Raw genomic sequence first — 55,596 nt, 5'->3', positions numbered from 1 at the left:
GCGCAGCGCCTCGCCCAACGGGGCGGTGGCCCGCAGGACTTCGCGGCTCAGACCGGCGTCGTACTCCAGGCGGACCCGGTCCGCGAGGGACCAGCGCCGCGGCTCCGCGGTCGCCGGTTCGGCGAGGTCGAAGGGGGTGACGGAGCCGGTGAGCAGCGCGGTGGCGACGTTGTAGGCGACGCAGACGTTGAGCGCCATGATCGCCGATCGTTCGCGGTCGAGGTAGGCGGCGCCTTCGTCGTCCATGGCGATGGTCAGCCGGGGCGCGGATACCACGATCTCCTCGATCGACTCCGCTTCCTCCGGGGTCAGTCGGGCGTGCAGTTCTTCGGCGCAGTCGACGGCCGCGTCGACGTACGCGCCGGCCGGGCGCATCTTGAACGTGAGGGTCTCGGTGTGCCAGCGCGTGCCGAGACCGGCCGTGACGACCTCCGGGGACGGCACGTGGGAGAACCTGGCGAGCAGGCCGCCGGGGTGTTCCAGGATGTCGTGCGCGCCCCGCAGTCCCGCGTCGGCGGCGTCACAGGCGTCGAGGGCGGTCCGTACCGGGAACGCGGCCGAGAGGACCTTGGCCTCGCTGCCGAGGAGGGCGCGCCGCAAGGGCCACGGCGGCATGGCGAGCGCGAGCCCCCACGCGTCGACCCACCGCGGGGGCGGCGCCCCGGCCCCCCGCATCCGGCCCGCCACGGCGCCCACGAGCTGGGTGTAGGAGGTGCCCTGGCCGCGCAGCGGGCCCAGCGCGCCCGCGGCGGTGACCCGGGCTGCGCACTCGTTCGCGGCGACGACCGCGGTCAGCAGGGCCCGCCCGTCGAGGCGCTGCCGCCGCCGGAAGGCCAGCGGGACGCCCACGGAGGCGTGCGTGACGTGGCCCGCGTACATGCTGTCCTCGTAGTAGAGGCACGAGGACAGCGCGGCGAGGACCTGGGCCGCGCGGGCGGGATCGTGGGCGAGCGGTGAGCCGAAGGCCCGTACCAGCTTGGTGCCGAGCGGATGGGCCAGGCTCGCCCGTACCACCGCGAGATGCGACATGACCTGGCTGACCGCGTACCGCTCGATGCGTTCGGGCAGGTCGTGGTGGTGCAGGCGGGCCGCCCAGTCGGCGAGCCGCCGGGTGAGGGTGGCCCCCGGGCCGTGGGTCGGTTCCGGCGTGCTCATGCGTCGCCCCGGCGCGGGCCCCGCCGCCGGTCCTCAATGGATCTGACGGCGCACGTCGCGGCGAGGACCGAGGCGCGGGCCGCGCTGAGCGCCTCGCGCGCGGCGACGGACAGGAACTCGTCGGCCGGTGCCCGCCGGGCCCGTTCGGCGGTCCTGGTGAGCTGGAGCGCGCATTCGACGGAGGCGATGCACGCCGCCTCCAGCGGGCTGGGGCGGCCGGCCCCGCGGGTCAGCTCGGACAGCACGGCCTCCAGGAGCGGGCCGACCGGCCGGGGGGCCGGCCGCTTCGGCCGCGCCGTGTCGAGGTCCGTCACTTCTTGACGACCAGGAAGCGCCCGAGGACCAGGTAGTCGATCTCGGTGTGGAGGAAGCAGCCGAGCGCGTCGGCCGGCGAGCAGACGATCGGTTCACCCGCGACGTTGAACGACGTGTTCACCAGGCACGGCACCCCGGTCAGCGCGGTGAACCTCTCCAGGAGCTCCGCCAGCTTCGGGTTGGACTCCGCCGTGACGGTCTGCGCCCGGGAGGTGCCGTCCACATGTGTGGCGCCCGGGATGACGTCGTGGAACTCGGGGCGCACGGGGAAGACGAACGTCATGTACGGCGACGTCTTCTTCCTGCCCATCTCGAAGACCCGGGGCGCCTCGGATTCCAGGACGACCGGGGCGAAGGGCCGGAACGGCTCCCGGTGCTTGACGCGGGTGTTGATGATGTCCTTGATGTCGGCGAAGCCTGGGTTGGCGAGGATGCTGCGGTTGCCCAGGGCCCGCGGGCCGTACTCCGTGCGGCCCTGGAACCAGCCGACGACGGTCTTCTCGCTGAGCAGCTTGGCGGTCTGCTCGGCCACCGACTCCTCGTCGAGCTCGGTCCACTCGACGTCGTCGGCGCGTGCGGAGAGCGCGGCACGTATCTGCTCGTCGTCGTAGGAGGGGCCCAGGTACGGGGTGGCGGGGGCCGTGCGGGAGCGGCCGCCGAGCCGGCCCGCGTAGACGGCGGCGCCGATCGCCACACCCGGGTCGCTCGCGCCGAAGCTGACGTGGATGTCGGTGAAGCGGGTGCTCTCCAGGAGCTTGGCGTTGTTCACGCAGTTGAGCGCGAGGCCGCCCTCGTAGATCAGCCGGGTCAGGTCGGTGCCGTCCTCCAGGGCGCGCAGCTGGTGGGCCGTGACGACCTCGACCATCTGCTGCGCGGCGGCGGCCACCCGGGCGCGGTACTCCCTCTCCTCGCGGCACCGTTCGTCGCCGCCGAAGATCCGGTCGAGGAGGGGGTAGTAGCCGCGGGTGCCGCTCGGGTCGTTGGCGAGGGCGAGGGTGTAGCGGCCGTCCTCGTGCAGTTCGACCACGTGGCGCAGGAGGGGGTTGTCCGAGGCGGTGGGGGGCGGGGCGAAGGCCGCAAGTCCCATCACCTTGTACTCGTCGTTGTTGGGCATGAAGCCGAGGTAGCGGGTGATCTCGCCGAAGAGCAGGGCGAGCGAGTGGTTGACGCCGATGGCCGACTTCTCGAAGAGCCGGATGTCGCCGCCGCGCACCTCACCCATGACGGAGGAAAGACGCTCGGCGCGGCCGTCGCTCACCAGGAAGGCCGCGTCCCGCTCGCCGGACAGGTAGTAGCCGCACATCAGGTGGGCCAGGTGGTGCGGGACCGGGACGAGTTTCTCCGCGGGCAGGTCGTAGCCGGTACGCCGCTTGAAGTCGGCGTGCACCGCGTCCTTGCCGACCAGTCCGCCATAGAGCTCGCCGAACCGCCTGAGCCGGTCGAACTTCTGCTCCACGGTCAGGCCACTGTCGCCGATGTCCTTGATCATCGCGTTCACGACGTCGGAGGAGAAGGACCAGGGGAACGCGACGACGTCGACCTGGTCCAGGCGCACGTCGGCGGTGCTCAGGCACCACCGCAGCGAGTTCGCGGGGAAGTCGGACGTCTTCTTCTCCCGGTTCAGCCGCTCCTCCTCGACGGCCGCCACCAGTTCCCCGTCCACGGACAGGGCGACGGCCGCGTCATGGCCCAGGATGCTGTGCCGGTCGATTCCGGTCGCCCCGTACAACCGGCCGAACATGTCGGCGCCGTCGGTAAAGCCGTTGTAGCCAAGGACAATCACACCGGACTCCTCTGGTGGCTGGGTGGCGCGCCGTGAGCGGGACTGGGTGTGCTGCCCCGGCCCCATCGTTCAGTGCCCGGCTGGAACGGCTCTGAGATCCGGCTGAGACGGACGCCTCAGCCGCGGGCCGCCGCGTCACGTCCAGTGGCCACGGCCCGCTCCCGCCGTGTCCCCGATCAGCTGCTCGCGGAGCAGGACGCGGCGTACCTTCCAGGTGGCGGTGCGGGGGAACGCGTCCCAGCGGATGTGCAGCGGCTCGGCGAGCGCCGGCAGTCCTGCCGTGGCACTGCGCCACCGCGCCGGCTCCACGGGGATGTCGCGCCGCGTGCTGTAGACGGGCTGCGGGAGGCCGTCCCGTACGGACAGCACGATGACTTCGGTGGTGTCGGGCAGCCGGTCGAGGAGGAGGTCCTCGATCTCCAGGGCGCTCGAACCGGGGATGCGGTCCACCTCCCTGTCGATCAGGCGCACCGCGCCCCAGCGGTTGACCACCGCCAGGTCGCCGAGGTTCCACCAGCCGTCCTGCCGTTTGCGGTCGTGCCGTTCGTGCTCCCCGACATAGGTCAGGCAGCGTCCCGGGGCCGAGAACTGGATCAGACCCACCTCGCCGCGCGGCACCTCCTCGCCCGTCACGGGGTCCACGGCCCGCAGCCTGCCGAAGCGGGGCACCGGCCAGCCCAGCATCTGGGTCGGGGCGGGCCGGTGGCCGCGCCGCCGCACCGTTCTGCGGGTGTAGGGCCGGACCGCCACGGCGCCCGCCTCGGTCTGGCTCCAGGACTGGATCCACACCGGGAACCTGCGGTCGGTGGCGGCGAGGAAGGCGCGGACGGTACGGGCGTGGATCGCGTCGAAGGAACTCACGAAGACGCGGACCCTGCGGAAGGGCCTGCCCGGGTCCCTGCTGAGCTCCTCCCAGGCGAGGAACGCGTTGGGCAGGGTCTCCACCAGGGTGGGGGCGTGGCGCACGAGCAGCTCGCGCAGGCGCGGCCCTCGTGGGTCGGACAGCATCAGGAGCTTCGAGCCGACCGTGGTCAGCGGCAGCAGGCCGGTGACGACGCGCTGGTGCGAGTACGGCTGGCAGAAGGCCACGGTGTCGTCGGCGCGCAGCCCGAAGACCGGCCAGCGCTCGGCCTCCACCAGCGCCAGGGAGTAGAGGGAGGCGGCCGAGTGCAGCACCAGTTTGGGTACGCCCGTGGTGCCCGAGGTATGGGTGATGACCATGGGCTCCCCGTACGCCCGCAGCTGTCGCGCGGGCGCGGGGCCGCGGTCGAGGCGGCCGAAGTCGAGCACGTCCGTGCGGCCGGCGGGCGCTCCGTCCACGCTCGCGGCCCGCTCGGTGAGTTCGGCGAGGGCCTCCGCGTCGAACTCCTTGGCCTCCAGGACCCGGCGTTCGGTCACCAGGTAGGGGCGCTCGAGGCGGGCGAGGAGCACCGTGAGGACTTCCGGGGCGTGGGTGTCGGAGATCAGCGCGGGTATGGCGCCTATGCGCGCGGCGGCGGAGGCCAGCAGCGAGATGTCCAGGTGGTTGCTCTTGACGACCGCGACCCGGTCCCATTCCCGTACGCCCATCGCCCGCAGCCGCGCCGCCAGGTCGTCGACCAGTGCGGTCCACTGCCGGTAGGTGCGCTCCAGCGGTCCTTCCGGGTCCACGTCGGGGGCGCGGTCCACGATCACGCGCTGCTCCGGGTGGTTGCGCGCGGCCAGGTGCCACATCTCGCCGATGCGTCCGGTGGCGGGCACCCGGGAGAAGGGGAAGAGCCTGCGCCGGAAGCGGGTGGGGGCGAAGTCCACGAGGAAGCGGGGTCGGGAGGCGGTCGCGTGGGTGGGCATGCACGTCCCCAGGTGTCGGTCGGATGGGGCCCGGCCTCGCGTGCCGGGCCCACCGCAACGTAGGCCGGGCCGCTGACGGCGCGCTGGCGCGGCGGTGTCAGCGGACGGCTGCACGCCGGGAGTTAGCTTCGGCGCATGCCGATGAACAGGGCGCACCGAGTGCTGTGCGGTTCACGCACGTGGGCGGGCTTCACCGAGCGGCGGCTGTTGCCGTGGGCGCTGGAGGGGGTCGAACTGGGCGAGGACGTACTGGAGTTGGGCCCGGGATACGGCGCCAATCTCCGGGTCCTGGTGGAGCGTGTGCCGCGCCTCACCGCTCTGGAGATCAACGGGGCGACCACGCGCCTGCTCCGACGCGACTGGGGCGACCGCGCCCGGATCGTGCTCGGGGACGCCACCGCGATGCCGCTGCCCGACGCCGGTTTCTCCGCCGTCGTGTGCTTCACGATGCTGCATCACGTGCCGACCGTCGCGCTCCAGGACCGGCTGTTCGCGGAGGCCTTCCGGGTGCTGCGGCCGGGCGGGGTGCTCGCCGGCAGCGACAGCCAGCCGACCCTGCCGTTCCGGCTGCTGCACCTCGGGGACACCATGAACGTCGTCCGGCCCGCAAGCCTCTCGGAGCGGCTCACCGCGGCCGGGTTCGGGGAGGCCGTCGTGGAGCGGGATCACCGCGGTCACCAGCTCCGCTTCCGCGCGCACAAGAAGTGACGCGCCGTGGGGGCCACCGCGCGGGCGCCGCGATGATGTCGGATTTCCGCCAGCGGGCGGCCTGCCCGAGGGCCATCGTTAACGGGGGACGCATGACTGTGCGCGAGGAAGGGACCGTCCGGACCATGGAAACCACTGGTGTGACCGAGAGCAATGATCCCTATGTGCTGTCACCGGCCGAGGCGGCGGAGCTGCTGCGGGGCGCTCCCTGGTCCAGGCTGGTGATCGTCGGTGACAGTGTCGCCTCGGGGATCAGCGAGCCGCGCCACGGCTACCGCTCGCAGCCCTGGTCAAGCCCGGTGATCGCGGCGCTGCGCACGGCGCGCCCGGATCTGGAGACCCTCAATCTCGGCGTACGCGACCTGCTGACGTCGCAGGTCCGCGAGACGCAGCTGCAGCCCGCGCTCGACTTCGGACCCGATCTGGTGATCGCGCTGTGCGGGGGCAACGACGGCCTGCGCAAGGTCTTCGACCCGGACGCCGCGGAGAGCGAACTCGAAGCGCTGTTCACGCCCCTGCGCAAGGCGGCGGGCACCCTGGTGACGTCCGGCTTCTTCGACATCATCGGCAACCCCCACTTCGACGAGCGCTACCGCGGCGTCGCCCGCGAGCGCCTCGCCGTCCTGTCGCAGCGCATGCGGGCGGTCTCCGAGCGCCTCGACGCGGTCTACGTCGACATGCAGAGCCATCCGACGGGCCGCGAGGAGTCGGTCTGGAGCAGCGACGGCATCCATCTCAACGCCCGCGGCCAGGCGGTCCTCGGCACCGAGATCATCCGCGCGCTGAGCACGCGGCTGGTGCGGGGCTGAGGGACCGGGCCGCGGGCGCGTGCCGCCCGGCGCCGTCCTGGGTGTCGCATCGGACGACACCCGGGCTCTCGGCGCGGGCAAGGTCGCCGCGGTGGTTCAGTCATCGGGGGCCCCGGTCTCCGCGAGCTCACCCCCGGACAGTCGCAGCCACCGGCTCACACCGATCTCGCGCAGGAACCGCTCGTCGTGGCTGACGACCACGAAGGCGCCCCGGTAGGAGTTCAGGGCGCTCTCCAACTGCCCCACGCCGACCAGGTCGAGGTTGTTCGTCGGCTCGTCGAGGAGCAGCAGGTGCGGGGCCGGTTCCGCGCACAGTACGCAGGCCAGCGTGGCGCGCAGCCGTTCGCCGCCGGAGAGCACGCCGACGGGCAGATGGGCACGCGCGCCCCGGAAGAGGAAGCGGGCGAGCAGGTTCATCCGCTCGGCCTCGGGCCGCTCCGGGGCGTGGTCGGCGAAGTTCTCGGCGACCGTCCGCTCGACGTCCAGCAGGTCGAGCCGCTGCGACAGATGGGCGACGCGGCCGTCGGCCCGCTTGATCACGCCCTCGTACCCCGCCGTCGGCTCGCCGTTGAGCAGCCGCAGCAGCGTGCTCTTGCCCGCGCCGTTGAGACCGGTCAGCGCGATGCGCTCGGGGCCACGGATCGTCAGGTCGACGCCCTGGCCCGCGAACACCTCCTTGCCCCCGAGCCGGACCCGCAGCCGCTCCCCGAGGAACAGGGTGCGTCCTGCGGGAACTTGGGTGTCCGGCAGGTCGATCGTGATGCGCTGCTCCTCGCGGAGCGCACGCCCGGCCTCGTCCAGCCGGGCCTGCGCATCGCCGACCCGGCCCGCGTGCAGCCGGCCCGCCCGGCCCGCCGACTCCTGCGCGCCGCGCTTCATGTTGCCGGCGAAGATGCGGGGCAGACCGGCGCTCTTGAGGTTGCGGGCGGCATTGCTCTGCCGGCGCTCCGCGCGCTCGCGGGCCTGCCGCATCTCCCGCTTCTCGCGCTTGAGTTGCTGTTCGGCGTTGCGGACGTTGTTCTCGGCGGCTTCCTGCTCGGCCCTGACGGCCTCCTCGTACTCGGTGAAGTTCCCGCCGTAGAAGCGCAGTTCGCCGCCGTCGAGTTCGGCGACGCGTTCCATGCGGTCGAGCAGCGCACGGTCGTGGCTGACCAGGAAGAGACAGCCGGTGAATTCCTCGAGCGCGGCATAGAGGTGGTGTCGCGCGTCCAGGTCGAGGTTGTTGGTGGGTTCGTCGAGCAGCAGGACGTCGGGCCGCCTCAGCAACTCGGCGGCGAGGCCGAGGGAGATGACCTGGCCGCCGCTGAGGGTGTGCAGGCGCCGGTCCAGGGTGAGGTCGGCGAGGCCGAGGCGGTCGAGCTGGGCGCGGGTGCGTTCCTCGATGTCCCAGTCGTCGCCGATGGCGGTGAAGTGCTTCTCGTCGACGTCCCCGGACTCCACGGCGTCGATGGCCCGGATGATCGCGGCGACGCCCAGCACCTCGGCGACGGTGAGGTCACCGGTCAGCGGGAGGCTCTGCGGGAGGTAGCCGAGGGAGCCGGCCACGGAGAGCGACCCGGAACGGGGCCGCAGCTCACCGGCGACGAGCTTGAGCAGTGTGCTCTTGCCTGCGCCGTTGGGGGCGACGAGAGCGGTGCGGCCGGAGCCGACGGTGAAGGACAGGTCCTGGAAGACGGGGGTGTCGTCGGGCCAGGCGAAGGACAGGTTGGAGCACACAATGGACGCTTCGGGCATGGTGGTGACCTTGCGGACGGGGGGCAGGCAAGACATTTCTGCCCCTGCGGCAGACAGCGGAGGACGGCACGACAGCGAGACCACATCGGCGGCGCTTCCACGCGCCTGCCGGTGGCCTGCCGGGTCCGGGCATCACCCGGAGATGTCGTCGTCCACCACCATGTCTGGGCTCCTCGTCACATGTTCGAAGTCGCCTCCACGTTAACCGACACGGGACGCGTTCGGCCTACGATTTTCCGCGGCCCGTCCCGCCGCGAGACGGTCGAGGCCCGATGTGCACACGGACACCGCCGAAGGACACCTGCTCTGCGCGCTCGCGGCGGCGCCCCACCAGTGGTCCGTATGAGGACCGTGGGGCGCCGCCGCTGGGCGTCACCAGGGATCTCGCGTCGGGCTCCGGGAACTACACCTGGCCACGCCAGGCGCCGGTCTCCACGCCGTCGCGCTTTTCGATGAACTTCTTGAACCGGCCCAGGTCCCCGGTGACCTGCCGCTTCACGAAGCCGAGCTTGTCGCCGACCGTCTCGGCCAGACCCTCGGGGTCGTACTCCATCTGCAGCATGACCTTGGTCCGCGAGTCGTCCAGGCGGTGGAAGGTGACGACACCGGCCTGCTTGGCCTGCCCCTCGACCGTGGTCCAGGCCACCCGCTCGTCCGGGATCTGCTCGGTGATCGCGGCGTCGAACTCCCGCTCCACACCGTCGATCTTCGTCACCCAGTGGGTGAGCTTGTCGGTGCGCTGTTCGATCCGCTGCACGCCTTCCATGAACTCGGGGAACGTCTCGAACTGGGTCCACTGGTTGTACGCCGCGCGGACCGGCACGTTGACTTCGATGGACTCTTCGACTTGCGACACGGATGACACCTTTCCTCGTGAACTCGTCCGGCCCCTTCTCCGCCGGGGCCGGGCAGTGCACCTTTGCCTTCCCCCCGCGAGTGCCCGGGACGTCCGCCTTCACTCCCGCCGCACCGCGGATCCGTCACATCACCCGCACGACAAGGACCCGTATGAGCACACCGGCCCCCTCCCCCGCCACGCCCCACATCGACGCCGCCACCATGGCCCGGCTCGTCCCCATGTCCGCCGCCGTCGACGCGCTGGAGGCCGTCATCACCGCCGGGCTCGACCCCGCTGCGGAGCCGCCCCGCTCCGTCGTGGACGTACCCGGCGGCCAGCTGCTCCTGATGCCGTCGGCCACGGCCTCGTACACCGGCGTGAAGGCGGTCACGGTCACGCCGGGCAACGCCGAGCGCGCTCTGCCCCGCGTCCAGGGGCTGTACCTGCTCCTGGACGGCGTGACCCATGCGCCGCTGGCCCTGCTGGACGGGATCGCGCTGACGTCGCTGCGTACTCCCGCGGTGTCCGGCGTGGCCGTCGGGCGGCTCGCGGTTCCCGACGCCGAGCGGCTGGTCGTCTTCGGGACGGGGCCACAGGCGTGGGGGCACGTCGAGGCGGTGCGTGCGGTACGTCCCGCGCTGCGCCACGTCGACGTGGTGGCGCGGCACACCGGCCGGGTGGCCGCCTTCGTCGACCGCTGCCGCGCGGCCGGCCTCCCGGCGTCCCCCGCGACGGCGGACGCCGTGGCCCGGGCCGACGTGGTCTGCTGCTGCACCACGGCGCGTGAGCCGCTGTTCGACAGCTCCCTGCTGCCCGCCCACGCGACGGTCGCCGCGGTCGGCTCGCACGAGCCGGACGCCCGCGAGGTGGACGCCCGCCTCGTGGGGCGCGCCACCGTGGTGGCGGAGTCGCGCGAGGTGGCGGAGCGGGAGTGCGGCGACCTGGTCCTCGCGGTCGCCGAGGGCGCCTTCGCCATGGAGCGCCTGCACACGCTGGACGCCCTGGTCAGGGGCGAGGTGAAGCCGGTGGAGGGGCGGCCCCGGCTGTTCAAGTCGGCGGGGATGGCCTGGGAGGACCTGGCGGTGGCGGCCGCCGTGTACGAGGGGTGGGCGGCCGCCGGGTGAGGGCCCCTCAGAGCCTGTGTCATATCCCCGGTCGGATCAGTGGGCGTCGTCTGGTGCGTGCGATCGCAAGGCGCCGGGAAGTCCTCGGTGGGGGTCCCCCCGGGCCGTTCAGGCCTGGGGGAGGAGCTACTAGGGCTTTTCGGCAACGCGGCGAGCGTGCGTGCCAGACGACGCCCACCCGGCCGGGGATATGACACAGGCTCTCAGGCTCCCACCGTCACCGCGTGCCGCACGACCGCGTCGAACAGGTAGCCCTGCGTGTTGTGGACGGTGGTCTCGGGCTGGGTGCGGCCCGTGGAGTCCGTGGCGCGGGAGAGGAGTTCGGCGGGGCCGGGCTCGCCGGGGGTCCACCGCGTCGACCAGCGTGTCCATGAGCCGGGGTGCGAGCGGTCGTGCAGGCGGGCCGGTCGCCAGGAGGCGCCGCCGTCCGTGCTGACCTCGACCTTGGTGATCGCGCCCGTGGCGGACCAGGCGCGGCCGGTGAGCCGGTGCCGGGTGTGTGCGGACAGCGGCGCGTTCCAGGGGAGTTCGAAGGCCGACTTGAGGGTCTGGTGGGTCAGCGGGGCGCTGCCGCCCGGCGGGTACGCGTCGCCGTAGAGCCGGTAGAAGTCGGTGTTCCAGGGCGAGTAGAGGGGCGTGGTGGAGACCTCGATGTCGCCCAGCCACTTGATCGAGGAGATACCCACCCAGGACGGGGCGAGGAGGCGGACCGGGTGCCCGTGGTCGGCGGGGAGGGGCTCGCCGTTCATCTCGTACGCGAGGATGACGTCGTCCAGGGCCTTGGAGACCGGCATGGGGCGCCGCACGCGGCCGTAGTTCGTGCCGTTCGGCGTGACGTACTCGTCGTCGAGGCCGCGCGGCATGACGTCCACCGCGCGGTGCGAGAGGCCCGCCCTGCGCAGGACGTCGGCGAGGCGTACGCCGCGCCAGCGGGCCGCGCCGATCGCGCCCATGGTCCACGGCGTGCCCGAAACGGACTGGCCCTGCTGGGTCTTGAAGAAGTTCCTGGCGTTGCCCGCGCACTCGACGAACGCCGTACGGGTCACCGGGGGAAGGCTCTTCAGCTCCGCGAGGCCGAACTGCCGTGCTGCGCCGGTGAGTCCGTCGCCCCAGACGTTCAGCCGCCAGGTCCGCGCGTCGACGCGCGGCGTCGTCGTGTGGTTGCGGACGAAGAAGTGGGAGACGGGGGTGAGGTGGCCGGTGTCCGCGAGGGACTCGAAGCGGGTCTCCGCGTTGGTGCCGTGCAGGATGAACCGCTCCGGCGGGAGCGGCTTCACGATGCCGTCCCCCGCGGCACGCGACCGGGGCTGCCCGTCCGTCGCTCCGCCCGCCTCGTCCGCTACGTCCGCCGCGCTCGCCGTGGCCGGTGCCAGCGCGGCCGGTACGGCGGAGACGAGGCCCACGGTGGCCGCGAGCCGCAGGAGGTCCCGGCGGCCCACCCCCTCTGCGCGGGCCTCCCCGGCCAGCCACTGGTGCAGTCTGTGCCGGTCGTACGCCGGTTCCGAGTCCGAAATTCTTGTCATGGCCACACGCTAGGAGGCCTTGGGGCCCCCTGTCGGGGGAACGCCCCGATCTTCACCGTCGCTAAAGAATTCAGGGCGTCGTCGTCGAGACCACGTACACCATCGGGTGCTGCGCGTTCGAGCGGTCCACGACCACGTCCTGCGTCGGCTTGGGGTTCTTCTGGTCGTGGGTGAGGCCGGACCAGGGTCCCGGGCCCGTGAACTCCCAGCCGACGACGTTCCTGTCGCGCTTGCTGATGGTGATGTCCTTCGGCTTGAGCTTGTCCTCGGTGGTGCCGATCTGCGTGAGGAACCGCTTCAGGCCCTCGTTGCTGGTGAGGAACTGGACGTAGAGGCGGCTGGTGCGCCAGTTGTTCGTCTCGTAGTAGGCGACCTCCGCGGAGTACGGCTGGACCGGCACGTCGTACAGGCGGCGCTGCACCTTGGAGGGCCAGCCCGCGGTGAGGCCGGTCGCGGAGTACTTGTCCTCCTTGTCGCGGCCGCTGTTCCGGCTCTGGTTCGCGGAGATCACCAGATAGCCGGCGGGGACGCCGATGAGCAGCACGATGATGATCGCCGTCAGCCAGCGGCGGCGGAGCATGTGGCGGCGGTCCTCGGTCTTCAGGGCCTTGCCCCCTTCACGGTCCGGCGGTTCCGGGGCGCCGGGGTGGTCCGGGGACGAGGGCTGGCGGGGCACGGTCATCTACGGGGTTCCCTGGGAGGTGCGGTCGTTGGTGCGGCGCGCCTCTGCATAGCGCTCGTAACGTTCGTAGCGCTCCACGCGGCGCCGGTTGGCGCGGCGGAAGCGGCGGGCGACCAGGCGCGAGAGGTCGGCGGCGCCCACCATGCCGGCCTCGGGGCCGAGCTGGGCGCGGGCGACGCGGGCCTCGGGGCGGTAGCCGCGGCCGGTGAGGTGGCGGCGGAAGGCGTCGCGGGCCGGGCCGATCAGGAGGTCGTCGGCCGCGCTGACGCCGCCGCCGATCACGAAGCAGGAGGGGTCGAGCGCGGCGGCGAGGTTGGCGATGCCGACGCCGAGCCACTGGCCGATGTCCTGGAGGAGCTCGACGCACATGGCGTCGCCCTCGCGGGCCAGCTCGGTGATGAGCGGGCCGGTGATGTCGGGGACGTTGCCCTTGACCCGCTCGATGATGCCGTACGCGACCGGGGAGTCGGCGGCGGCGAGCTCGCGGGCCTCGCGGACCAGGGCGTTGCCGGAGCTGTACTGCTCCCAGCAGCCGCGGTTGCCGCACGGGCAGCGGTGGCCGCCGGGGACGACCTGCATATGGCCGAACTCGCCGGCGACGCCGAACTTGCCGCGCTTGACCGCGCCGTCCTCCAGGATCGCGCCGCCGATGCCGGTGCCGAGCGTGATCATGACCAGGTGGTCCTCGCCGCGGCCCGCGCCGAAGCGCCACTCGGCCCAGGCGGCGGTGTTCGCGTCGTTGTCCACCATGACGGGGACGGCGAGGCGTCCGGAGATGCGGTCCCGCAGGGGCTCGTTGCGCCAGGACAGGTGGGGCGCGAAGAGCACGCGGTTGCGGTCCGCGTCGACCCAGCCGGCCGCGCCGATGCCGACGGCGTGCACGTCGTGCCGGTCGGAGAGGTCGAGGACGAGCTCGATGATGGTGTCCTCGACGACCTTGGGGCTCTTCGACTTGTCCGGCGTCTCCGTGCGGAGGGTCTCCAGGATGTTGCCGTCGGGGTCGACGACGCCCGCCATCACCTTGGTGCCGCCGATGTCGATGCCGACGGTGTTGACGCGGGGCGCCGTGAGGTGCGATCGGCGTTCGCGGGTGCCCACGGTCCGCAGAACGGTGGCTCGCGCGGAGCCGCGGTGCGCGAGGTCGCGGTAGGTGCTCATTGCGGCGATTCTGCCTCAACCTCGCGGGGGCGCGCACAGTGGGACCCCGGGGCGGGGGGCTTATCACGTGGGCCCCGGGGCGGCGTCCCCAGGGGCGCGGGGAACTGCGCGAGCAACCACGAAAGAGCCGCAGTCGCATCTGCCGGGCACCTGCGCAGACGCGACTGCGGCTCTTCCTGGGCCGGGCGCGCAGTTCCCCGCGCCCCTGACACAGCTCCCCCAGCCGTCAGGCTGAACCGCGGTCCTCCAGCTCGTGACGGAGGTCGTCCAGTTCGCTGCCGCCCGCCATCTGGCGGGTGAGTTCGTCGAGGGTGACGTCCTCGCGGGCGTAGGAGCCGAACATCGTGCCGCGCTTCAGGAGGACGAAGCGGTTGCCGACCAGGTACGCGTGGTGCGGGTTGTGGGTGATCAGGACCACACCCAGGCCCTGGTCCCGCGCAGCGGCCACGTACTTCAGGACCACGCCCGACTGCTTCACGCCGAGCGCAGCGGTCGGCTCGTCGAGGACGAGGACCTTCGCGCCGAAGTAGACGGCCCGCGCGATCGCCACGCACTGGCGCTCACCGCCCGAGAGCGTGCCGATGGGCTGGTCGACGTCGCGCAGGTCGATGCCCATGCGGAGCAGCTCCGCGCGGGTCGTCCTGCGCATGAGGTCGACGTCCATGCGGCGGAAGGGGCCGACGCCCTTCGTCGGCTCGGAGCCGAGGAAGAAGTTGCGCCAGACCGGCATCAGGGGGACCACGGCGAGGTCCTGGTAGACCGTGGCGATGCCCAGGTCCAGGGCCGCCCGCGGCGAGCTGAGCCGCATGTCCTCGCCCTCGATGCGGAAGACACCCGCGTCGTGCCGGTGCAGACCCGCGATGATCTTGATGAGCGTGGACTTGCCCGCGCCGTTGTCACCGAGGACGCAGGAGATCTCCCCCGCGTGCACCTCCAGGGACACCCCTTCGAGCGCGCGGATGTTGCCGTAGAACTTGCTGACGTCGTCCAGCTCGACGAGCGGCGTGCGCCCGCCCTCCGCGTCGGCCTTCGTGATGTCCGTGGTCACTTCGTCGCCTCCGCACGCTTGCGGACCCAGTGGTTGAGCAGCGTCGCCAGGAGCAGCATCACGCCGAGGAAGAACTTGAACCAGTCGGAGTTCCACTCGGCGTACACGATGCCCTTGCTGGCCATGCCGAAGATCAGCGCCCCGACGGCCGCGCCGACCGGGGAACCGAAGCCGCCGGTGATGAGGCAGCCGCCGATGACGGCCGCGACGATGTAGATCAGCTCCTGGCCGACGCCCTCGCCGGACTGCACGGCGTCGTAGCTGAACAGCAGGTGCTGGCCCGCGATCCAGGCGCCGAACGCGACGCCCATGTAGAGGCCGATCTTGGTCTTGGCGACCGGGACGCCGACCGCGCGGGCCGCGTCCTCGCCGCCGCCGACCGCGAAGATCCAGTTGCCGACGCGGGTGCGCAGCAGGATCCAGGTGGCCACCGCGACCAGGACGATCCACCAGACGATGGTGATCTTGTAGTCGACGCCGCCGATGGTGATCGTCGAGGCGAAGACCTCCTTGGCGGAGGAGAAGCCCTCCATGTCGGAGATCGACTTGGTGGAGACCGTGCCGCTGATCATCTTCGTGAAGCCGAGGTTCATGCCGGTCAGCATCAGGAACGTACCGAGCGTGATGATGAAGCTCGGCGGGTCCGTGCGGGTCAGCATCACGCCGTTGAAGACGCCGATGGCGAGCGTGACCAGGAGCGAGACGCCGACGCCGACCCAGACGTTCGCCGTCATCTGGTAGCTGAACATCGACGAGACGAGCGCGGAGGTCGTCACGAGCACGCCCGCCGACAGGTCGAACTCGCCGCCGATCATGAGCAGCGCGACCGGCACCGCCATGATGCCGAGGGTCGAGGCGGCGTACAGGACCGTCGCCAGGCTCGTGGCCTGCAGGAAGCTGTCCGCGACGAACGAGAAGAAGACGAAGACGGCGATGGCACCGACGACCGAGCCGAGCTCCGGGCGGCCCATCAGCTTCTTCAGCGGTGAGGTCTTGACCAGGCGCTCGTCGGCGTCGTCGGCGGGCGCGGGTGCGGGGGTGGTTGCTTTCGCGGTCATCGGGTCCCTCGCCTCGCGTACTCCTCCAGCTCGTCGGCCTGGTCCTTGGTGACGATCTGCGGTCCTGTGAGGACGGGCTTGCCACCGCCGAGGACGTCGGCGTTGTACTTGTACAGCCACAGCAGGTCGACGGCCTGGTAGCCCTGGAGGTAGGGCTGCTGGTCGACGGCGAAGCCGAGGGAGCCGGACTTCAGGCCCGCGGCGACCTTCTCGTTGAGGTCGAAGGTGTCGACCTCGGCCTTGCTGCCCGCGCTCTCCGCGGCCTGCACGGCGGTGTCCGCGAAGGGCGCGCCGAGCGTGACGACGGCGTCGACCGACTTGTCGGACTGCAGCTTGGCCTCGATGGAGGACTGCACGTCGGGCATGTTGGTGCCGGTCACGTACAGGTTCTGCATCGTGCCGTCGAAGGTCTTCTTGGCGCCCGCGCAGCGCTGCTCGTGGCCGACGTTGCCCTGCTCATGCAGGACGCAGAGCGCCTTCTTCCTGCCGCGCTTGTTGAGCTCCTCGCCGACGGCCTCGCCCGCGATCGTCTCGTCCTGGCCGATGTGGGTGAGCGCGCCGAACTTCTTGGACTCCGCGGAGCCCGAGTTCACGGTGACCACCGGGATACCGGCCTTCCTGGCGCGGGCCAGGGCGCCTTTCATCGCGTCGGGCTTGGCGAGGGTGACGATGATCGCGTCGACCTTCTTGTCGATGTAGGAGTCCACGAGCTGGGCCTGCTGCTGGGCCTCGGCGTTGTGGGAGTAGAGGAATTTGATGTTGTCCTTGCGGGCCGCCTGCCTGGCGCCTTCCTGGACGATGTCCCAGAAGGTGTCGCCGTCGCCCGAGTGGGTGACCATGCCGAAGGTCCAGCGGGGCGTGTCCACCGCCGCCCTGCCCCCGGCCGTCGCCGCCTTGCGGGCGTCCTCCGCGCGCTTGCCGCCGGTACTGCTGCACCCGGTCAGTCCCGCGGTGACGCCGAGCACCGCCACCAGCACGGCGCCCACCGCACGTACCCCTGTCTTCACCCTTGCCACGACGCCGTGCCCTTCTTGCTCTGCTGCTCTGTGCGGCCGGTCCGGATCTCCGGCCCCAGCCGCCCAAGTATCGACCACGCGGATCACGCATGTGTTCATCGGGTACCGCGAGCGGTGTACTTCTCCAGCTTCGGCACATCCTTACCGGTGACGATCGCGGGCCCGGTGAGGACGGGCTTGCCGCCTCCCAGGGTGTCGGCGTTGTACGCGTGGAGCCAGAGCAGATCTACGGCCTCGTAGCCCTGGAGGTAGGGCTGCTGGTCGACGGCGAAGCCGACCTCCTTGGCCTTCAGGCGCTTGACGACCTCGGCGTTCAGGTCGAACGTGTCGACCTCCGCCTTGCTCCCCGCCTCGTCCTTCGCCTTCACGGAGTACGCGGCGATGGGCGCGCCGAGCGTGACGACGGCGTCGATGCCCTTGGTGGCCTGCAGCTTCGCGCTGATGGAGGACTGGGCGGCGGGCGCGTTGGTGCCGTCGACGTTGAGGTTCTCGACCGTGCCCTCGAAGGTCTTCCTGACGCCCGCACACCGCTGTTCGAGGGAGACGTTGCCCTGTTCGTGGATGACGCAGAGCGCCTTCTTCCTGCCGCGCGTGTTCAGCTCGTCGCCGACGGCCTCGCCCGCCACCGACTCGTCCTGGCCGATGTGGCCGAGCGCGCCGAACTTCGCGGAGAACTCGCCGCCGGAGTTGACGGTGATCACCGGGATGCCGGCGTCCTTCGCGTTGGCGAGCACCGAGCGCATCGCCTCGGGCTTGGCCAGGGTCACGACGAGCCCGTCGACCTTCTTGTCGACGAAGGACTGGACGAGCTCGGCCTGGCCCTTGGCCTCCTTGTCGTTGGCGTAGAGGAAGTCGACGTTGTCCTTGCGGGCCGCCTGCTTGGCGCCGCTGCGGACGATGTCCCAGAAGGTGTCGCCCTCGCCGGAGTGCGTGACCATCGCGATCTTGAGGCGGGGCGTGTGCACGCCCTTGCCGCCCCCGCCGCCGTCCCCCGACGTGTCCTCGTCGTCCTTGCCGCCGGAGCTGCTGCAGCCGGCGGCGAGCGCGATCACCGCCAGACAGGCCGTGACGCCCCTCGCCGTGCGGGATGTGCGCATGATGGACCACCCCTCTTCTCCCGGCCGCCCGGTGCGGCTGGAGGAGTTCTAGCGGTGGGGGTGAGGGAGCGTCAATGGGTTTGTCAGAACATTCGGACGCCCGGACGCCCGGGGCCGTGCGGGCGGCTACGGCCGTACGAGGAGCTGGAACTCGAAGGAGTAGCGCGAGGCGCGGTAGACGTGCGAGCCGAACTCGACCGCCCGGCCCGTGTCGTCGAAGGTCGTGCGCCGCATCGTGAGCAGCGGGGCGCCGGCGGGCTCGGCGAGGAGTTCGCCCTCCTCCTCGGTGGCGGCGCGGGCGCCGACGGACTGGCGCGCGCTGTGCAGGGTGTGGCCCGCGGCGCGCATCAGGCGGTAGAGCCCGGTGGCCTCCAGGCGGGCGGTGTCGAGGTCGAGGAGTCCGGTCGGCAGGTGGTTGCGCAGGTGCGCCATGGGTTCGCCGTGGGCGAGCCTGAGCCGCTCGACCAGGTGCACGGCGTCGCCCTCGGCGACCCCGAGCGCCGCCGCGACCTCGGCGGACGCCGGTTCGAGGGTGTTGCGCAGGACGCGGGTCTCGGGGCGCTGACCGGCGGCCTCCAGGTCGTCGAAGAGGCTGCTCAGCTCCAGGGGGCGCTTGACCTGGCTGTGCACGACCTGGGTGCCGACGCCGCGGCGGCGCACGAGCAGGCCCTTGTCGACGAGGGACTGGATGGCCTGGCGGACGGTGGGCCGGGACAGGCCGAGCCGCCCGGCGAGCTCGATCTCGTTGCCGAGGAGGCTGCCCGGGGTGAGGGCGCCGCGCTCGATCGCCGCCTCGAGCTGCTGGGCCAGCTGGAAGTAGAGCGGGACGGGGCTGCTGCGGTCGACGCCGAGCCTGAGGTCCACGGTGGGGTCCTGGACCGGCTTGTCCTGAGCTGCTTTGGCGACTGGTTTGGACACGGGGCGAGCGTAGCCCCAGGAGATGATGACGGGAAGTTATTAAGTTCTGTTGTCCGGACAAAGGATTGACAGGCCGGTCCGGTGTCGCGAGGGTGGGGCCATGCGCATCGGACTGATCGGTACGGGCCGCATCGGCTCCTTCCACTCGGCGGCCCTGGTCCGCCACCCGGCGGTGACGTCGCTGGTGATCGCCGACGTGGACGCCGCGAGAGCGGCCGACCTCGCGGCGCGGACCGGCGCGACGGCCGTGCTCTCGGTCGACGAGGTCTTCGCCGCCGGGGTGGACGCCGTGGTGATCACGGCGGCGACCTCGGCGCACGCGCCGCTGATCGGCAGGGCCGCGCGGGCCGGGCTCCCGGTGTTCTGCGAGAAGCCCATCGCCCTCGACCTGCCGGGCACGCTCGCCGCCCTCGCCGAGGTCGAGGCGGCGGGCACGGTGCTGCAACTCGGCTTCCAGCGGCGCTTCGACGCGGGGTACGCGGCGGCGCGCGAGGCGGTGCGGGCGGGCCGCCTCGGGCGGCTGCACACCGTGCGGGCGATCACCTCGGACCCGGCGCCGCCCCCGGCCGCGTACCTGCCGCTCTCCGGCGGCCTCTACCGCGACTGCCTGGTCCACGACTTCGACATCCTGCGGTGGGTCACCGGGCGTGAGGTCACCGAGGTGTACGCGACCGGCTCCGACGCGGGCCCCGCGATGTTCCGCGAGGCGGACGACGTCGGCACGGCGGCCGCGGTCCTCACCCTGGACGACGGCACGCTCGCCACGGCGACGGCGACCCGCTGCAACGGCGCGGGGTACGACGTCCGCATGGAACTCGCCGGGGACCGCGACCAGTTGGCGGTCGGCATGGACGAGCGCACGCCCCTCACCTCGGTGGAACCGGCGGGCCCGCCCGCGCCGGTCAAGCCCTGGCCCGGTTTCCTCGAGCGTTTCGCCCCCGCGTACGAGGCGGAGCTCGCCGCCTTCGTCGACGTCATCCGGGGAAACCGGACGAACCCCTGCGACGGCCGTGAGGCGCTGCACGCGCTGCGCATCGCGGAGGCGTGCGAACTGTCGCGCAGGGAGCGTCGGCCGGTACGGATGACCGAGATCGCGGAGGACTCGGAGGGGTACGAGGGGTAGGGCGCCGCGCTACCGGGCCGGCAGGCTCGCGGCGCGGCTCAGGGCCTGTCTTTGAACCCCCGCCTGCGCCCCGGCGCCCGGCACGCACGCTCGGCGCACGGAGCCCCAGGACAGGTGGCTCCGCCACATGACCCAGGACTCCGCACACCGATCGCACGCACCGAACACCGCTGCGCCCGCGCTTCGCGCGGACGACGGGGGTTCAAAGACAGGCTCTCAGCCCGCGGAGAGCACCGTGCCCTGCGCGATCGCGCAGAGTGTCTCCGTGCCCTCGTCGGCCACGGTGGACAGCTCGCAGCGGACCACCGCCTGGCGGCGCCCCGAGTGGACGACGACGGCGCGCGCGACGAGTGTGGCGCCCGTCGCGGGACGTACGTACTGGATGGAGAAGCCCGAGGTCAGCACGGCGGGCCCGAGCGTCGTGCCGGCCGCGAACGTGATGCTGTTGTCGGCCGCGTAGGCGAGCACGCCGCCGTGCACGAAGCCGTTCTGCTGGTGCAGTTCCTCGCGGATGCCGATCTCCAGTGTGGCCGCGCCCTCGCCGAACCGGGTGATGCGGGCCCGGACGAGGCGGCTGAACGGCTGGGCGTCCAGGACCTTCTGGGCCATGGCGAGCCCACGCAGGTCGGGCAGCGGCTCATCGGCAGGCTGCACGGGCGCGGTCTCCGCAGAGGCCTCCGAAGGGATCTCGGCAGGATCGTCGGCGAGGGGCGGCTCGGCGGGGAACTCGGCGGAGGGCTCGGTCATGACCGACTTCTACCACCGGACGGGAAGCCGCCGCATCCCCCTGATCAGGGTCCCCGGAAGCCACTCCCCCGGCGGGCCGTCCGGCGCGAGGTCCGGGCAGCGCTCCAGGAGCGAGCCGAGCGCGACCTTCGCCTCCACCCGGGCCAGCTGGGCGCCCAGGCAGTGGTGCAGGCCGTACCCGAAGGCGACGTGGCCCTGCGGGGCGCGGCGGATGTCGAAGCGGTCGGGGTCGGGGAAGCGGGCGGGGTCACGGTCGGCCGCGGCGAGGCCGATCCGGACGACGGAGCCCGCGGGGATGACGAGGTCGCCCAGCTCCGTGTCCTCGGTGGCGAAGCGGTACGTCGCGGCCTCCACCGGGCCCTCGAAGCGCAGCGCCTCCTCGATGGCGCCGTCGAGGAGCGTCATGTCGGCACGCAGCGCGGCCAGTTGACCGGGGTGGGTGAAGAGAGTGTGCACGGTGTTGCCGATGAGGTTGACCGTCGTCTCGTGTCCGGCGATCAGCAGCACGAAGGCCATGGCGCGCAGTTCGTCGGGCGAGAGCCGGTCGCCGTCCTCGTCGGTGGTGCGGATCAGCGCGCTCATCAGATCGTCGCCGGGCGCCGCGCGCTTGGCCGCGACCAGATCGGTGAGACAGCCCGCCAGTTCCACGAAGGCGGCGCGCTCCGCCTCCCGGGTCGGCGAGGCCACGACGCCGTTCGACATCCGGCGGAAGGCGGTGCGGTCGATGTCGGGGACGCCGAGCAGCTCGCAGATGACGGTGATCGGGAGCGGGAAGGCCAGCGCTTCGAACAGGTCGCCGCGGCGGGTCCGCGCCGATTCGCCCCGCAGGAGCATCGTGTCGAGGAGGTCGTCCGTGATGCGCTGGACGCGGGGGCGCAGGGCCTCGACCCTGCGCATGGTGAACTCGCGGGCGACCAGCGCCCGCAGGCGGGTGTGGTGGGGCGGGTCGGCTATCAGGAGGTGCGTGCCGATCAGCTCCTCCTCGTGGAAGGCGAAGCCCGTGCTCGCCGAGGACTTCGCGAAGCGGCGGTCGGTGAGCGCGGTCCTGCACTCCTCGTACCCGACGATCAGATAGGCGTCGCCGATGTCCTCCGGGGGTGGCAGGCGGACGCGGTGGACGGGCCCGAGGGCGCGCAGTTCCGCATAGACGGAGTGCGGGTCTTTTCTGAACCGCTCGCCGTCCGCCGCGAGGTCGATGGTGTCCGCCATGCGGGTCTCCTCCAGGTGCTCACCCGGGCAACGCGCGGGCCGGACGAATCAGTTCCCGCTCCTCCTCCCCCCGACCACCCCCAGCACCTCTCAGCCGTCCAGGTCCAGGAGGCCCGCATCGTGCACGAGCAGGGCGATCTGCACGCGGTTGTTCAGGTCCAGTTTCGTCAGGATCCGGGACACGTGTGCCTTGACCGTGGCGATGCTCAGGTACAGCTGGGCCGCGATCTCCGCGTTGGACCCGCCGCGCCCGATCGCGACGGCCACCTCGCGCTCCCGCTCCCCCAGCGTCTCCAGTCGCTCCAGCGCCCGCCGCCTGCGGTCGAGTCGCGGGTCGACGCCGGTCACGCGCGTGATCAGCTGCTGGGTCACCGTCGGTGAGAGCACCGGATCACCCGCGGCCACCGCGCGTACCGCGGCGACGATCTCGGCCGGCGCGGTGTCCTTGAGGACGAACCCCGCCGCACCCGCGCGCAGGGCACGCAGCACCTGCTCGTCGGCGTGGAAGGTGGTCAGGACGATGACCTCCGGGGCGCCTGGACGCCTGCGCAGGGCCTCCGTGGCGGCGAGGCCGTCCATCGTGGGCATGCGGATGTCCATCAGGACGACGTCGGGGCGGACTTCGCCGACCAGCGGGGCGACCTCGGTGCCGTCGCCCGCCTCGCCCACGATCTCGATGTCGTCCGCGCCGCCGAGCATGAAGGAGAGCCCGGCGCGCACCAGCGGATCGTCGTCGACGAGCAGCAGCCTGATCGGTTTCATGGCGCCCACGGTAGCCAGGCCTCCAGGTCGAATCCGCCGTCGGGCCCCGGCGCGTGGGCGAGCCGGCCGCCCGCGAGCGCGGCCCGCTCGGCGAGCCCGATCAGCCCCTGCCCGGAGCCGGGCACCTCGGGTACGGGGCCGGGCGGCGCCGGGTTGCGCACGGACAGGGTCAGGCCTGTGCCGGGCGCGCCCGCGACGGCCACGGTCACCTCGGCGCCGGGGGCGTGCTTGCGGGCGTTGGTCAGGCCCTCCTGCGCGATGCGGTAGGCGGTGCGGCCGAGGGCGGCGGGTACGGCGGCGGGGTCGGGGACGCGGTTGTCGATGACGACCTTCATGCCTGCCTCGCGGGATTCGGCGACCAGGGTGTCCAGGGCGGCGAGTGTGGGCTGCGGGCGGCCGGAGGCGTCGGCGTCCCCTCCGCGCAGGACGCCGATCACCTGGCGCAGGTCCTGCAAGGCCTCGTGGGCGCTCTCCCGGATGACGCCGGCCGCCCTGGCGATCTCCGGTCGGGGTGCGTCGGGGCGGAATTCGAGGGCTCCCGCGTGCACGCTGAGCAGGGTGAGGCGGTGTGCGAGGACGTCGTGCATCTCGCGGGCGATGTCCTCGCGGGCGAGCCGCTGGGCCTGTTCGGCGCGGAGCGCGGCCTCGTTCTCGGCGCGGACGGCGCGGTCGCGCAGGCTGAGCAGGAGCTCGCGGCGGGAGCGTACGAACATGCCCCAGCCGATGACCGCCGCGGTCGCGAGGACGCCGAACCCGATGGCGACCGCGTAGGGCATCTCCCTGTCGGGCCGCAGCCGGTACATGACCGGGACCGCCGCGATCGACGCCCCGCCGACCCACGCGACGTACCGGAACGGCCGGTGCACGGCGAGGGTGAAGAGGGCCACCGCCGCGGCGCCGCCCGCCGTGTCGGAGACCGCCGAGACCGGCACCATCGCGATGGCGAGACCGAGCGGCCACCGTCTGCGGAGCCAGACCGCGGCGCAGGCGACCGCGCCGGTCACCTGGTCGAAGTCGGCCGCGCCCTGGGAGACGTGCGGGTTCGCGCTGATCGCGTCGGCGCCGATCATCCCGATGAGGACGGCGACGAAGAAGCAGCCGAAGTCGACGAGCCAGTCGCGCGCGGTCCGCCGGGCCCTGCTCCCCGCGCGGCTCGGGTCGAGCTCCCGGGCGATGGCGGAGGGCAGCGTCCAGGGCCGCTTGACCAGGCCTTCGGGTCCGCGCCCTGGCTCGGCCCTCGGCTCGGGCTCGCGCGCGGGCCCACCCGTGGGATCAGTACGGCTCATGGTCGACAAACTACGCACCGGTGACGGTCGCGGCGGCGCCTCGCGCATGATCATCTACCAAAGTCGAGCAGGTCGCCGACTTTCGGACCGTCCACGAGGAGAGTCCTCGCCCCGCGGCGGATGTCCGCGGGGAAGGTGCGGGGCGAGGATCTGCGCCATGAAGCAGGTACTGGAGATTCTCGGTGTGGTGCTGCTGTTGCAGGGCGCGGGCGGCCTGGTCCACAGGTTCACCGGTGAGCTGCACGGATGGGGCCTTGTGCAGCGCCTCGGATTCCTCGACGGTTACGAGACCTACGTGAGCGTGGCGCTCACCGTGCTGGCCTGCGCGCTCTTCGCCGCCGCGCGGAGCCGACGGGTGGAGTGAGCCCGCGCCCTTCGGCAGCCGTGGTTCAGCAGCCGCGGTCGACCAGGGCGAACGACGCGTAGTGGTCGGCGGTGTAGTAGTCCTCCTGGCTCTTGTCACCGGTGACGATGCGGCGGGCGCCGCGGTCGCCCGAGCCCGGCGTGACGACCGTGTACTCGTGGTAGTAACCGGAGCTCTGCTTCGGCAGCACGCCCTCGCGGTTCTGGAAGACCGTGCCGTCCTGCGGGTACGGGTAGGGGCCGCCCGCCTTGATCAGGTCGAGGGTGTCGTGCGCCTGGGAGGGCAGCGCGGAGTAGCAGACCTTGCCGACCGCCGTGACGGAATGCGTGACGGTGACGGAGTGCGCGGCCGGGGCTACGGGCGCGGCGTTCGCGGTGGCCGCGACGGGGCCGCCGAGGAGGAGGGCGGCGGCGAGCGTGGCCGCGCCGAGGATGCGGTTTCGTGGGGGGATTCGCATGGGTCCAGTGTGACGCGCGTAGAGGTTGGCGTGTCAACGTCAAGTCTGTGAAGTTTTCCGGGAGTTAACCGGGCGCCGCCGAGCGGCCACGCGATGGACCGCTCGCCGTCTCCCTCGGCTCCTTCACCCCCGGCTGACCAGGAACTGCCCTCCTAGTAACTGCCGTACTCCGGCCGCCCCTCGCGCTCGTACGTGCTGATGACCACGCCCTTGGACGTCGTACGCGACCGCGTGTGCCGGAAGGCGGTGGGCGGGGCGCCCTCGGTGAACAGGCGCTTGCCCGTGCCGAGGACGACGGGGAACGTCAGCAGGTGCAGGGTGTCGATCAGGCCGTGCGCCATCAGGGACCGGGCGAGGCCGCCGCTGCCGTGCATCTGCAGCTCGCGCCCCGGCTGCTCCTTGAGTGCGGTGACGTCCTTGACGAGGTCGTCGCGGCCGATGATCCGCGTGCCCTGCCAGTCGGCGGCGGTCAGGGTGGTGCTCGCCACGTACTTCGGCAGGGAGTTGAGCCGCGAGGCGATCGGGTCGGCGGGGTCCGTCATTTTCGGCCAGTACCCGGCGAAGATCTCGTAGGTCCCCTTGCCGAGCAGGAAGGCGTCGACCCGGTCGAAGACCTCGGTCATGAAGGCGCCGAAGTCCTCGTCGCCGTAGGGCACCGACCAGCCGCCGTGCTCGAAGCCGTTGCTGCGGTCCTCGTCGGGGCCGCCAGGCGCCTGGAAGACGCCGTCGAGGGTGAGGAACTGCGTGAGGGTGAGCTTCATGGTGAACGCCTTCTCTCCGGTGGGCGGTTCGTGTGTGCGGTTCATGCGGGCGGTTCTTGCGCACGGTTCTTGCGGGCGGTTCTTGCGAGCGGTTCGTGTGCGCGGTTCGTTCGGCTCTCACCCACTAAGACCCCGGGGCCGCCCGGAAGTCATCGCTCACCGCCCGGCCGCCGAGATCCGCGTCCGATTGCCGCCAGCCCACGCCGCCCCGGACGACTTTTATTGAACCCGCAAGCACTTCTCGCCCGGAGCGGTGCGGAACCACCGGTGCACTTCACCGGTACATCTGCGGAAGAGGTATGGACATGTCTTCTCTCAACGGCAAGACCGCCCTGGTCACCGGCGGCAGCCGCGGCATGGGCGCGGCGATCGCGCTGCGGCTGGCCGAGGAGGGCGCGGACGTCGCGATCACGTACGTCCACAGCGAGGACGCGGCCCGCGAGGTCGTGGCGAAGATCGAGTCAATGGGGCGGCGCGGTTTCGCGCTCAGGGCGGACGCGGCGGACGCCGGGGATGCGGCGGGAGCGGTGGACCGGGCGGCCGACGACCTGGGCGGCCTGGACATCCTGGTGAACAACGCGGGCATCGGCGTCCTCGGCCCCGTCGGCGATCTGACGCTCGCCGACCTCGACCGCGTCCTCGCCGTCAACGTCCGCGGCGTCTTCCTGGCCTCGCAGACGGCGGCGGGACGGCTGCGGGACGGCGGCCGGATCATCACCATCGGCAGCTGCATGGCCCAGCGGGTGCCGGGGCCGGGCGGCACGCTCTACGCCACCAGCAAGGCCGCGCTGATCGGGCTCAACAAGGCGCTCGCCCGGGAACTGGGCGGGCGCCGGATCACGGCGAACCTCGTCCAGCCGGGCCCGATCGACACCGACATGAACCCGGCGGACGGCCCCTTCGCCGACGGCCAGAGCGCCATGACCGCGCTCGGCCGCTTCGGGACGGCCGGCGAGGTGGCGTCCATGGTCGGCTACCTCGCCGGGGACGAGGCCGCGTACGTCACCGGCACCGAGCTGTCGGTGGACGGCGGTCACGCGGCCTGAACCGGCCGGTCCCGGCGCGGGCCGGACATGGGTGCGGGGCGCACCGGGGCTGTCCACCCGGTGCGCCCCACGTTCATGGGGGCGAGTCAGCCGCCCAGCTCCTGGTGGCGGGCGGCCAGCTTGGCCGCGCCGTCCTCCGTCAGCGAACCGAACAGGCGCAGGCGGGAGATGCCGCCGTCGGGGAAGATGTCGACGCGCACGTGCGTGCCGACCACCGGCGCGTCGAGGACGAAGCGGTGGTTGGTGTCGGGCTGCAGTCGGGTGCGCGGCAGCGCCTCGGCCCACTCCCCCGACTCCCCGTCACGTACCGAAAGGGACGCCCAGCCCGCCGAGTTGCCCTTGAGGTAGGCGGTGTCGATCTCCACGGCGCGGATCTCGGACTGCTGGACGAGCCGGTAGCGGATCCAGTCGTTGCCGTTGTCGCGGCGCCTGCGGGTCTCCCAGCCGTCGTCCATCTTGCGGGAGCGGCCCGGCTGGATGGTGTTGGTGGCCGGGGAGTAGAAGCGGTCGGAGGCGTCCTCGACCTGGCCGCCGTTCTCCAGCGCGACGACGTCGAACGTGCCGAGCGCGGCGAGCCACTTGGGGTCGGCGACGACCTCGCCGTGGACCCGGAGGCGGGCGATGCCGCCGTCCGGGTGCTGGTTGACACGCAGGTGCGTGAAGCGCTGCTCGACGTCGACGGCGAAGCCGTTGGCGGCGTGGCCGCCGACCGGCGTGCGCGGGACGAGGGTCGTCCACTTCACGTCGTCGCCGCAGAGCTGCTCGGGCGTCGGCGAACCTTCGACGCTGGTGCCCTCGACGGAGACGGCCTGCGGGTAGTTGCCGCGGAAGTGGGCGGTGTCGATGACGATGCCGCGCACGACGCCCGGGGCGCCGAGCCGGACGAGCGCCCAGTCGTGGTCGTCCGCGGTGGGCCACGGGTGCTCGCCCGACACGCCGCGCCGACGGCGGGTCTCCCAGCCGTCCATGACCTTGCCCTTGTGGCCGAAGTGCTCGGGGTCGAAGACGGCAGGGTGCGCGAGCAGCAGGTTCTCGCGCATCGCGAAGAACTCGTCGTTGGCGGCGATCACACCGGCGCCGAGCTGCCGGTCGGCGAGGTTGGCGTACTGAGTGAAGGGGAAGTCGGCCGTGCGGTAGTCGGCGTAGGGCTCGCCGCCGCCGTAGGGGCTGGCGTCGCCGGTGAAGTGGGGTATCGCCGTCACAGTACTCAGTTGTTCCTTTCCAGAAGTCGGCCTGCGGGTTCACTGAACTCGCCGCCGTGCAGGATGCGTTCGCCGCGCAGCCAGGTGGACTTCACGACGCCGCTGAGGGTCTTGCCCGCGTACGCCGTGACCCGGTTCCTGTGCTGCAGCTCCGCGGGGTCCACGGTGAAGGTCTCGTCGGGCGCGAGTACCGCGAAGTCGGCGTCGCGGCCGGCCTCGATGGCGCCCTTGTGGTCGAGTCCGACCAGTTGTGCGGTACGGGTGGACATCCACCGCACCACGTCATCGAGGGAGTGACCGCGCTTGCGGGCCTCGGTCCAGACGGCGGGCAGGCTCAGCTGGAGCCCGGAGATGCCGCCCCAGGCGGTCGCGAAGTCGTCGGTCTTCAGGTCGGCGGTGGACGGGGAGTGGTCCGTGACGACGCAGTCGATGGTGCCGTCGGCCAGCGCCTCCCACAGCAGGTCCTGGTTGGCGCCCTCCCGGATGGGCGGGCAGCACTTGAACTCGCTCGCCCCGTCCGGGACTTCCTCGGCGGTCAGGGTGAGGTAGTGGGGGCAGGTCTCCACCGTGAGCTCGACGCCCTCACGCTTGGCCGCGGCGATGAGCGGCAGGGCGTCGGAGGAGGACAGGTGCAGTACGTGGACCCGCGCGCCGATCCGCTTGGCGACGGCGACGAGGCCTTCGATCGCGGTGTCCTCGGAGATACGGGGCCGGGTCCGGAGGTAGTCCGCGTACTTGGGGCCGGTCTTGTGCGGGGCCGCGTCCAGCTCGTGCGGGTCCTCGGCGTGCACGATGAGGAGTCCGCCGAACCCGGCGATCTCGGCCATGGAGGCGGCGAGCTGGTCCTGGTTCAGCTCGGGGAACTCCTCGACGCCCGAGGGCGAGAGGAAGCACTTGAAACCGTAGACACCGACGTCGTGCAGCGGCTTGAGGTCCTGCACGTTGTCGGGGAGGGCGCCGCCCCAGAAGCCCACGTCGATGTGGGCCTTGCTGCGGGCCACCTCCTGCTTGGTGCGCAGGTTGGCGACGGTCGTGGTGGGCGGCAGCGAGTTGAGGGGCATGTCGATGAGGGTGGTGATGCCACCGGCCGCGGCGGCGCGGGTGGCGGTCCAGAAGCCCTCCCACTCGGTGCGGCCCGGGTCGTTCACGTGGACGTGCGTGTCGACCAGGCCCGGCAGCAGGGCGTCGTCGCCGAGATCCGCCAGGCGTGCGCCGTCCGGCACCTCGGCGTCGTACGCGGCCACGGCCACGATCTTCCCGCCTGATACGGCGACCGATGCGGCCCGCGTTCCCTCCGGGGTGACCACGCGGGTCGAGCGGAGCACCAGTTCCACCTTCGCGCCCGCCGTCGCGTCCACGTCCACGTCCTGTCCGGACACCCGCGTCCCCTTTCTTCTGTTCCGCTGCACAGACCTTTTGCTTCCGCTTAACGGAATTCAACGTTCTGTTGAAGGAGTTTTCACGCTGGGGAGCACGGCGTCAAGGGTGGGCTCGGCACCTCGTCGCGGCGCACCCCGCATTCCGGTGCGCACTGGACGTTTCCACAACGTGGAATTAGAATTCCGCTTACCAGAACGTAGCTACGCACAACACGAGCACCCAAGGGGCCGGGGACAACCCCGCGGAGACGCGGACAAAGACCCCCTGACCGGCGACAACGGCAGGGCCGGCAAGAGCCCTCGTGATGAACCGACCGGTAGGCTGCATCCTTGCCCGCCAGCACCGAAAGGAACGCGCCGTGCCGACGTCAAGCGCCAGCGACGCCCCTGCTGAGATCGCCGCAGCCAAAGCCCCCGCCGCCAGCGGTGGTGTCCAGTCCCTCGAGCGCGCCTTCGATCTGCTCGAGCGGATGGCGGACGCGGGGGGCGAGGTCGGCCTCAGCGAACTCTCCGCCAGCAGCGGCCTGCCGCTTCCCACGATCCACCGCCTCATGCGCACGCTGGTCGCCTGCGGATACGTACGCCAGCAGGCCAACCGCCGCTACTCCCTCGGCCCGCGCCTGATCCGCCTCGGCGAATCCGCGTCGCGGCTGCTCGGCACGTGGGCGCGGCCCTATCTCGCGCGCCTCGTCGAGGAGACCGGCGAGACGGCGAACATGGCGCTGCTCGACGGCGACGAGATCGTGTACGTCGCGCAGGTGCCGTCCAAGCACTCCATGCGGATGTTCACCGAGGTCGGCCGGCGGGTCCTGCCGCACTCCACGGGGGTCGGCAAGGCGCTGCTCGCGTACACGGAGCCGGAGGAGGTGCGGGCGCTGCTCGCCCGCACCGGGATGCCCGCCGCCACGGAGAAGACGATCACCACGCCTGAGGGTTTCCTCGCGGCGCTCGACGAGGTCCGCCGCTCGGGGTACGCGGTGGACGACAACGAGCAGGAGATCGGCGTACGGTGCCTGGCCGTGCCGGTGCCGAACTCCCCCACCGCGGCGGCGATCTCCATCTCCGGCCCCGCGGGCCGGGTGACCGAGACCGCGACGGACCGGATCGTGCCGGTGCTGCAGCAGGTGGCGGTGGAGTTGTCGGCGGCGTTGGCGAGCGCGGGGGCGGCCTCCTGAGCCTTTGACCTGGGCGGTCGGTGCGGGGTGGATGGGCCGCCGCTGCGCGGCGGACGCTTCCCACCCACCCCGCCCGTTTTGCCCCGTGATGGAGGGCTGGGTAAGGCATCGGCCGTCGGACGGTCCCGCCGGTCAGGTCACCTCGGGACGTGAGCGGTCGGGCCGTCCGGAGCCGTAGTCGTGGCCGTCGTCAGTCGGCCGTCCCTCATTTCCGCCACCCGGTCCGCGCGCCCGAGCAGCGCCCGGTCGTGCGTGACCAGTAGCGTCGCCGTGCCTCGCTCCCGCGTGAGCCCGGCCAGCAGGTCCAGGACGGCCGCCCCGCGCTCGTGGTCAAGGGCGCTGGTCGGCTCGTCGACCAGCAGCACCGCCGGGCCGTTCATCAGCGCCCGCGCGATCCCCACCCGCTGCCGCTGCCCGCCCGACAGCTGGTGCGGGCGCCGTCCCGCCTCCGCCGAAAGGCCCACCTCGGCCAGCAACTCCCGCGCCCGCTCCCGCACTTGACCGCTCCGCGCGCCGCGTCGCCGTCCGTCCACATGGGCCATCAGCTCCAGCTGCTCCAGCGCCGTGAGCGACGCCAGCAGGTGCGGCTGCTGGAAGACGATCCCCAGGCGCCGCCGCCGCAGCTCCGTCCTCTCGGCCCGCCCGAGCCCCGCCGTGTCCACGCCGTCCACCACGACCCGCCCCCGGTCGGGCGTGACCAGCGTCGCCGCGACGGCCAGCAGGCTCGACTTGCCTGACCCGGAAGGCCCGACGACCGCCGTCATCGTCCCTCCCGGCACGTCGAGCCCCACTCCGTCCAGCGCGGTCAGCCGCCCGGCCCCGTCGGGATACGTCAGCGTGACGTCCTCGATCAGCAGGCCGGATGCGGACTCGTGCTTCGTCCTCATCGTGCACTTCCCAACGCGACCAGCGGATCGACAGCGGTGATCCGCCGTACGGACAGACCGGCCCCGACCACCCCGAGCGTGACCATCACTCCGGCGGGTCCCAGCACGGTCGACGACTCAAGGACGAACGGCACGTCACCGCCGGCGAGCGCCCCGCCCACGGCTGCCGCGATCCCGGTGCCGAGCGCCGTTCCGGCGACGAGCACGATCACGGCCTGCCCCAGCGCGTCCCGCAGCAGGTACCGGGTGGAGGCGCCGAGCGCCTTCAGCACAGCGATGTCCGCGCTCCGCTGGATCGTCCAGACGGTGAAGAACGCGCCTATCACCAGCGCGGAGATCACGAACAGGAACCCGCGCATCAACTGCAGCGACCCGTTCTCGGCCTGGTACGAGCCGATGGCCGGGAGCGCGCCCTCCAGCGACGTCGTCTCGGTCCCCGCCGCCGCGTCGCCCGCGGCCAGGTCGACCCCGTCGGCCGTCCGCAGCGCCACCACCGTCGCCTGCTCGCCCGACGCGGGCGTACCGCGGTGGCCGAGGCCCTGCCAGTCGCCGAGGGAGATCCAGACCACGGGCGTGTGGCTGTACGAGGCGTCGGACGCGACCCGCGCCACCCGCTCCTCGACCGCCCGGCCGCCGAGCCTGACGCGGTCCCCGACGCCGACCCCGAGGTCCGCGGCGGCCTTCCGCGAGAGCACGGCCCGCCCCGGGGCGACGCCGTCCGGGGCGATCCCGGCGTCGGGCCGAACCCCGAACGCGGAGACGGCGCCCGACCGGTCGCCCGATGTGGCGTCGAGGGTGCTGATGCCAATGGGCTGCGCGGAGGTGACACCCGGGCGGCCCGCCCAGGTCTCCCAGGCGTCCCGGTCCAGGGTCGAGCTCGTGAAGGAGACGGACCGGCCGTCCGGTGGCGCGGCGAACGCCAGATGGTCGGCGGGCAGCCCCGTGATGGCCGAGGTGTTCTCCCTGGCCAGCCCGGCGGTCAACCCGGACAGCAGGCCGACGAGCAGGGTGATCAGCACGACGACGGCTCCCATCAGGGCGAACCGCCCCTTGGCGAACCGCAGGTCTCTCCATGCGACGAACATGCCCCCACCCTGCGGCCACGCCGGGCGCCCTGGCATCGCGCCACAGCAGCGTTCACCCGAATCGAAGGGGGGCACCGAGCATCAACCTTTCGATTGACGAACGGGGGCGGGGACGGCCGTACGGTGGAGGGAGGACGGCATCCGGTCGCGGGGCGCGCCTCACCCGACGTACGCCGCGCGGCGCACCCCACACACCGGGCCCCGGCCGCCCCAGCCCCCCGGGGTGTACGACCCAGGCCCGGCCCGGTCCGCCAACGCGCCGGACCTGCCCCGCCCCCTTGACCGCCACCCCAGCCCCAGGACCCTCACCCCATCACCCCATGACGCCCACCCGAGCAAACGCCCCCGCCGCAGCCCCCGCCGAGGCCGGTCCCGCCGTCCTCACCCCCGTCTCCCTCACCCTCCGCCTCTGCCTGCACGCCCTCCTCGCGGGGCTGCTCGCGCTCGCCGCGGTCAAGGCGGTGGCCGGTGGCGCGGAGCATCCCGCCGCCGCCGTCGCGGCGGCGCTGCTCATGGCCGGTGTCTACGCCGCGGGTACGGTCGGTCCCGCCGTGACCCGCTCGGGGCGCGCGGCGGCCTGGTGGCTCGTGGCGCTCGGTGTGCGCTGGCTGGTGCTGCTCGTCCTCTCGCCGGACGGGCTGTGGGCCGCCTTCCCCCTCTACTTCCTGCAGTTGCACCTGCTGCCGAGGCGCTGGGCGCTGCCCGCGGTCCTGGTGACCGCGGTGGCCGCCATCGCGAGTTTCCTGGTGCACAGCGAGCGCGTCACACCGGGCAGCTTCATCGGGCCGCTGCTCGGCGCCGCCGTGGCCGTCGCCACCGTCCTCGGCTACCAGGCGGTGTACCGCGAGAGCGAACGGCGCCGCGAGCTCATCGACGAGCTGATGGCCACGCGCGCCGAACTCGCCGCCGCCGAGCGCACCGCGGGCACGCTGGCGGAGCGGGAGCGCCTGGCCCGGGAGATCCACGACACGCTCGCCCAGGGGCTGTCCTCGATCCAGCTCCTGCTGCGCGCGGCCCTGCGCGCCCTGCCGTCCGACGCCCCCGCCGCCCCGCACATCGAACGGGCGCGCGCGACCGCACAGGACAACCTCGCCGAGGCCCGCCGGTTCGTCCGCGCGCTCTCCCCGCCCGACCTGGCGCACGGCTCGCTCGCCGGGGCCCTGGAGCGGCTGAGCGCGGCGAGCCCCGGACCGCGTGTCCGGTTCTCGCTCAGCGGTACGCCGACGGAGCTTCCCACGCCGTACGAGGTGGCGCTCCTCCGCGTCGCGCAGTCCGCCCTCGCCAACACGGTGCGGCATGCCGGTGCGGCCCGCGCCGAGATCACGCTGACGTTCATGGACGCCTCGGTGACGCTGGACGTGGTCGACGACGGCCGCGGCTTCGACCCCGCGGCGGTGGAACGTACCGGCGACGGCTGCGCCACCGATGGCGACGGCGGCTTCGGGCTGCCCGCGATGCGTTCGCGCGCGCGGTCGCTCGGCGGTACGTTCACGGTCGAGTCCGGCCCGGGTCAGGGCACGGCGGTGGCCGTCTCGCTGCCGCTGCCCGCGTCGCCGAGGGAGGCCGCCGCATGACGTGGTCGCCCGGCACGACGGTCCGGCTGCTGCTCGCCGACGACCATCCCGTCGTACGCGCCGGGCTGCGCGCGGTCCTCGACGCGGAGCCCGACTTCGAGATCGTCGCGGAGGCGGCGACGGCGGAGGCCGCGGTGGAGCGGGCCGCGGCCGAGGGTCCCGGCCGCGTCGACGTCGTCCTGATGGACCTGCAGTTCGGCGCGGGGATGCACGGCGCCGCCGCGACCGCGGCGATCACCGCCCGCGCGGGCGCGCCGCGCGTCCTCGTCCTCACCACGTACGACACGGACGCGGACATCCTCGCGGCGGTGGAGGCGGGCGCCGCGGGGTACCTGCTCAAGGACGCGCCGCCCGAGGAACTGGCCGCGGCGGTCCGCACGGCGGCCTCCGGCCGTTCCGCGCTCGCCCCCTCGGTCGCGCACCGGCTCATGGACCGGATGCGGGCGCCCGCCCAGGCGCTGAGCCGCCGCGAGCTGGAGGTGCTGCGGCTGGTGAAGGACGGCCTGTCCAACCAGCAGATCAGCAGAGAACTGTTCCTCAGCCAGGCCACGGTGAAGTCCCACCTGGTGCACATCTACGCCAAGCTGGAGGTCGACTCCCGCACGGCGGCGGTCGCGGCGGCGACGACGCGGGGCCTGATCCGACGGCAACCCTGACGAGACTCGCGTCGAGGCTCGGGGCGAGGCTCGGGGCGAGGCCGTCAGTGTCCGACCAGGGCGAAGTCGTCCGCCGTCATCCTGCGCAGCGCCCGGCGCAGGCCCCGCGGCACGGGCGGTGCCGGGACCGTGAGGACGGCGCAGCGCGCACGGGACGTGACGTAGCGGTGCAGGCGGGTCATCCGGCGCCTGCCCTGCCTGGCCCCGACGACCAGCATGTCGTCCGGCCCCTTCGCCAGCTCGCACAGGATGCGACCCGGCCGGCCCCTGACGACCCTGCGCTCGACCCGCACGCCGTCCGGCGCGCCGCCGAAGACCTCGTCGAAGGCCCGGTCGATGCGGGCCCGCGCCTCGGCCTCCCAGTACCGTGCCCATCTCGCGTCGGGGTGGCGCACATACCGCGCTTCCCCCTCCGGCGGCTCCCAGGCGATCACGGCGACGAGCACGCGGTCGCTCCGCCGGGCCTCGTCGGCGCCCGCGCGCAGCGCCGCGAGGCTCGCGAGCGAACCCGTCACTCCCACGACGACGCGCCTCTCGTCCCGGTCCCCGCTCTCCGTCCGTGCCATCGCTCTGTTCCTCCCAGGCCAAACCAAGTCAACCGATGCCGTTCGGAAGGGAGTCTGTACGCTGATTGGCCTGGAGGGCAGGGCCAATCAGCGGGAGTTGGCATGGCAGACGCACGAGTGGTCCCCACCATGGACAGGAGGCTCGGCAGCCGCCTGCTCGCCGGGCTGCTGACCAGCGCCTGCGGCGAGCGCCCCGGCTACCGCGCGCTCGCCCACTGCGTCCGCACCCTCCTTCTCGACGGCCGCATCCCGCTGCACGCCCGGCTGCCCGCCGAGCGTGAACTGGCCTCGGCGCTGACCGTCAGCCGGGCCACCGTCACGGCGGCGTACGACGTGCTGCGCGAGGGCGGCTACGCACACAGCCGCCGCGGCGCCGGTACCTGGACCGAGCTGCCGCACGGGCGACGGCCGTCCAACGTCGTGGCGTTCATGGCGGACGACGACGTGCTGGATCTCGCGATCGCCGCGCCCGGCGCGCCTGCCGCCGAGCTCACGGCGGCGCTGGCCGCGGCGGGTGCGATGCTGGCCGAGCACGCGCCGACGCCGGGCTACCACCCTTACGGGATACCGGAGTTGCGGGCCGCCGTCGCCGAGCGCTTCACCCGGCGCGGGCTGCCCACGGTGCCGGACCAGATCCTGATCACCACCGGCGCCCAGCACGCGCTGTCCCTCACCCTCTCCCTGCTGAGCAGGCCCGGCGACCGCGTCCTCGTCGAGAACCCCTCGTACCCGAACGCCCTCGACGCGATCCGCGGCGCGGGGCTGCGCGCGGTGCCGGTGCCGGTCACCGAGGACGGCTGGGACAGCGGTCTCGTCGAGTCGTCGCTGCGGCAGGCGGCGCCCCGCATCGCCTACCTCGTACCGGACTTCCAGAACCCGACGGGCCGTCTGATGCCGCGCGAGCAGCGGGTACGCATCATGGAGACGGCCCGCGCCACGGGCACCTGGCTGCTGATCGACGAGACCATCGCCGACATCGCGCTCGACGGGCCGCCGCCCGCCCCCTTCGCCTCGCTCGCACCGCACGGCGCGGGTGAACAGGTGGTCACCTTCGGGTCGTTGAGCAAGACGCACTGGGGCGGGCTGCGGATCGGGTGGGTGCGGGCCGGGTCGGGGCTGATCACCGAACTCGCCACGAAACGGGTGCCGGGCGACATGGCGACGCCCGTCATCGAGCAGCTGGTCGCGCTCCATCTGCTGCGCGGCATGGACGACGTGCTGCGCGAGCGGCTGCCCCGGCTGCGGGCCCAGCGGGACGCGCTCGCGGCGTCCCTCACCCGCCACCTCCCGGAGTGGCGCTGGCAGTTGCCGCCCGGCGGGCTCTCGCTCTGGGTGGACCTGGGCCGGCCGATCGCTTCGTCGCTGGCGCGGGCTGCGCTCGCACGGGGCGTACGGATCGAGGGCGGCTCACGGTTCGGTGCGGATCCGGGGACGCATGAGCACCGGTTGCGCGTTCCGTACACGCTGCCGCCGGAGCGTTGGGAGGAGGCGGTGCTCCGCCTGTCGACGACGTTGGCCTGCGGCTTGCGGGGTGGTGCGGATGGCTTGCGGGGTGATGTGGATGGTGGGGGTGATGGGCACCGGCATTGGGTGGCGTGACTCGCCGGGGAGGGCTGGTGCGCCTGTTGTTCGTCTGTGGGGCGGGGCCGCGGGGGTATGTGCGTACTCGCTATCCCTGCGTCGCGCTGCACGGACAATGGGGCTACAGGATGCTCGGTGCTCCGTTCGCACATACCCCCACGTCCCCTCGGGAGCGCGTGCGACCGCGCCCCGGTGGGGGTTGCTCCTAGTCCCGCTGTACGTCGCAGGGTGAACGGGTGGGTGGGATACATCCGCCGCGAAGCGGCGGCCCTGTCCGGCGGGGGCCGACCCACCCACCGCGAACCGCGGCAGCGCCGGCTAGGTGTATCCAGGAGGCATGACGACAGAAGAGACGAACGCACGGGCCGACGAGGCGGGGGACGAGGCGAGGGAGATCATCGGCCTGCTGCTCGCCGCAGGCGGCGGGCGGCGCCTCGGCGGACACCCGAAGGCCCTCCTGGAGCACCGGGGCCGCCCCCTGGTGGAGCACGCCGTACGCGTACTGCGCGACGCCGGCTGCACGCGAGTGCACGTGGTCCTCGGCGCGTCCGCCGACACCGTACGCGCACGGGCCTCGCTCCCCGGCTGCGTACTGATCGACAACCCGGAGTGGGAGGAGGGCATGGGCTCCTCCCTGCGGGCGGGCCTCGCTTCGCTGCGAGGCACCGGCACGAGCGCCGCCCTCGTCTCGCTCGTCGACCAGCCGGGCATCGGCGCGGAGGCCACCGCCCGCGTACGCGCCGCGTACCGCTCGCCCGGGACGCTCGCGGCGGCGGCGTACGACGGGAAGCGGGGGCACCCGGTCCTGTTCGGCTCCGGGCACTGGGCCGGGATCGGGGCGAGTGCGGTCGGCGACCGGGGGGCACGCGACTACTTGCGTGAGCACGCGGGCGAGATCGCGCTCATCGAGTGCGGGGACGTGGCCGAGGCGTACGACATCGACACGGCCGACGATCTGAGCCGCCTGGAGCCGGGACCGGGAACCGCGGCCTCCGGAGCCTCCGGCGTCACGGCCCACGTGGAGTGACCGGCGTGGCACTCAGCGACACGTTCTGTCGACAAGAAGAATCTCGACATCAACAAACCATTGAACTTCCACCATGAGGAAACTAGTATCCACTGACCAGAAGGCCCGTTATCTCGGACGGGGCCCACAGCCGCACCTCGGCTCCTGTGGCACCCAGTGCCACCGCGTCTGCCCGGCGGCTCGGCCGGCACCGTCCGTGCAGCTCTCTGAAGGAAGTGACAGCTCATGTCCGCACTAGCGCCGTCGCCGCTGGCCATCGTCGACGCAGAGCCCCTGCCCCGGCAGGAAGAGGTGCTCACCGACGCGGCCCTCGCCTTTGTGGCCGAGCTGCACCGGCTGTTCACGCCCCGGCGTGACGAGCTCCTCGCCCGGCGCGCCGAGCGCCGTGCCGAGATCGCCCGCACCTCCACCCTGGACTTCCTCCCGGAGACCGCCGCGGTCCGCGAGGACGACTCCTGGAAGGTCGCCCCGGCCCCGGCCGCGCTGAACGACCGCCGCGTGGAGATCACGGGTCCGACCGACCGCAAGATGACCATCAACGCCCTCAACTCGGGCGCCAGGGTCTGGCTCGCCGACTTCGAGGACGCCTCCGCTCCCACCTGGGAGAACGTCATCCTCGGCCAGCTCAACCTCATCAACGCCTACCGGCGCGAGATCGACTTCACCGACGAGCGCACCGGCAAGTCGTACGCCCTCAAGGACGCCGACGAGCTCGCCACGGTCGTCATGCGGCCGCGCGGCTGGCACCTGGAGGAGCGCCACCTGCAGGTCGACGGCGCGCCGGTCCCCGGTGCCCTCGTCGACTTCGGGCTCTACTTCTTCCACAACGCCAAGCGGCTCATCGAGCTCGGCAAGGGCCCGTACTTCTACCTTCCGAAGACGGAGTCGTACCTGGAGGCACGCCTCTGGAACGACATCTTCGTCTTCGCCCAGGACTACGTCGGCATCCCGCAGGGCACGGTCCGCGCGACCGTCCTGATCGAGACGATCACCGCCGCGTACCAGATGGAGGAGATCCTCTACGAGCTCCGCGACCACGCGTCTGGCCTGAACGCCGGCCGCTGGGACTACCTCTTCTCCATCGTCAAGAACTTCCGTGACGGCGGCTCGAAGTTCGTCCTGCCGGACCGCAACCTGGTCACGATGACGGCCCCCTTCATGCGGGCGTACACCGAGCTGCTCGTGCGCACCTGCCACAAGCGCGGTGCCCACGCCATCGGCGGCATGGCCGCGTTCATCCCGTCCCGCAAGGACGCCGAGGTGAACAAGGTCGCCTTCGAGAAGGTCAAGAACGACAAGGACCGCGAGGCGAACGACGGCTTCGACGGCTCCTGGGTGGCGCACCCGGACCTCGTCCCGATCGCCATGAAGTCCTTCGACGCGGTGCTCGGCGACAAGCCGAACCAGAAGGACCGCCTGCGCGAGGACGTGCGGGTCGCGCCCGGCGATCTGATCGCCATCGACTCGCTCGACGCCAAGCCCACCTTCGACGGCCTGGTCAACGCCGTCCAGGTCGGCATCCGTTACATCGAGGCCTGGCTGCGCGGCCTCGGCGCCGTCGCCATCTTCAACCTCATGGAGGACGCGGCCACCGCCGAGATCTCGCGTTCGCAGATCTGGCAGTGGATCAACGCGGGCGTCGTCTTCGAGGACGGCAGGACCGCCACAGCCGACCTCGCCCGCGAGGTGGCGGCGCGGGAGCTCGACGCCATCCGCGCCGAGATCGGCGACGAGGCCTTCGCGGCCGGCAAGTGGCAGCAGGCCCACGACCTCCTCCTCCAGGTCTCCCTGGACGCGGACTACGCGGACTTCCTGACCCTCCCGGCGTACGAGCAGCTGCGCTGAGCGTGCACCAACGACTGAGCCCCCGGCACCGCACAGCGCCGGGGGTTCAGTCATGCCCGCCTCAGCGGGGGGCGCCACGCCCCGTAGGGGCGCGGGGAACCGCGCGCTCAGCCACGGACAGCCCGCGGCTAACCGAGATGCGAGGACCAATCCTGTTCAGCCGCAGGCTTCCCGTGCAGATCGGGCACCCGCTTCAGCCAGGCCGGACGAGCCTTCTCGGTTGCCGCGGCGCGCCGCGCGTCCGCCGCGGCAAGCTCCCCCCGGCTGGGAAAGTCCCTGGGCAGCCAGGCCGCCGAGGCGCGCGCACGGGCCAGCAGGAAGGCGACGTACGCCTCCCGCACCTGTGCGGGGGAGGAGAAGCCCGGCTCGTCCGCCAGCCACGCCTCCGGCACGAGGCCGACGATCTCGCGCAGCACGGCCTCGGTGACCAGGGGCGCCAGTTCCGCGTCGGCGGCGGCCGTGTCGGGCCCGTACCCCCCGAGAGCGTGGTGGCGGAAGTCGTACGCCTTGTCCGGCGCGGAGGCGCCCCAGCGGTGGTGGAAGACCAGGGCCGCCCCGTGGTCGATGAGCCACAGCTTCGGCGGCAGGACTCCGAAGGTGGGCCAGATCATCAGGTTCGAGCTGTGCACCGTGCGGTCGACGTTGGCCGTGAGGGCGTCGAGCCAGACGACCTTGCCGGCCTCCAGGGGGTCGACGTCGATGGCTTCCGGGGTGAAGTCCTTCGCGCCCGGCAGCAGGTCCATGCCGAGGTTGAGGCCCGCGCTGGCGTGCAGCAGGTCCTGGACCTCCTGGTGCGGTTCGTCGGCGGCGACCGCCGGATCGAAGTGCACCAGGACCAGTTCGGGGAAGCGCAGCCCGAGGTGGCGCGCCAGCTCACCGACGATGACCTCGGCGACCAGCGCCTTGCGGCCCTGGGCGGAGCCGGTGAACTTGACGACGTACGTACCGAGATCGTCGGCCTCGACGACGCCGGGCACGGAGCCGCCCGTGTGCAACGGCTCGACGTAACGGGTCGCAGTGACCTCTGTCAGCGCTTTCACAGGCCGCCCATTCACTCGACTCGGCAATCCATCGACAGCGCCGCGTCCCCTGCTTTCCACCTCTGCCATGAAGTGAGCATAGTAACGGGAGTGATCTACGGGCCCCGTCGGTTCATGATCACGCACTGGATAGGCTCTGCGCATGTCACGCGTACGCCTCGCCCTTGCCGCCTCGCTCGTCGGGATGACCGCCCTCACCGCCTGCTCCTCCAGCGGCGAGGAGTCCAACTCCGCCTCCGGCGCCCAGGGCGCCAAGGAGCAGGTCTCCTCCCCCGCTCCGAAGCCGATCACGAAGGACCTCTCGCAGGCGGACCTCACCAAAGCGGTGCTGGGCGACGGCGAGACACTTCCCGGATACACCGTGCACGGCACCAAGGACGTGACCGAGGGGGCCTATTGCAACCGCTCCGATGACGACTCCGTCCCGAAGGGGTGGGCCCGGGGCAGCGATGCCTCGTACGAATACAACGGTTCCACGCTCAACATGGCGGATGTTCACATCTGCCTCTTCGACACGGCCAAGGACGCGCACAACGCGTACGTGGCGTGGAAGGGCACCGAGAAGAACAAGGAGCAGCCCGCGAAGCCGCCGGTGGGCGACGAAAGCACGCTCGTGATCGACCCCGGCGCCGGCGAGGACAACATCGACGGCTACAGCCGCTCGGGCAAGGTCAACATCCGCGTGCAGATCGACGGCAACACCGGCGGTGATCCATCGGGTGCGCAGGCCATGCTCAGCGCCACGCTGAAGCGTCTTCAGCAACTCCAGGCCGGAAAGCCCGCCACGGTCACGGCCTCGGAGGAACGAGCCGCCGCCGAGAAGTAGCCGGAGCGCGGCCGGGCGCTGCCCTGCCCCGCGGTGAGGATCTCCCCGCTCGGTGAAGTGGCGGTGGAACGTGCTCCGTGTCAGCCCGGCGCACGTACGACGACCGGCCGCCCTTCCCCTTCGTCCCGGCTGCGACGTGGCGGCCAGCGCTAAGTTGATCGCCACGGGATGAGTTGAGGACGGGCATGGAGAACTGGGACTTTCACGAGTGGCAGGCTGCGCTCAGCGCCCTTGAGAGCCGGGGAGCGGCGCTGGTGGGTCTGGCCGCCGCCGAACGGATCTCCGGCTGCCTTGGCGATGAGCGCTTCCAACGGCACGGCGGTTCGGGATCCGCGATGGTCACGGATCTGCTCCGGAAGTGCTGGGCCAACGCCAACGCCTCCCAGGAACAGGAATCGCCCCCGGCTGAACTCCGTGAGCGCGCCGGTCAATTGGCCGACTGGGCCGACGAGTACGCGCATCTGTCGCTGACCGAACTCTTCCACTCGGATGAGGCCCCGCCGGAGGATGCTGCTGCGGCAACCGCCGACCTGAGCACCTTTATGGAGGAGGCGGTGCCCGAAGGCGCGGTGATGATGCATCTCGACGCCCTGACAGCAGTGTCGGAAGCCGCTACCGCCTGTACGGGTGGGCCCTGGGACGGCGCCCTTCGCTGCCTGCAGACAGTCGCGATGGCCGCACGGCAGGGCGACCCCCGGCTGCCGGGGCCGGGCGTCGAGCTGCGACGCCAGCTCGAAGACCTTCAGCTCGTCAAGACCTCGGACAGCGAGGAGCGGGGACGAGTGGCGGCCGAGCTACGGGCTCGCGCCAAGGCGGATGCCCGTGGCTGGAAGCAGGCCACCGAGCAGCTCGCCCTCCTGCACGACTGATCGAAGACACTCCGCCGCCCGCCCGTGCGTCAGGTGGTGCGGCGGTTGCCTTCGGCGTCGCAGGGCAGGTCGCCGAGCTGGCGATGGGCGTCGAAGTCACGGGTGGCCTGGCGTTCGATCTCCGACATGGCAGTGGGCTTCACGTTGATGATGCCGCCGAAGGGCCGGTCGACGTCACGGATGATGCACAAGGTGGCAGTGAGGAGCGCGGTGATGACAGCGAGGGTGATGATCTGTCCGCGGTTGTTGCGGCGGGGGATGCAGGTCCCGAGGGCCATGACGGTGATGACCAAGGTGGCGAGCAGGAACCAGAGGATCGGGCCGGGGATGCTCGCGGTCGCTTGGGTCAGGCGCTCCTCGCGCTCCTCCGAGCGCTTGTTGTCGGCGCCCACCAGCATGCCGATGACGGGCTTGCCCTCCACCTCTCGGAAGACGCGGCGCAAGTCGGTGGACCAGACGCTGGGCGCAGCCGAGCCCTTGCCGTCGGCCATGGCCGGCCACTCCTGTGCGCGTACCGCACGGGCGTAGCAGACGGCGTCGGCCTGCGTCTTGGCCTTCTGCTCTTCGGGCGCGTACTCGGCGGCCTCGACGAGCTGGTCGAGGGCCCGGGCCTCGCCGCGCGAGGCGACCTCGGCCTTGCCGTACGACCCGTTGGCGGTGACGAGGACGAACGCGAGCAGTAGCACGGTCAGCGTCAGCAGCGGACCGACCAGGTCTTTGACCGCCATGCCCGAGTCGTCGTCCTCGCTGACGAGGCGGGGCCGCAGCCAGCGGTTGGTGGCGAGGCCGGCGAGCAGGGCCAGCACGGCGACGACGATGACGAGGACCACGGACGGTCACCTCCGGGGTGGGACACGAGGGGGAGGCCCTGGCGGGCAGGCCCCGGGGTCCTGTCCCGTGCCGTGCACCGCCCGGAACAGCGGAAACGTCTCCTCACCTCCGGACGAGCGACTCATCTTGCGCCGGGCGGCCCTGCCTTGACGCGCGGGACGGGCAGGTTCATGCGGTGCCGTTCGGACGCACTCGGTCAGTGCCGCACGCCGTGATGCTCCTGTGGGAACTGGGACCGAATACACCCCTTGGGGCATACGGAAGGCACATCGGGCTGTCTCTGTGGGGGGAAGACGTGTTTCGCCTTGTAACCAGGCGTACGTTGGGCGCATCAGCCTCGGTGCGGGTGGTGTCACACCCAGACCCCGTAGCGTGCTTCCGGCCCCGGTCGCTGATCCACCCGACCGGAGGCCGCCATGTCCGTCCCTCCACTGCCCACGTCAGGCCCGTCGCGCGAGATGCGGGTGTCCGCCGCGCTGATCGACCTCGCCGACACCCTCGTCGCGGATTTCGACCCCGCCGGCTTCCTCTACCGCGTCACCGAGCACTGCATGGACCTGCTGGACATCGGCGACGCGGGCGTGATGCTCGCCGCCCACGACGGGCCGCTGCGCCTGGTGGCCGCCTCCTCCGAACGCGTCCGCCTCGTGGAACTCTTCGAACTCGACGCCAGCGAAGGCCCCTGCTTCACCGCCTTCCACGAGGCCGCGGCGATCGACCACACCCACCTCGCCGGCCCCACCCCGCGCTGGCCTCGCTTCAGCGCCCACGCCCACCGCACCGGCTACCACGGCGTGCACGCCACCCCGATCCGGCTGCGCGACGAGACCCTCGGCGTCCTGAACCTCTTCCGCCGTACCCCCGGCCCCCTTCCCCCGGCCGACCGGCACCTGTCCCGGGCCCTGGCCGACGCCACCGCCATCTCCCTGCTCCAGCAGACCACCCTGGAGCAGCACCGCACCATCCACGCCCAGCTCCAGCAGGCCCTGGACACCCGCACCGTCATCGAGCAGGCCAAAGGGTTCCTGACCGCCCGTCACCCCACCGACCCCGACACCGCCTTCCAGCGTCTGCGCGCCCACGCACGCCACCACCATCTGCGCCTCGCCGACCTCGCCCGGGACATCGTCGACGGCACCACCGCCCTGCCGCCGCCCGGCGACCCCGACGCCGTCCCCGTACGAGGCGTCCGGCCCCGGCCCGGGCCGCGGTAGCGCCACCCGTTCGGCGCCGCGCGTCGGGCACACCCCCCGGATGGAGCAGAACCGTCGGCCATGCAGGACGGTTGGCAGGGCTGGACCGTTGGCAGGGCTGGACTGTCGGCAGGGCCGGGAATCCGGACTCGGGAGGGAACGCCGTTGCGGAACGCAGATGCCCCTGGCCGGGCAGGAGGCAGAACGTCGTGCCGCGCCGCCGCGGGCAGGACGAACTGGCGCCGGTTCGGCGTCGCGGCGGCCTGCGCGCCGGCCCTGGGCGTCGGCACGGTCACGACCACGACGGCCGCGTCCGTCCCGCTGTCCTTCGCTGTCGCCTCCAGCCCCTTCTCCGTGACCGCCCGGCGGCTCGAGGCGGCGGGAGCCGTGCAGTTCGCCTCCTTCCGCGAGGACGCATCCGGTGAGCGGCACGCGGTCGCCGCTGTGGGGCTGCGCGAGGCCGAGCTGTAGGGCCTGTGCCAGTCCGCGGTGGCGCACACGCCGTTGGGGGCGGTGACCCTGCAGATCCGGTCGGCCGGGCAGAAGCCGGTGCGGGCCTCACGGATGGCCCTCGACCTGTCCTCCCTCAAGGGGGGCATGACGTTCGGCTCGGTGGAGATGGGCCGCGACGCGGCCACCCTGCGGGGCGGCGGCATCACGGGGGCGCGCGGATCGTACGGACAGCAGGCGCGCTGGGTGACCAGGCCGGGGCCCGCCCCCGAACCGGCCGTCCCCCATGGGCAGGTGGCCGCCGACCGCGAGTGCGACCGGGAGGCGCTGCCCACGCGGGACGTTGTACGCGGGCACCGTATGCGGGCCGCGCTGACGGTGCGCGCATGCCTGACCGTGGCCTCCTCCGCTGCGCGGGCGGGGGCCGACGGCGGTGACCTGCGCGCGGATGCCCTCACGGTGCAGGGGCTGTTCTGTCCCCCTGCCGCGGGCACCTGCCGGGCGACCTCGGTCGAGGCGCGGCGGCCGCGCGTCCACTACGGCAGCGCCCAAGGCGCCTCGTGCACGGCCGCGGGCCGGCTCACCCTGACCGGTACGGTGCGCTTTCGGGCCTCCCTCGTCCAGGGACGGGCCTTCGGTCTGCTGCCGCTGTCCCTGTCCACCGCGGCGCTCCCGCCGCTGCCTGTGCCCTTCCTCGTACTGACGAACGTCACGATGCGCGGCCTGTGGGCGCGGGCCGGTCATGTGGACGCCGAACCGATGACGATCGGGGCGCCGGGGGCGTGCGGCGAAGTCGGCGAGGCGCGGGAAGCGGTAGCAGTGCGGTGGCAGTACCGGAGGTCAACGGGGCTGGTCCGGCTCCGGGTCGCGGTCGTGGTCCCGCAGGCTCAGCGCCAAGTCGTTGGTCACGGTGAAGAAGGGCTTGACGCGGGTTGTGCCGCGTTCGCTGTGCGGCAGGTGGACCGCCGGGACCACGTCCGTCTTCTTGCGGTCGACGATGTCGCCGCCGATGCGGCCGATGGTGATGGGCGGGCTGCTGTGCCCCAGGTGCAGGCGCAGATCCCACACGTCGTGTTCGCTGCCGCGGCGTGCGAGGGCCCTGAAGTACGGCATCGTGAAGGCGAAGTCGGTGGACCGCGCGGGGGCCGGGTCGACGGGGAGTGTGAAGTCGTGGGCCTCGCCCTGGCGGGAGACGGCGACCACGGTGGCCGTGTGCAGGGGGCGGGGGGTGCCCGCGGTGAAGAGGCGGGCGGTGACGGTGGCTTCGTCGTCGCCGACGGAGATGTCCGTGACTTCGGCGTGCGCGTCGCGCTGCCAGACGCGCAGGGCCAGGAAGCCGTCGGTGGTGGTGTAGGGGAGCCAGGCCGTGACGCTGCCGTCGACGAGGGCGGGGGCCCGGCCGACACCACGCGCCTGTTCCGCCAGGGCGCAGACGAGGCGTGCCCTGCCCGCCTCCGTGTCCCGGCTGACGAGGTAGCAGTCCCAACGGCCCTCCGCGAGCGGGTACTCGGCCGGGTCGAGCGTGAAGTGCGGGTCGGGAGCGCCGGGGGTGGTGGGCGTGGGCGGCAGCGGGACCCGGACGGTACGCCCCTTGGGGTCGCGGCGCAGGCGGGCCAGGAAGTCGAGGGGGCCGGGCGGCAGGGACGCCCCGTCGAGTCGGAAGCCGATGCCGCCTTCGGCGGTGGCCCTGACGTGGGCGACGGGCGGCGCGGGGGGTTGCGGCTCGGGTTCGAGAGCCGGGGCGGGCGCCGGTTGGGCGTGCGTGGCCGGGGTCGTCGGCAGCGTCGATCTGAGGCGGGTCCATAAGGAGCCGCGGCGTGCGGCCTTCGCCAGGCGTCGGCGGGAGGGGGTGGAGATCTGCTGGAACAGGGTCTCGTAGCGCCGGGCGACGGCGGACGGAGCGTAGTGCCCGGCCCGTTCGCGGGCCGCTGCCCCGAGGCGTACGCGAAGGGGCGCGTCGGCCATCAAGGAGTCGAGTGCCTCGGCGTATCCGTCGACGCCGTCGGCGAGCGGCACCAGGACGCCGTTGGTCCCGTCGATGATCTCCGAGGGGCCGTGCGGGCAGTCGGTGGAGATCACGGGGGCTCCGCAGTGCATGGCCTCGACGATGGTCATGCCGAACGACTCCATGTCGGAGGAGACGGCGGCGATGGCGCCCTTGGCCCACTCGGTCTCGATCGGGGAGACCGGGCCCATGAGGAACACCCGGTCGTACAGGCCAAGTTGGTCGATCCGGCGGCGCAGCCTCGGCCGCTCGGGGCCGCGCCCGTACAGCCGCAGCGTCCACTCCGGGTGGCGGTCGGCGACCTTCGCGAAGGCGTCGATCAGCCGGTCGTAGCGTTTGACGGCGGCGAGCCGTCCCGCGGCGATAATGACGCGTGAGCGGTGGTCGACGGGCTCGACCGCGGGCTCCGGGACGCTGTTGGGGATGCACAGGATGCGGGCCGGTACGTGCGGCAGGGCGCGGCGGTACTGTGCGGCGTCGGCCTCGGAGACCGTGACGAAGGCGTCAAGCCTCGCGACCGCCTCGTTCTGGTACCCGCGCAGGGCGGGGTTGTGGGCGTCCAGGCTCAGGTGTTCCTGGCCGATGCGCAGGTAGCGGTTGTGGCCGTCGCGGGCGAGGTAGCCGTTGAGGTCGGGCCGGGTGGCGATCACCACGTCGGCGTCGGTCCCGCTCAGCCACTGGCCGATGCGCTCGTCCTGGAACGCCGAGTAGGGCAGGCGCGCGGAGTTCGCCGCGGCGCCGGTGTCCGGGAACATCGTGCACGGCAGGCGGGTCAGCGGGTGGTCGCCCTCGTAGCCGGGGCCGTCCTTGCGCATGTCGATCAGCGTGGTCAGCCGTACCCGCTCATCCAGCGGGATTTCGGGCCTGTCGCCGACCTGGTGGACGCTCACGACCTCGACGTCGTGCCGGGCCGCCAGCGCACGGGAGAGGTTGGCGGTGGCGCGGATCGTCCCGCCGATGCCGTAGGCGTTGTTGATGAGAAACGCGATCTTCACTGTCCGCTCTCCTGCGTCGCCCTGGTCACGGGTCCACGCATACGCAATGCGAGGAAATAAATTTCTCGTCTTCGACGCGTGCCGGGGCCATTCAAATACACAGAGTGTTCACATGTCCACCATAAGATAGCGCGCTTATGTGGCTATCAGTGAGATTTCGGGACAGATGAGCGTGTCCAGATGTCCGTACTGTACCGATTCAGGTAAAGCAATCGTGAAGTTTCGGAATAGGCAGTTCCGGGTTGCCCCCAATCAATAACGAATGCGTCACGCCTTCTATTTACTCAACAACTTTGAATATATTCCGCTTCCGCGCGCTGCCCGGGATTCACTTTCGGAAAGCGGGGAGGGACCGCTCGAAGTCCGCTCGAAGTGTCACCGCCGCCATGGGTCCGGCCCGGTCGGGCCGACCCTGCCGACGAAGAAGGCCGCGGATAACCTGAGCTGTCTCACCGTGCCCTCAGCCGAAAGGCCTTCATGTCGGTTTCCTCGCTGGACCAGTCCGCCGCCGTCACCGCCCGGCTCCGCGCCGCGGGGTGCGTCTTCGCCGAGGACGAGGCACGGATGATCATGTCCGCGGCGCGCGGCCCCGCCGAACTCGACGCGATGGTCGAGCGCCGGGTCCGTGGCCTGCCGCTGGAACACGTGGTCGGTTACGCGGAGTTCTACGGGCTCCGCGTCGAGGTGGACGCCGAGGTGTTCGTGCCCCGGCGGCGTACCGAGGCGCTCGTTCAGCGGGCCGTCGCGCTCGCGCCGCCGCGGGCGGTCGTCGTGGATCTGTGCTGCGGCTCCGGCGCGCTCGGCGTGGCGCTCGCGGACCGTCTCGACGAGGTCGAGCTGTACGCGTCCGACGTGGACGCCGCCGCCGTCCGCTGCGCCCGGCGCAATGTCACGGCCGCGGGCGGCGAGGTGTACGAGGGCGACCTCTTCGACCCGCTGCCCACCGGACTGAAGGGCCGCGTCGACGTCCTGCTGTCCAACGTGCCGTACGTGCCCACGGTGGAGATCGAGTTGCTGCCCGCCGAGGCCCGCGAGTACGAGGCGCGCGTGGCGCTCGACGGCGGCGCGGACGGCCTGGACGTGCTGCGGCGCGTGGTCGCCGGTGCGGCCGAGTGGCTCGCGCCCGGCGGCGTCCTGCTGTTCGAGACCAGCGAGCGGCAGGCCGACGCGGCCGTCGCGGCCGTCACCGGCGCCGGGCTGCGGGCGCGGGTCGCCACCGACGACGAGCTCGACGCCACGGTGATCGTCGCGTCCCTCTCCTGACTGACCAGGGGCGTTTCACGTGGGACGGCGTGGGCAGGCGCGGTAGCTGAGCCGGGTCCCGCGATCAGGGGCCCGGCGCGTCTCCTCCCGCGGTGCCGCGCCCTCGCGCCGCCGCGCCCGGAGCGAGCGCACAGGAACGGATGGAGAGACAACCGTGATACATCGTGCCCGTACCCGCTCGACCGCTCGGGCCGCGACGCTGGCCACCGCGTGCGCTGCCCTGGTGATGGGGCTCGCCGGTCCCTCGGTGACGGCTACGGCCGCGTCCCGCGAGGACCCGCAGGGCAAGCGGCCCGTCTGGGCCATCGCGCACCGTGTCCTGACCGTCGGCGGTGTCGACAAGGCGCTCGACCACGGGGCCAACGCGCTGGAGATCGACGCCACCGCCTGGAAGAAGGGGTGGTGGGCCGATCACGACGGGACGCCCACCAGCGCCGGCGACACCGTGGCGGACATGTTCGACCGGATCGCGCGGCAGCGCGGGGCGGGCGCGAACATCGGGTTCGTCTGGCTCGACATCAAGAACCCCGACTACTGCGACAGCGGTGACGCGAAGTGGCGCCACTGCTCGGTCGCGGCCCTGCGCGACCTGGCCCGCGCCAAGCTGGAGAGCACCGGGGTACGGGTCCTGTACGGGTTCTACGGCACCGCGGGCGGGGCCGGCTGGAAGGATGTCAGCAGCGGCCTCACCGACCGCGAGGGTGTGGACATCAGCGGGGACGCCGCCGACGTGCGCGAGCAGTTCGGCGCGCACGGCGACGCCGTCGCGCACAACCAGCGCGTCATGGACAAGGGCCTGTTCGACCTCAACCTGCCGACCGTTCTCGGGAAGGTGACGGAACAGCTGCGTCTCGGGTCGCAGGCACGCGACCGCGGCGAACTCGCGCGCACCTTCGGCTGGACGACCGCGGCGGGCGACCGCGCGGCGACCGACCGCCTCCTGGACGCGTCGGGTGGCGACGCCGACGGGCTGATCTACGGCCACCGGGCCTCCTGCTATCCCGACGGCGTCCCGGGCACCGGCGGATGCGGCAAGGACGAGTCGTCCGCGAAGCAGGCCGTCGGCCACATCAAGGAGTTCGTACGGGCCCACGACGGCACCCGGCGGATGGCCACCACGCGCGACGTGCCCTTCGGAAAGTGATCCTCTCCGGAGAGTGACCCTCTCCGAAACTGATCGTCTGCGGAAACTGATCGTCCGGCGCGGGGTCTGCGCGACGATGGCCGGGTCCACCACGGAGGGAGAGACATGACTGCGCAGCACGAACCGCCCGCAGGGCAGCCGCTGTACGGGTGCATGGGGCTCGGCGGCACCTGGGACTCCGCACCGTACACCGCGTCGGACATCGCGCACGCGGAGGCCGCCGTCGAGGCCGCGCTGGCCATCGGCATCACGGCGTTCGACCACGCCGACATCTACCGGCGCGGCAAGGCCGAGGCGGTCTTCGGCGAACTGCTCGCCAGGGCGCCCGAGCTGCGGAGCCGCATCGTCCTGCAGACCAAGTGCGGCATCCGGCAGGCCGAGGGCGGCCTGCCCGGCATGTACGACCTGCGCGGGCCGAGCATCGTCCGGCGCGTCGAGGAGAGCCTCACCCGGCTGCGTACCGACGTGATCGACGTACTCCTCCTGCACCGGCCCGATCCGCTGACAGGCCCTGAGGAGATCGCGGCGGCGCTCACCTCCCTGCACCGGCAGGGCCTGGTGCGCCGCTTCGGCGTGTCGAACATGAGCGCCGCGCAGATGGGCCGGCTCCAGGCCCACCTCGAACTGCCCCTGTTCGCCAACCAGTTGGAGATGGGCCTGGGGAGCCGGGACTGGGTCGAGGCGGGGGTGCTCCTCAACACGCCCGCCGCGAACGAGAACGGCTTCCCGCACGGGACCCTGGAGTACTGCCAGGCCCACGACGTCCAGGTGCAGGCCTGGGGCCCCCTGGCCCAGGGCCGCTTCACCGGCCCTCTCGACTCACCGGCCGCGCGGCTCGTCGCCGACCTCGCCGAGCGCAAGCGGACGACGCCGGAGACGATCCTGCTGTGGTGGCTCCAGCGCCATCCGGCCCGTATCGCCCCGGTCATCGGCAGCAGCAGGCCCGAGCGCATCCTGGCGTGCCGCGACGCGGTCACCCGCGAGCCCGAGCTCACCCACGAGGAGTGGTACGAGCTGTGGGTCACCGCCCGCGGCGTGCCACTGCCGTGACAGGCGCCCCGCTCCGGGGCGCCTGGCCCGTCACGTCTCGCGCAGCGCCTTCGCGAGGACCGAGTCGCCGGTGAGCTCGATCCGGCCCTCCCGCACTCCCTGCCCGACGGTGAGTTCGCCGCGGCTCACCGCCAGGCAGGTGGCGGCGTCCAGGGCGAGGCCCGCGTCACAACCGTCCGGCGCGGGCCCGTCCCCGTAGCTCCGCGCGCCGCCCGCCAGCCGTACGTGGAAGCCGCCCTCGGGCAGCCGTACCTCCACCACACCCTCCGCCCCGGCTTCCCCGAGACGCCGCAGCAGCGGCAGCGCGAACCAGTGCGCCCGCACCGCGTCCGTGGGCGCGCGCTCCTCAAGGCCGGGCGCGCCCCAGGCGGCGAGGGCTTCGAGGACGGGCAGCAACTCCCGTCCCCTGTCGGTGAGTTCGTAGACGTACGCCGCCGAGGGAGGAGGCAGCCTGCGGCGGGTCGCCAGGCCCCGCTGCTCCAGGTCCTTCAGGCGCGAGGCGAGCACGTCCGTGCTGACGCCCGGCAGGTCGGCGTGGAGGTCGGTGTAGCGACGGGGGCCGACCAGCAGTTCCCTGACGATCAGCAGGGTCCAGCGGTCGCCCACGGCGTCGAGCGCCCGGGCGGCTGCGCAGTACTGGTCGTAGCTTCGGCGAGGTGGCATGCGGCATAGTCTATGCAAGTTGTTGGACTTTCCAAGCGGTGACTTGGTAAAACCAAGCAACACACGTCATGGGAGGCGCACCGCATGGAGTTCCGGCAATCGAGCAAGCTCAGCGAGGTCTGTTACGAGATCCGGGGCCCCGTCATCGAGCACGCGAACGCCCTGGAGGAGGCGGGCCACAGCGTCCTGCGCCTCAACACCGGCAACCCCGCGCTCTTCGGTTTCGAGGCGCCCGAGGAGATCGTCCAGGACATGATCCGGATGCTCCCGAACGCGCACGGCTACACGGACTCGCGCGGCGTCCTCTCCGCCCGCCGCGCCGTCGCCCAGCGCTACCAGGCGCTCGGCCTCGACGAGGTCTCCGTGGACGACGTGTTCCTCGGCAACGGCGTCTCCGAACTGGTCACCATGGCCGTGCAGGCCCTCCTGGAGGACGGCGACGAAGTCCTCATCCCGGCCCCCGACTTCCCGCTGTGGACCGCCGTCACGACCCTCTCCGGAGGCAAGGCCGTCCACTACGTGTGCGACGAGTCCGCGGACTGGTACCCCGATCTCGACGACATGGCCTCGAAGATCACCGACCGTACCAAGGCCGTCGTCATCATCAACCCCAACAACCCGACGGGCGCGGTCTATCCGAAGGAGACCCTGGAGGGCATCCTCGACCTGGCGCGCCGGCACGGCCTGATGGTCTTCGCCGACGAGATCTACGACCGGATCCTGTACGACGACGCGGTGCACCACAGCGTCGCCGCGCTCGCCCCGGACCTCGTGGTCCTCACCTTCTGCGGGCTGTCCAAGACGTACCGCGTGGCGGGGTTCCGGTCGGGCTGGCTGGTCGTCACCGGCCCGCGGCAGCACGCGAAGAACTACCTGGAGGGGCTGACGATGCTCGCCTCCATGCGGCTGTGCCCGAACGCCCCCGCGCAGTACGCCATCCAGGCCGCGCTCGGCGGTCGCCAGTCGATCCACGAACTGACCGCGCCCGGCGGCCGGTTGCACGAGCAGCGCGACCGCGCCTGGGAGAAGCTGAACGAGATCCCCGGCGTCTCCTGCGTGAAGCCGAAGGGCGCCCTGTACGCGTTCCCGCGCCTGGACCCGAAGGTCCACCCCATCCACGACGACGAGAAGTTCGTCCTCGACCTCCTCCTCCAGGAGAAGATCCAGGTCGTCCAGGGCACCGGCTTCAACTGGCCCCGCCCCGACCACTTCCGCGTCCTGACCCTCCCCCACGCGGACGACCTGGACGCGGCGATCAGCCGCATCGGCCGCTTCCTCAGCGGCTATCGTCAGTAGCCCCAGCCCAGCCTCCAGTGACACCGGCCCCCGGGAGCGTCGTGCCGCCCTGCACCACCTGTGCCGTGCCCGTCCACACGCAGTTCGCCTCGCCCGAACTGGTCGGACCCATCGTGTACGACGGGTTCGACCGCGCCGCGGACCCGGCGTGGCCCACCTCGGGCGCGGCGACCGTCGAGGACTACGCGCGCTGGTGCGGCCATCTGTGCGGACTGACCTGCTTCCGGATGGCGCTCGGCGCGTCCGCCCCGTCCCTCTTCGCCCTGCGCGACGGCGCCCTCAAGTACGGGGCGTACACCGAGGAGGGCGGGGTGATCAAGGGCATGATCTACGCCCCGTTCGCCGAGTACGCCCGCGCGGAGTTCGGCCTGCGCGCCGAGGTCCACCGGCACCTGACCGTGGCGGAGATCGGCGCGCTCCTCGACGAGGGGCGGCGGGTCGTCACCTCCGTCCACTTCGAGATCCGCCGCCCGCACCGGCCCGCGCCGGGCCGGGGCGGTCATCTGGTCCTGCTCACCCGCCGTACACCCGAAGGGCTGCTGCACTTCCACAACCCCTCCGGCATCGACGCGCGCACCCGCACCGCCGAGATGTCCGCCGACGAGTTCGAGCCGTTCTTCGCCGGGCGCGGGGTCTCGCTCGGCTGACAGGCGGTCATCGGGGCTGCCAGGATGGCGCCATGATGCGTGGGGGCAGGGTCGCCGTCGTGGGCGGCAGCATCGCCGGGTGCGCCGCGGCACTGGCCGCGCACCGCGGCGGCGCGGACGAGATCACGGTGTACGAGCGCGCCGCGGACGGCCTGGCGGACCGCGGTGTCGGGCTCGCCATGCACGACTCCCGTTACGCGGAGCTCGAATCGGCGGGGTACGTGGACGCGGGCATGCCGTGGGTGCAGCTCGTGCGGCGGCGCTGGTACGTGCGGGACGAGGCGTCCGTGTCCCCGCTGGGCCGCGAGATCGCCGTCCTGCCGTTCCCCTTCCGCACGTACAACTGGGGCCCGTTGTGGCGGGAGTTGCGCCGCCGCATCCCGTCGGACGTCGACTTCCACGCGGGCGCCACGGTGCGGGAGGTGCGTCCCGGCGACAGGGGCGTCGAGGTGGCGACCGACGCGGGGAGCACGCACCACGACCTCGTCATCGGTGCCGACGGCTACCGTTCGGCGATCCGCGCGGCCCGCTTCGGCGACGTACGTCCGGCGTACGCGGGCTATCTCGCCTGGCGCGGCGCGTTCCCCGAGGCCCGTCTCGACGATCCGGAGCGGTGGGCCGACGAAGACTGTGTGTACGCCGTCTTCCCCGGCGGGCACCTCATCGTCTACCGCATCCCGGACGGCGCGGGCGGCCACCGCGTCAACTGGGTCCTGTACACCGCCCCACCCCCGGACCTCGACCTCGGGCTCGGCCTCGACCTGCGGCTCACCGGCCCCACGAGCCTGCCGCCCGGCGGCCTCACCGAGGCGCTCGCCGCGCATCTCGCGTACGTCGCCGACGCGCTGCTGCCGCCCTACTGGGGCACGCTGGTGCGGGAGACCGCGCCCGCCGAGCTCTTCCTCCAGCCCATGTACGACTTCGCCGCGCCGCGCTGCACCGCAGGGCGTGTCCTGCTGGTCGGCGACGCGGCGGCGGTGGCCCGGCCGCACACCGGCGCGGGCGCGGTCAAGGCGCTGCAGGACGCCACGGTCCTGGAGTCCGCCCTCACCGCCGCGGACGACTGGGCGGACGCCCTGGCCGCGTACGACGCCGACCGCACCACCTCCGGCCGATCGATGGTGGACCTCGGGCGGCGCCTGGGCGGCGCGCTCGTCCAGGCGACCCCGGACTGGCGGGCCATGGACCAGGCGGCGATGGAGTCGTGGTGGAAGCGGGCGGACGGGTCGGGGGCGTTCGGGGGCCGGGAGCTGAAGCGCTGACCCACTCCGTGCGGATGGGCGTGACGCGTGGTCAGGCGGTGGTGTGACGCGTGCTCACGTCATGGCGTGACGCGTGGTCAGGCCATGGCTCTGCGTGCCGTTCCGGCCTCGTTTTGGGGATGCGCGCCCGAGATCAATAGTATCCGGCGATGATCACAAGACAACGGCCGGCGGCCTGGGTCATCGCCCTGCTCGCCGCCCTGACCGCGGGGCTCGTCACGGCCGGCCCCGCCGCGGCCGATGACGACGAACCGGCACCGCCCAACCCCAAGGTCGAGCTGGTCCTCGACGTCAGCGGCTCCATGCGGGCCCGCGACATCGACGGCAAGTCCCGGATGGCCGCCGCGAAGCAGGCCTTCAACGAGGTCCTCGACGCGACCCCGGACGACGTCGCGCTCGGCATCCGCACGCTTGGCGCCAACTACCACGGCGACGACCGGAAGACGGGCTGCAAGGACACCGAGCTGCTCTACCCCGTGGAGCAACTCGACAAGGCGGGCCGCACCGACGCGAAGACCGCCGTGGCGACGCTCG

At 72.2% G+C, this 55,596-nt stretch carries 52 protein-coding genes and 1 pseudogene (2 of these 53 running past the window's edge); 24 read left to right on the top strand and 29 right to left on the bottom strand.

What is annotated here, in order from left to right; genetic code table 11:
- The 4 genes from AC07DI_RS16725 to AC07DI_RS16710 form a co-directional block, all read right to left on the bottom strand.
- Nucleotides 1-1,155, bottom strand: partial view of an MmgE/PrpD family protein gene (locus tag AC07DI_RS16725; protein ID WP_478905015.1) — the 5' portion only. Its footprint begins 429 nt before the window's first position; the window shows 1,155 of its 1,584 coding nt (coding positions 1-1,155); the start codon lies at nt 1,153-1,155; its stop codon lies beyond the left edge, outside the window.
- Entirely contained in the window at nt 1,152-1,469 is a 318-nt protein-coding gene (locus tag AC07DI_RS16720) for a hypothetical protein (RefSeq protein ID WP_478905014.1), read from the bottom strand. Before AC07DI_RS16720 ends, AC07DI_RS16725 begins: the two co-directional genes overlap by 4 nt.
- The gene (locus tag AC07DI_RS16715) at nt 1,466-3,253 is read right to left on the bottom strand and encodes a carbamoyltransferase family protein (protein WP_478905013.1); all 1,788 of its coding nucleotides are present in this window, start codon (nt 3,251-3,253) and stop codon (nt 1,466-1,468) included. The genes AC07DI_RS16720 and AC07DI_RS16715 overlap by 4 nt, the downstream gene beginning before the upstream one ends.
- A gap of 135 nt (nt 3,254-3,388) precedes the next feature.
- Nucleotides 3,389-5,083: a class I adenylate-forming enzyme family protein gene (locus tag AC07DI_RS16710; protein ID WP_384248192.1), complete on the bottom strand. Its 1,695-nt coding sequence runs from the start codon at nt 5,081-5,083 to the stop codon at nt 3,389-3,391.
- Between the two features lie 135 nt (nt 5,084-5,218).
- Between AC07DI_RS16710 and AC07DI_RS16705 the strand changes: the two genes are divergently transcribed.
- The gene (locus AC07DI_RS16705) at nt 5,219-5,791 is read left to right on the top strand and encodes a class I SAM-dependent methyltransferase (RefSeq protein WP_384248193.1); all 573 of its coding nucleotides are present in this window, start codon (nt 5,219-5,221) and stop codon (nt 5,789-5,791) included.
- Nucleotides 5,792-5,916: 125 nt separating this feature from the next.
- Nucleotides 5,917-6,600, top strand: coding sequence for an SGNH/GDSL hydrolase family protein (locus AC07DI_RS16700; protein WP_478905012.1), 684 nt, complete (start codon nt 5,917-5,919; stop codon nt 6,598-6,600).
- A 96-nt stretch (nt 6,601-6,696) separates the two neighbouring features.
- On the opposite strand, the gene AC07DI_RS16695 is transcribed toward AC07DI_RS16700, so the two are convergent.
- Together AC07DI_RS16695 and AC07DI_RS16690 are read right to left on the bottom strand one after the other, a co-directional pair.
- On the bottom strand, nt 6,697-8,334 hold the full coding sequence (locus AC07DI_RS16695) for an ABC-F family ATP-binding cassette domain-containing protein (protein WP_478905011.1): 1,638 nt from the start codon (nt 8,332-8,334) through the stop codon (nt 6,697-6,699).
- A gap of 403 nt (nt 8,335-8,737) precedes the next feature.
- Nucleotides 8,738-9,190, bottom strand: a complete 453-nt coding sequence (locus AC07DI_RS16690) for an SRPBCC family protein (protein WP_384248197.1) — start codon at nt 9,188-9,190, stop codon at nt 8,738-8,740.
- Nucleotides 9,191-9,342: 152 nt separating this feature from the next.
- On the opposite strand from AC07DI_RS16690, the gene AC07DI_RS16685 reads away from it, so the two are divergent.
- Nucleotides 9,343-10,296, top strand: a complete 954-nt coding sequence (locus AC07DI_RS16685; RefSeq protein ID WP_478905010.1) for an ornithine cyclodeaminase family protein — start codon at nt 9,343-9,345, stop codon at nt 10,294-10,296.
- 203 nt (nt 10,297-10,499) lie between these two features.
- Here AC07DI_RS16685 and AC07DI_RS16680 read toward each other — a convergent pair whose 3' ends face one another.
- From AC07DI_RS16680 to AC07DI_RS16645, 8 genes are all read right to left on the bottom strand, one after another.
- Complete coding sequence (locus AC07DI_RS16680) at nt 10,500-11,819, bottom strand: sulfite oxidase (protein ID WP_478905009.1); 1,320 nt, start codon at nt 11,817-11,819, stop codon at nt 10,500-10,502.
- Between the two features lie 70 nt (nt 11,820-11,889).
- A complete protein-coding gene (locus AC07DI_RS16675; RefSeq protein ID WP_478905008.1) occupies nt 11,890-12,501 on the bottom strand; it encodes a sugar kinase in 612 nt (203 codons plus the stop codon).
- Nucleotides 12,502-13,659 (bottom strand): ROK family glucokinase, encoded by a 1,158-nt coding sequence (locus AC07DI_RS16670; RefSeq protein WP_478905007.1) that lies wholly within the window; start codon nt 13,657-13,659, stop codon nt 12,502-12,504.
- A gap of 226 nt (nt 13,660-13,885) precedes the next feature.
- A complete protein-coding gene (locus AC07DI_RS16665; protein WP_478905006.1) occupies nt 13,886-14,707 on the bottom strand; it encodes an ATP-binding cassette domain-containing protein in 822 nt (273 codons plus the stop codon).
- Nucleotides 14,704-15,765, bottom strand: a complete 1,062-nt coding sequence (locus tag AC07DI_RS16660; protein ID WP_478905005.1) for an ABC transporter permease — start codon at nt 15,763-15,765, stop codon at nt 14,704-14,706. The genes AC07DI_RS16665 and AC07DI_RS16660 overlap by 4 nt, the downstream gene beginning before the upstream one ends.
- Complete coding sequence (locus tag AC07DI_RS16655; RefSeq protein WP_478905004.1) at nt 15,762-16,781, bottom strand: sugar ABC transporter substrate-binding protein; 1,020 nt, start codon at nt 16,779-16,781, stop codon at nt 15,762-15,764. Before AC07DI_RS16655 ends, AC07DI_RS16660 begins: the two co-directional genes overlap by 4 nt.
- A gap of 95 nt (nt 16,782-16,876) precedes the next feature.
- Entirely contained in the window at nt 16,877-17,878 is a 1,002-nt protein-coding gene (locus AC07DI_RS16650; protein WP_478905003.1) for a sugar ABC transporter substrate-binding protein, read from the bottom strand.
- Between the two features lie 126 nt (nt 17,879-18,004).
- Nucleotides 18,005-18,742, bottom strand: a complete 738-nt coding sequence (locus AC07DI_RS16645; RefSeq protein WP_384248670.1) for a GntR family transcriptional regulator — start codon at nt 18,740-18,742, stop codon at nt 18,005-18,007.
- A gap of 154 nt (nt 18,743-18,896) precedes the next feature.
- Between AC07DI_RS16645 and AC07DI_RS16640 the strand changes: the two genes are divergently transcribed.
- Complete coding sequence (locus tag AC07DI_RS16640; RefSeq protein WP_478905002.1) at nt 18,897-19,919, top strand: Gfo/Idh/MocA family protein; 1,023 nt, start codon at nt 18,897-18,899, stop codon at nt 19,917-19,919.
- A 216-nt stretch (nt 19,920-20,135) separates the two neighbouring features.
- Here the strand turns inward: AC07DI_RS16640 and AC07DI_RS16635 are convergent, their stop codons facing one another.
- The 4 genes from AC07DI_RS16635 to AC07DI_RS16620 all read right to left on the bottom strand — a co-directional run bounded on the left by AC07DI_RS16635 (nt 20,136) and on the right by AC07DI_RS16620 (nt 23,923).
- On the bottom strand, nt 20,136-20,528 hold the full coding sequence (locus AC07DI_RS16635) for a PaaI family thioesterase (protein WP_478905101.1): 393 nt from the start codon (nt 20,526-20,528) through the stop codon (nt 20,136-20,138).
- Between the two features lie 147 nt (nt 20,529-20,675).
- Entirely contained in the window at nt 20,676-21,875 is a 1,200-nt protein-coding gene (locus AC07DI_RS16630) for a cytochrome P450 family protein (RefSeq protein ID WP_478905001.1), read from the bottom strand.
- Nucleotides 21,876-21,965: 90 nt separating this feature from the next.
- On the bottom strand, nt 21,966-22,637 hold the full coding sequence (locus AC07DI_RS16625) for a response regulator (RefSeq protein WP_478905000.1): 672 nt from the start codon (nt 22,635-22,637) through the stop codon (nt 21,966-21,968).
- Entirely contained in the window at nt 22,634-23,923 is a 1,290-nt protein-coding gene (locus AC07DI_RS16620) for a sensor histidine kinase (protein ID WP_478904999.1), read from the bottom strand. Before AC07DI_RS16620 ends, AC07DI_RS16625 begins: the two co-directional genes overlap by 4 nt.
- Nucleotides 23,924-24,080: 157 nt before the next feature.
- On the opposite strand from AC07DI_RS16620, the gene AC07DI_RS16615 reads away from it, so the two are divergent.
- Nucleotides 24,081-24,287, top strand: a complete 207-nt coding sequence (locus tag AC07DI_RS16615) for a hypothetical protein (RefSeq protein ID WP_478904998.1) — start codon at nt 24,081-24,083, stop codon at nt 24,285-24,287.
- 25 nt (nt 24,288-24,312) lie between these two features.
- On the opposite strand, the gene AC07DI_RS16610 is transcribed toward AC07DI_RS16615, so the two are convergent.
- Together AC07DI_RS16610 and AC07DI_RS16605 are read right to left on the bottom strand one after the other, a co-directional pair.
- Nucleotides 24,313-24,744, bottom strand: a complete 432-nt coding sequence (locus tag AC07DI_RS16610; RefSeq protein ID WP_478904997.1) for a ribonuclease — start codon at nt 24,742-24,744, stop codon at nt 24,313-24,315.
- Nucleotides 24,745-24,896: 152 nt separating this feature from the next.
- Nucleotides 24,897-25,550 (bottom strand): dihydrofolate reductase family protein, encoded by a 654-nt coding sequence (locus tag AC07DI_RS16605; RefSeq protein ID WP_478904996.1) that lies wholly within the window; start codon nt 25,548-25,550, stop codon nt 24,897-24,899.
- A 260-nt stretch (nt 25,551-25,810) separates the two neighbouring features.
- On the opposite strand from AC07DI_RS16605, the gene AC07DI_RS16600 reads away from it, so the two are divergent.
- Nucleotides 25,811-26,551 (top strand): 3-oxoacyl-ACP reductase family protein, encoded by a 741-nt coding sequence (locus AC07DI_RS16600; protein ID WP_478904995.1) that lies wholly within the window; start codon nt 25,811-25,813, stop codon nt 26,549-26,551.
- 86 nt (nt 26,552-26,637) lie between these two features.
- Here AC07DI_RS16600 and alc read toward each other — a convergent pair whose 3' ends face one another.
- On the bottom strand, nt 26,638-27,753 hold the full coding sequence (gene alc, locus AC07DI_RS16595; protein ID WP_478904994.1) for an allantoicase: 1,116 nt from the start codon (nt 27,751-27,753) through the stop codon (nt 26,638-26,640).
- Nucleotides 27,754-27,758: 5 nt separating this feature from the next.
- Entirely contained in the window at nt 27,759-29,132 is a 1,374-nt protein-coding gene (allB, locus tag AC07DI_RS16590) for an allantoinase AllB (protein ID WP_478904993.1), read from the bottom strand.
- A gap of 359 nt (nt 29,133-29,491) precedes the next feature.
- Here allB and AC07DI_RS16585 point away from each other — a divergent pair, with 359 nt between their 5' ends.
- The gene (locus AC07DI_RS16585; protein ID WP_384248225.1) at nt 29,492-30,307 is read left to right on the top strand and encodes an IclR family transcriptional regulator; all 816 of its coding nucleotides are present in this window, start codon (nt 29,492-29,494) and stop codon (nt 30,305-30,307) included.
- A 137-nt stretch (nt 30,308-30,444) separates the two neighbouring features.
- On the opposite strand, the gene AC07DI_RS16580 is transcribed toward AC07DI_RS16585, so the two are convergent.
- Both AC07DI_RS16580 and AC07DI_RS16575 read right to left on the bottom strand, forming a co-directional pair.
- Nucleotides 30,445-31,194, bottom strand: a complete 750-nt coding sequence (locus AC07DI_RS16580; RefSeq protein ID WP_478904992.1) for an ABC transporter ATP-binding protein — start codon at nt 31,192-31,194, stop codon at nt 30,445-30,447.
- On the bottom strand, nt 31,191-32,279 hold the full coding sequence (locus tag AC07DI_RS16575) for an ABC transporter permease (RefSeq protein WP_478904991.1): 1,089 nt from the start codon (nt 32,277-32,279) through the stop codon (nt 31,191-31,193). The genes AC07DI_RS16580 and AC07DI_RS16575 overlap by 4 nt, the downstream gene beginning before the upstream one ends.
- A 320-nt stretch (nt 32,280-32,599) precedes the next feature.
- Here AC07DI_RS16575 and AC07DI_RS16570 point away from each other — a divergent pair, with 320 nt between their 5' ends.
- Together AC07DI_RS16570 and AC07DI_RS16565 are read left to right on the top strand one after the other, a co-directional pair.
- Nucleotides 32,600-33,853 (top strand): sensor histidine kinase, encoded by a 1,254-nt coding sequence (locus AC07DI_RS16570; RefSeq protein WP_478904990.1) that lies wholly within the window; start codon nt 32,600-32,602, stop codon nt 33,851-33,853.
- Complete coding sequence (locus AC07DI_RS16565) at nt 33,850-34,509, top strand: response regulator (RefSeq protein ID WP_384248231.1); 660 nt, start codon at nt 33,850-33,852, stop codon at nt 34,507-34,509. Before AC07DI_RS16570 ends, AC07DI_RS16565 begins: the two co-directional genes overlap by 4 nt.
- A 44-nt stretch (nt 34,510-34,553) precedes the next feature.
- Here AC07DI_RS16565 and AC07DI_RS16560 read toward each other — a convergent pair whose 3' ends face one another.
- Complete coding sequence (locus AC07DI_RS16560) at nt 34,554-35,075, bottom strand: universal stress protein (RefSeq protein WP_478904989.1); 522 nt, start codon at nt 35,073-35,075, stop codon at nt 34,554-34,556.
- 102 nt (nt 35,076-35,177) lie between these two features.
- Between AC07DI_RS16560 and yczR the strand changes: the two genes are divergently transcribed.
- The 3 genes from yczR (at nt 35,178) to aceB (ending at nt 39,528) form a co-directional block, all read left to right on the top strand.
- Nucleotides 35,178-36,674 carry a MocR-like transcription factor YczR gene (gene yczR, locus AC07DI_RS16555; protein ID WP_478904988.1) on the top strand — a complete coding sequence of 499 codons (1,497 nt, stop codon included), beginning with the start codon at nt 35,178-35,180 and terminating at the stop codon, nt 36,672-36,674.
- Between the two features lie 319 nt (nt 36,675-36,993).
- On the top strand, nt 36,994-37,683 hold the full coding sequence (locus AC07DI_RS16550; protein WP_478904987.1) for a nucleotidyltransferase family protein: 690 nt from the start codon (nt 36,994-36,996) through the stop codon (nt 37,681-37,683).
- Between the two features lie 225 nt (nt 37,684-37,908).
- Nucleotides 37,909-39,528, top strand: a complete 1,620-nt coding sequence (aceB, locus tag AC07DI_RS16545) for a malate synthase A (protein ID WP_384248238.1) — start codon at nt 37,909-37,911, stop codon at nt 39,526-39,528.
- A gap of 128 nt (nt 39,529-39,656) precedes the next feature.
- On the opposite strand, the gene AC07DI_RS16540 is transcribed toward aceB, so the two are convergent.
- On the bottom strand, nt 39,657-40,559 hold the full coding sequence (locus AC07DI_RS16540) for a HipA family kinase (RefSeq protein WP_478905100.1): 903 nt from the start codon (nt 40,557-40,559) through the stop codon (nt 39,657-39,659).
- Nucleotides 40,560-40,710: 151 nt separating this feature from the next.
- Here AC07DI_RS16540 and AC07DI_RS16535 point away from each other — a divergent pair, with 151 nt between their 5' ends.
- Together AC07DI_RS16535 and AC07DI_RS16530 are read left to right on the top strand one after the other, a co-directional pair.
- Nucleotides 40,711-41,394: a hypothetical protein gene (locus AC07DI_RS16535; RefSeq protein ID WP_478904986.1), complete on the top strand. Its 684-nt coding sequence runs from the start codon at nt 40,711-40,713 to the stop codon at nt 41,392-41,394.
- 185 nt (nt 41,395-41,579) lie between these two features.
- Nucleotides 41,580-42,263 carry a hypothetical protein gene (locus AC07DI_RS16530; protein ID WP_478904985.1) on the top strand — a complete coding sequence of 228 codons (684 nt, stop codon included), beginning with the start codon at nt 41,580-41,582 and terminating at the stop codon, nt 42,261-42,263.
- A 29-nt stretch (nt 42,264-42,292) separates the two neighbouring features.
- On the opposite strand, the gene AC07DI_RS16525 is transcribed toward AC07DI_RS16530, so the two are convergent.
- Entirely contained in the window at nt 42,293-43,093 is an 801-nt protein-coding gene (locus AC07DI_RS16525) for a bestrophin-like domain (protein WP_478904984.1), read from the bottom strand.
- A 417-nt stretch (nt 43,094-43,510) separates the two neighbouring features.
- On the opposite strand from AC07DI_RS16525, the gene AC07DI_RS16520 reads away from it, so the two are divergent.
- The 3 genes and pseudogenes from AC07DI_RS16520 to AC07DI_RS16510 form a co-directional block, all read left to right on the top strand.
- Nucleotides 43,511-44,308: an ANTAR domain-containing protein gene (locus AC07DI_RS16520; protein ID WP_478904983.1), complete on the top strand. Its 798-nt coding sequence runs from the start codon at nt 43,511-43,513 to the stop codon at nt 44,306-44,308.
- A gap of 144 nt (nt 44,309-44,452) precedes the next feature.
- The gene (locus AC07DI_RS16515; RefSeq protein WP_478904982.1) at nt 44,453-44,758 is read left to right on the top strand and encodes a hypothetical protein; all 306 of its coding nucleotides are present in this window, start codon (nt 44,453-44,455) and stop codon (nt 44,756-44,758) included.
- Between the two features lie 3 nt (nt 44,759-44,761).
- Nucleotides 44,762-44,974: pseudogene (locus AC07DI_RS16510) on the top strand (DUF6230 family protein); the annotation flags it as partial.
- A 603-nt stretch (nt 44,975-45,577) separates the two neighbouring features.
- On the opposite strand, the gene AC07DI_RS16505 reads toward AC07DI_RS16510, so the two are convergent.
- Nucleotides 45,578-47,737 (bottom strand): glycosyltransferase family 4 protein, encoded by a 2,160-nt coding sequence (locus AC07DI_RS16505; protein ID WP_478904981.1) that lies wholly within the window; start codon nt 47,735-47,737, stop codon nt 45,578-45,580.
- Nucleotides 47,738-48,214: 477 nt separating this feature from the next.
- Between AC07DI_RS16505 and AC07DI_RS16500 the strand changes: the two genes are divergently transcribed.
- From AC07DI_RS16500 to AC07DI_RS16490, 3 genes are all read left to right on the top strand, one after another.
- Complete coding sequence (locus tag AC07DI_RS16500; RefSeq protein WP_384248245.1) at nt 48,215-49,000, top strand: putative protein N(5)-glutamine methyltransferase; 786 nt, start codon at nt 48,215-48,217, stop codon at nt 48,998-49,000.
- 154 nt (nt 49,001-49,154) lie between these two features.
- Nucleotides 49,155-50,144 carry a PI-PLC domain-containing protein gene (locus AC07DI_RS16495; protein ID WP_478904980.1) on the top strand — a complete coding sequence of 330 codons (990 nt, stop codon included), beginning with the start codon at nt 49,155-49,157 and terminating at the stop codon, nt 50,142-50,144.
- Nucleotides 50,145-50,249: 105 nt separating this feature from the next.
- Nucleotides 50,250-51,194 (top strand): aldo/keto reductase, encoded by a 945-nt coding sequence (locus AC07DI_RS16490; protein ID WP_478904979.1) that lies wholly within the window; start codon nt 50,250-50,252, stop codon nt 51,192-51,194.
- Nucleotides 51,195-51,224: 30 nt separating this feature from the next.
- Here the strand turns inward: AC07DI_RS16490 and AC07DI_RS16485 are convergent, their stop codons facing one another.
- Nucleotides 51,225-51,857 carry a winged helix-turn-helix transcriptional regulator gene (locus tag AC07DI_RS16485; protein ID WP_478904978.1) on the bottom strand — a complete coding sequence of 211 codons (633 nt, stop codon included), beginning with the start codon at nt 51,855-51,857 and terminating at the stop codon, nt 51,225-51,227.
- Between the two features lie 84 nt (nt 51,858-51,941).
- Here AC07DI_RS16485 and AC07DI_RS16480 point away from each other — a divergent pair, with 84 nt between their 5' ends.
- From AC07DI_RS16480 to AC07DI_RS16465, 4 genes are all read left to right on the top strand, one after another.
- Nucleotides 51,942-53,153 (top strand): pyridoxal phosphate-dependent aminotransferase, encoded by a 1,212-nt coding sequence (locus AC07DI_RS16480; protein WP_478904977.1) that lies wholly within the window; start codon nt 51,942-51,944, stop codon nt 53,151-53,153.
- A gap of 65 nt (nt 53,154-53,218) precedes the next feature.
- Nucleotides 53,219-53,800, top strand: a complete 582-nt coding sequence (locus AC07DI_RS16475) for a peptidase (protein ID WP_478904976.1) — start codon at nt 53,219-53,221, stop codon at nt 53,798-53,800.
- A gap of 35 nt (nt 53,801-53,835) precedes the next feature.
- Complete coding sequence (locus tag AC07DI_RS16470; protein WP_478905099.1) at nt 53,836-55,062, top strand: FAD binding domain-containing protein; 1,227 nt, start codon at nt 53,836-53,838, stop codon at nt 55,060-55,062.
- 149 nt (nt 55,063-55,211) lie between these two features.
- A protein-coding gene (locus AC07DI_RS16465; protein WP_478904975.1) for a VWA domain-containing protein crosses the window boundary here: on the top strand, nt 55,212-55,596 show its 5' end (the start). 911 nt of this gene lie beyond the right edge of the window; 385 of the gene's 1,296 nt are visible here — the first part of the coding sequence; its start codon is at nt 55,212-55,214; its stop codon lies off the right edge, out of view.

The sequence above is a fragment of the Streptomyces sp. NPDC044106 genome, from assembly GCF_056433985.1.
This window is presented reverse-complemented; position numbering and strand designations above follow the sequence as displayed.

What these genes read in the sequence shown, in the direction of transcription:
- AC07DI_RS16685 (WP_478905010.1), top strand. Translation starts at nt 9,343, where the DNA reads ATGAGCACACCGGCCCCCTCCCCCGCCACGCCCCACATCGACGCCGCC.
- AC07DI_RS16470 (WP_478905099.1), top strand. Translation starts at nt 53,836, where the DNA reads ATGCGTGGGGGCAGGGTCGCCGTCGTGGGCGGCAGCATCGCCGGGTGC.
- AC07DI_RS16695 (WP_478905011.1), bottom strand. Translation starts at nt 8,334, where the DNA reads ATGCCCGAAGCGTCCATTGTGTGCTCCAACCTGTCCTTCGCCTGGCCC.
- AC07DI_RS16575 (WP_478904991.1), bottom strand. Translation starts at nt 32,279, where the DNA reads ATGTTCGTCGCATGGAGAGACCTGCGGTTCGCCAAGGGGCGGTTCGCC.
- AC07DI_RS16520 (WP_478904983.1), top strand. Translation starts at nt 43,511, where the DNA reads ATGTCCGTCCCTCCACTGCCCACGTCAGGCCCGTCGCGCGAGATGCGG.
- AC07DI_RS16530 (WP_478904985.1), top strand. Translation starts at nt 41,580, where the DNA reads ATGGAGAACTGGGACTTTCACGAGTGGCAGGCTGCGCTCAGCGCCCTT.
- AC07DI_RS16700 (WP_478905012.1), top strand. Translation starts at nt 5,917, where the DNA reads ATGGAAACCACTGGTGTGACCGAGAGCAATGATCCCTATGTGCTGTCA.
- AC07DI_RS16670 (WP_478905007.1), bottom strand. Translation starts at nt 13,659, where the DNA reads ATGAGCACCTACCGCGACCTCGCGCACCGCGGCTCCGCGCGAGCCACC.
- AC07DI_RS16640 (WP_478905002.1), top strand. Translation starts at nt 18,897, where the DNA reads ATGCGCATCGGACTGATCGGTACGGGCCGCATCGGCTCCTTCCACTCG.
- AC07DI_RS16705 (WP_384248193.1), top strand. Translation starts at nt 5,219, where the DNA reads ATGCCGATGAACAGGGCGCACCGAGTGCTGTGCGGTTCACGCACGTGG.
- AC07DI_RS16660 (WP_478905005.1), bottom strand. Translation starts at nt 15,765, where the DNA reads ATGACCGCGAAAGCAACCACCCCCGCACCCGCGCCCGCCGACGACGCC.
- AC07DI_RS16625 (WP_478905000.1), bottom strand. Translation starts at nt 22,637, where the DNA reads ATGAAACCGATCAGGCTGCTGCTCGTCGACGACGATCCGCTGGTGCGC.
- AC07DI_RS16560 (WP_478904989.1), bottom strand. Translation starts at nt 35,075, where the DNA reads ATGGCACGGACGGAGAGCGGGGACCGGGACGAGAGGCGCGTCGTCGTG.
- AC07DI_RS16610 (WP_478904997.1), bottom strand. Translation starts at nt 24,744, where the DNA reads ATGCGAATCCCCCCACGAAACCGCATCCTCGGCGCGGCCACGCTCGCC.
- AC07DI_RS16580 (WP_478904992.1), bottom strand. Translation starts at nt 31,194, where the DNA reads ATGAGGACGAAGCACGAGTCCGCATCCGGCCTGCTGATCGAGGACGTC.
- AC07DI_RS16650 (WP_478905003.1), bottom strand. Translation starts at nt 17,878, where the DNA reads ATGCGCACATCCCGCACGGCGAGGGGCGTCACGGCCTGTCTGGCGGTG.
- AC07DI_RS16480 (WP_478904977.1), top strand. Translation starts at nt 51,942, where the DNA reads ATGGAGTTCCGGCAATCGAGCAAGCTCAGCGAGGTCTGTTACGAGATC.
- AC07DI_RS16570 (WP_478904990.1), top strand. Translation starts at nt 32,600, where the DNA reads ATGACGCCCACCCGAGCAAACGCCCCCGCCGCAGCCCCCGCCGAGGCC.
- AC07DI_RS16675 (WP_478905008.1), bottom strand. Translation starts at nt 12,501, where the DNA reads ATGACCGTGCCCCGCCAGCCCTCGTCCCCGGACCACCCCGGCGCCCCG.
- AC07DI_RS16485 (WP_478904978.1), bottom strand. Translation starts at nt 51,857, where the DNA reads ATGCCACCTCGCCGAAGCTACGACCAGTACTGCGCAGCCGCCCGGGCG.
- AC07DI_RS16565 (WP_384248231.1), top strand. Translation starts at nt 33,850, where the DNA reads ATGACGTGGTCGCCCGGCACGACGGTCCGGCTGCTGCTCGCCGACGAC.
- AC07DI_RS16615 (WP_478904998.1), top strand. Translation starts at nt 24,081, where the DNA reads ATGAAGCAGGTACTGGAGATTCTCGGTGTGGTGCTGCTGTTGCAGGGC.
- AC07DI_RS16550 (WP_478904987.1), top strand. Translation starts at nt 36,994, where the DNA reads ATGACGACAGAAGAGACGAACGCACGGGCCGACGAGGCGGGGGACGAG.
- AC07DI_RS16600 (WP_478904995.1), top strand. Translation starts at nt 25,811, where the DNA reads ATGTCTTCTCTCAACGGCAAGACCGCCCTGGTCACCGGCGGCAGCCGC.
- AC07DI_RS16635 (WP_478905101.1), bottom strand. Translation starts at nt 20,528, where the DNA reads ATGGCCCAGAAGGTCCTGGACGCCCAGCCGTTCAGCCGCCTCGTCCGG.
- AC07DI_RS16490 (WP_478904979.1), top strand. Translation starts at nt 50,250, where the DNA reads ATGACTGCGCAGCACGAACCGCCCGCAGGGCAGCCGCTGTACGGGTGC.
- AC07DI_RS16535 (WP_478904986.1), top strand. Translation starts at nt 40,711, where the DNA reads ATGTCACGCGTACGCCTCGCCCTTGCCGCCTCGCTCGTCGGGATGACC.
- yczR (WP_478904988.1), top strand. Translation starts at nt 35,178, where the DNA reads ATGGCAGACGCACGAGTGGTCCCCACCATGGACAGGAGGCTCGGCAGC.
- AC07DI_RS16630 (WP_478905001.1), bottom strand. Translation starts at nt 21,875, where the DNA reads ATGGCGGACACCATCGACCTCGCGGCGGACGGCGAGCGGTTCAGAAAA.
- AC07DI_RS16680 (WP_478905009.1), bottom strand. Translation starts at nt 11,819, where the DNA reads ATGACAAGAATTTCGGACTCGGAACCGGCGTACGACCGGCACAGACTG.
- AC07DI_RS16605 (WP_478904996.1), bottom strand. Translation starts at nt 25,550, where the DNA reads ATGAACCGCACACACGAACCGCCCACCGGAGAGAAGGCGTTCACCATG.
- AC07DI_RS16500 (WP_384248245.1), top strand. Translation starts at nt 48,215, where the DNA reads ATGTCGGTTTCCTCGCTGGACCAGTCCGCCGCCGTCACCGCCCGGCTC.
- AC07DI_RS16710 (WP_384248192.1), bottom strand. Translation starts at nt 5,083, where the DNA reads ATGCCCACCCACGCGACCGCCTCCCGACCCCGCTTCCTCGTGGACTTC.
- AC07DI_RS16620 (WP_478904999.1), bottom strand. Translation starts at nt 23,923, where the DNA reads ATGAGCCGTACTGATCCCACGGGTGGGCCCGCGCGCGAGCCCGAGCCG.
- aceB (WP_384248238.1), top strand. Translation starts at nt 37,909, where the DNA reads ATGTCCGCACTAGCGCCGTCGCCGCTGGCCATCGTCGACGCAGAGCCC.